Origin of the sequence: Aquitalea pelogenes (genome assembly GCF_041914625.1) — a bacterium.
In the GTDB taxonomy this organism is placed as follows: Bacteria; Pseudomonadota; Gammaproteobacteria; order Burkholderiales; family Chromobacteriaceae; genus Aquitalea; species Aquitalea pelogenes.
Map to the genome: position 1 here is coordinate 1 of NZ_JAYSDA010000028.1, position 56002 is coordinate 56002.

Annotated in this window: 55 protein-coding genes (1 of these 55 cut by a window edge); 30 read left to right on the forward strand and 25 right to left on the reverse strand. The window is 61.2% G+C overall.

What is annotated here, in order from left to right; all coding sequences use genetic code 11:
* Positions 1-109 precede the first annotated feature (109 nt).
* From ACE3SE_RS18115 to rraA, 4 genes are all read left to right on the forward strand, one after another.
* Complete coding sequence (locus ACE3SE_RS18115; protein ID WP_374557307.1) at positions 110-886, forward strand: RnfABCDGE type electron transport complex subunit D; 777 nt, start codon at positions 110-112, stop codon at positions 884-886.
* 99 nt (positions 887-985) lie between these two features.
* A complete protein-coding gene (gene nth, locus ACE3SE_RS18120; RefSeq protein WP_045847082.1) occupies positions 986-1618 on the forward strand; it encodes an endonuclease III in 633 nt (210 codons plus the stop codon).
* 96 nt (positions 1619-1714) lie between these two features.
* Positions 1715-3193, forward strand: coding sequence for a DegQ family serine endoprotease (locus ACE3SE_RS18125; protein WP_062789342.1), 1479 nt, complete (start codon positions 1715-1717; stop codon positions 3191-3193).
* Between the two features lie 91 nt (positions 3194-3284).
* On the forward strand, positions 3285-3764 hold the full coding sequence (rraA, locus tag ACE3SE_RS18130) for a ribonuclease E activity regulator RraA (protein WP_045847080.1): 480 nt from the start codon (positions 3285-3287) through the stop codon (positions 3762-3764).
* A 28-nt stretch (positions 3765-3792) separates the two neighbouring features.
* Here rraA and ACE3SE_RS18135 read toward each other — a convergent pair whose 3' ends face one another.
* The 7 genes from ACE3SE_RS18135 to pcnB all read right to left on the reverse strand — a co-directional run bounded on the left by ACE3SE_RS18135 (position 3793) and on the right by pcnB (position 8973).
* Positions 3793-4206, reverse strand: coding sequence for a GFA family protein (locus ACE3SE_RS18135; protein ID WP_045847210.1), 414 nt, complete (start codon positions 4204-4206; stop codon positions 3793-3795).
* A 166-nt stretch (positions 4207-4372) separates the two neighbouring features.
* On the reverse strand, positions 4373-4753 hold the full coding sequence (gene panD / locus ACE3SE_RS18140; RefSeq protein WP_062789341.1) for an aspartate 1-decarboxylase: 381 nt from the start codon (positions 4751-4753) through the stop codon (positions 4373-4375).
* A gap of 23 nt (positions 4754-4776) precedes the next feature.
* On the reverse strand, positions 4777-5610 hold the full coding sequence (gene panC, locus ACE3SE_RS18145; RefSeq protein WP_045847078.1) for a pantoate--beta-alanine ligase: 834 nt from the start codon (positions 5608-5610) through the stop codon (positions 4777-4779).
* A 17-nt stretch (positions 5611-5627) separates the two neighbouring features.
* Positions 5628-6419 (reverse strand): 3-methyl-2-oxobutanoate hydroxymethyltransferase, encoded by a 792-nt coding sequence (panB, locus tag ACE3SE_RS18150; protein WP_045847077.1) that lies wholly within the window; start codon positions 6417-6419, stop codon positions 5628-5630.
* A gap of 48 nt (positions 6420-6467) precedes the next feature.
* Complete coding sequence (locus tag ACE3SE_RS18155) at positions 6468-7109, reverse strand: deoxynucleoside kinase (protein WP_045847076.1); 642 nt, start codon at positions 7107-7109, stop codon at positions 6468-6470.
* Positions 7110-7132: 23 nt separating this feature from the next.
* Positions 7133-7612, reverse strand: coding sequence for a 2-amino-4-hydroxy-6-hydroxymethyldihydropteridine diphosphokinase (folK, locus tag ACE3SE_RS18160; RefSeq protein ID WP_045847075.1), 480 nt, complete (start codon positions 7610-7612; stop codon positions 7133-7135).
* Positions 7609-8973, reverse strand: a complete 1365-nt coding sequence (pcnB, locus tag ACE3SE_RS18165) for a polynucleotide adenylyltransferase PcnB (RefSeq protein ID WP_374557311.1) — start codon at positions 8971-8973, stop codon at positions 7609-7611. Before pcnB ends, folK begins: the two co-directional genes overlap by 4 nt.
* 208 nt (positions 8974-9181) lie before the next feature.
* Here pcnB and ACE3SE_RS18170 point away from each other — a divergent pair, with 208 nt between their 5' ends.
* From ACE3SE_RS18170 to ACE3SE_RS18190, 5 genes are all read left to right on the forward strand, one after another.
* Positions 9182-9919 carry a hypothetical protein gene (locus tag ACE3SE_RS18170; protein WP_374557313.1) on the forward strand — a complete coding sequence of 246 codons (738 nt, stop codon included), beginning with the start codon at positions 9182-9184 and terminating at the stop codon, positions 9917-9919.
* Positions 9920-10247: 328 nt separating this feature from the next.
* Positions 10248-10550, forward strand: coding sequence for a hypothetical protein (locus tag ACE3SE_RS18175; protein WP_374557315.1), 303 nt, complete (start codon positions 10248-10250; stop codon positions 10548-10550).
* A gap of 145 nt (positions 10551-10695) precedes the next feature.
* Positions 10696-12096 (forward strand): MATE family efflux transporter, encoded by a 1401-nt coding sequence (locus ACE3SE_RS18180; protein ID WP_374557317.1) that lies wholly within the window; start codon positions 10696-10698, stop codon positions 12094-12096.
* A gap of 2 nt (positions 12097-12098) precedes the next feature.
* On the forward strand, positions 12099-13124 hold the full coding sequence (gene murB, locus ACE3SE_RS18185) for a UDP-N-acetylmuramate dehydrogenase (RefSeq protein ID WP_374557397.1): 1026 nt from the start codon (positions 12099-12101) through the stop codon (positions 13122-13124).
* Positions 13125-13151: 27 nt separating this feature from the next.
* Positions 13152-13775, forward strand: a complete 624-nt coding sequence (locus ACE3SE_RS18190) for an HAD family hydrolase (protein ID WP_374557320.1) — start codon at positions 13152-13154, stop codon at positions 13773-13775.
* 5 nt (positions 13776-13780) lie between these two features.
* Here the strand turns inward: ACE3SE_RS18190 and ACE3SE_RS18195 are convergent, their stop codons facing one another.
* Together ACE3SE_RS18195 and ACE3SE_RS18200 are read right to left on the reverse strand one after the other, a co-directional pair.
* Entirely contained in the window at positions 13781-14161 is a 381-nt protein-coding gene (locus tag ACE3SE_RS18195; RefSeq protein WP_131355093.1) for an MAPEG family protein, read from the reverse strand.
* Positions 14162-14206: 45 nt separating this feature from the next.
* Positions 14207-14878: an energy-coupling factor ABC transporter permease gene (locus ACE3SE_RS18200; RefSeq protein WP_374557323.1), complete on the reverse strand. Its 672-nt coding sequence runs from the start codon at positions 14876-14878 to the stop codon at positions 14207-14209.
* A gap of 108 nt (positions 14879-14986) precedes the next feature.
* On the opposite strand from ACE3SE_RS18200, the gene nadC reads away from it, so the two are divergent.
* Both nadC and ACE3SE_RS18210 read left to right on the forward strand, forming a co-directional pair.
* A complete protein-coding gene (gene nadC / locus ACE3SE_RS18205) occupies positions 14987-15829 on the forward strand; it encodes a carboxylating nicotinate-nucleotide diphosphorylase (protein ID WP_374557325.1) in 843 nt (280 codons plus the stop codon).
* 125 nt (positions 15830-15954) lie between these two features.
* Complete coding sequence (locus ACE3SE_RS18210; protein WP_374557327.1) at positions 15955-17823, forward strand: sensor domain-containing diguanylate cyclase; 1869 nt, start codon at positions 15955-15957, stop codon at positions 17821-17823.
* A 21-nt stretch (positions 17824-17844) separates the two neighbouring features.
* Here the strand turns inward: ACE3SE_RS18210 and ACE3SE_RS18215 are convergent, their stop codons facing one another.
* The 8 genes from ACE3SE_RS18215 to ACE3SE_RS18250 form a co-directional block, all read right to left on the reverse strand.
* Positions 17845-18450: a CoA pyrophosphatase gene (locus tag ACE3SE_RS18215; protein WP_374557329.1), complete on the reverse strand. Its 606-nt coding sequence runs from the start codon at positions 18448-18450 to the stop codon at positions 17845-17847.
* A 5-nt stretch (positions 18451-18455) separates the two neighbouring features.
* The gene (locus ACE3SE_RS18220) at positions 18456-19100 is read right to left on the reverse strand and encodes a trimeric intracellular cation channel family protein (RefSeq protein ID WP_045847067.1); all 645 of its coding nucleotides are present in this window, start codon (positions 19098-19100) and stop codon (positions 18456-18458) included.
* 90 nt (positions 19101-19190) lie between these two features.
* Positions 19191-20447 carry a transcription termination factor Rho gene (gene rho, locus ACE3SE_RS18225; RefSeq protein WP_045847066.1) on the reverse strand — a complete coding sequence of 419 codons (1257 nt, stop codon included), beginning with the start codon at positions 20445-20447 and terminating at the stop codon, positions 19191-19193.
* Between the two features lie 121 nt (positions 20448-20568).
* Positions 20569-20895: a thioredoxin TrxA gene (gene trxA / locus ACE3SE_RS18230; protein ID WP_045847065.1), complete on the reverse strand. Its 327-nt coding sequence runs from the start codon at positions 20893-20895 to the stop codon at positions 20569-20571.
* Between the two features lie 204 nt (positions 20896-21099).
* Positions 21100-22677: an ABC transporter ATP-binding protein gene (locus ACE3SE_RS18235; protein WP_374557332.1), complete on the reverse strand. Its 1578-nt coding sequence runs from the start codon at positions 22675-22677 to the stop codon at positions 21100-21102.
* A 1-nt stretch (position 22678) separates the two neighbouring features.
* Positions 22679-23710 (reverse strand): ABC transporter permease, encoded by a 1032-nt coding sequence (locus tag ACE3SE_RS18240; protein WP_045847063.1) that lies wholly within the window; start codon positions 23708-23710, stop codon positions 22679-22681.
* Positions 23707-24756, reverse strand: coding sequence for a microcin C ABC transporter permease YejB (locus ACE3SE_RS18245; protein ID WP_374557334.1), 1050 nt, complete (start codon positions 24754-24756; stop codon positions 23707-23709). The genes ACE3SE_RS18240 and ACE3SE_RS18245 overlap by 4 nt, the downstream gene beginning before the upstream one ends.
* Before the next feature lie 2 nt (positions 24757-24758).
* Positions 24759-26546 carry an extracellular solute-binding protein gene (locus ACE3SE_RS18250; RefSeq protein ID WP_374557336.1) on the reverse strand — a complete coding sequence of 596 codons (1788 nt, stop codon included), beginning with the start codon at positions 26544-26546 and terminating at the stop codon, positions 24759-24761.
* A gap of 308 nt (positions 26547-26854) precedes the next feature.
* On the opposite strand from ACE3SE_RS18250, the gene fabI reads away from it, so the two are divergent.
* The 3 genes from fabI (at position 26855) to ACE3SE_RS18265 (ending at position 29445) form a co-directional block, all read left to right on the forward strand.
* A complete protein-coding gene (fabI, locus tag ACE3SE_RS18255; protein ID WP_045847060.1) occupies positions 26855-27643 on the forward strand; it encodes an enoyl-ACP reductase FabI in 789 nt (262 codons plus the stop codon).
* A 180-nt stretch (positions 27644-27823) separates the two neighbouring features.
* Positions 27824-28651: a MoaF C-terminal domain-containing protein gene (locus tag ACE3SE_RS18260; RefSeq protein ID WP_374557338.1), complete on the forward strand. Its 828-nt coding sequence runs from the start codon at positions 27824-27826 to the stop codon at positions 28649-28651.
* Positions 28652-28665: 14 nt separating this feature from the next.
* Positions 28666-29445: an SDR family oxidoreductase gene (locus tag ACE3SE_RS18265; RefSeq protein ID WP_374557340.1), complete on the forward strand. Its 780-nt coding sequence runs from the start codon at positions 28666-28668 to the stop codon at positions 29443-29445.
* Positions 29446-29520: 75 nt separating this feature from the next.
* Here ACE3SE_RS18265 and ACE3SE_RS18270 read toward each other — a convergent pair whose 3' ends face one another.
* Positions 29521-30312 carry an SDR family NAD(P)-dependent oxidoreductase gene (locus tag ACE3SE_RS18270; RefSeq protein ID WP_374557342.1) on the reverse strand — a complete coding sequence of 264 codons (792 nt, stop codon included), beginning with the start codon at positions 30310-30312 and terminating at the stop codon, positions 29521-29523.
* A gap of 192 nt (positions 30313-30504) precedes the next feature.
* Here ACE3SE_RS18270 and hpaR point away from each other — a divergent pair, with 192 nt between their 5' ends.
* Positions 30505-30987, forward strand: coding sequence for a homoprotocatechuate degradation operon regulator HpaR (hpaR, locus tag ACE3SE_RS18275; protein WP_374557344.1), 483 nt, complete (start codon positions 30505-30507; stop codon positions 30985-30987).
* Positions 30988-31059: 72 nt separating this feature from the next.
* Here the strand turns inward: hpaR and ACE3SE_RS18280 are convergent, their stop codons facing one another.
* From ACE3SE_RS18280 to ACE3SE_RS18300, 5 genes are all read right to left on the reverse strand, one after another.
* A complete protein-coding gene (locus ACE3SE_RS18280; RefSeq protein WP_374557346.1) occupies positions 31060-31650 on the reverse strand; it encodes a DUF3156 family protein in 591 nt (196 codons plus the stop codon).
* The gene (locus ACE3SE_RS18285; RefSeq protein ID WP_374557348.1) at positions 31631-33142 is read right to left on the reverse strand and encodes an APC family permease; all 1512 of its coding nucleotides are present in this window, start codon (positions 33140-33142) and stop codon (positions 31631-31633) included. The genes ACE3SE_RS18280 and ACE3SE_RS18285 overlap by 20 nt, the downstream gene beginning before the upstream one ends.
* Positions 33143-33286: 144 nt before the next feature.
* The gene (locus tag ACE3SE_RS18290; RefSeq protein ID WP_374557350.1) at positions 33287-33991 is read right to left on the reverse strand and encodes a helix-turn-helix transcriptional regulator; all 705 of its coding nucleotides are present in this window, start codon (positions 33989-33991) and stop codon (positions 33287-33289) included.
* A gap of 60 nt (positions 33992-34051) precedes the next feature.
* Positions 34052-35383, reverse strand: coding sequence for an aspartate aminotransferase family protein (locus ACE3SE_RS18295; RefSeq protein WP_045847053.1), 1332 nt, complete (start codon positions 35381-35383; stop codon positions 34052-34054).
* Between the two features lie 141 nt (positions 35384-35524).
* On the reverse strand, positions 35525-37024 hold the full coding sequence (locus ACE3SE_RS18300; RefSeq protein ID WP_374557353.1) for an aldehyde dehydrogenase family protein: 1500 nt from the start codon (positions 37022-37024) through the stop codon (positions 35525-35527).
* Between the two features lie 547 nt (positions 37025-37571).
* Here ACE3SE_RS18300 and ACE3SE_RS18305 point away from each other — a divergent pair.
* Complete coding sequence (locus ACE3SE_RS18305; RefSeq protein WP_374557355.1) at positions 37572-38522, forward strand: helix-turn-helix domain-containing protein; 951 nt, start codon at positions 37572-37574, stop codon at positions 38520-38522.
* Positions 38523-38546: 24 nt separating this feature from the next.
* On the opposite strand, the gene hpaA is transcribed toward ACE3SE_RS18305, so the two are convergent.
* Positions 38547-39437: a 4-hydroxyphenylacetate catabolism regulatory protein HpaA gene (gene hpaA / locus ACE3SE_RS18310; RefSeq protein ID WP_374557357.1), complete on the reverse strand. Its 891-nt coding sequence runs from the start codon at positions 39435-39437 to the stop codon at positions 38547-38549.
* A gap of 357 nt (positions 39438-39794) precedes the next feature.
* Between hpaA and ACE3SE_RS18315 the strand changes: the two genes are divergently transcribed.
* From ACE3SE_RS18315 to ACE3SE_RS18375, 13 genes are all read left to right on the forward strand, one after another.
* Positions 39795-40559, forward strand: a complete 765-nt coding sequence (locus tag ACE3SE_RS18315) for a fumarylacetoacetate hydrolase family protein (protein ID WP_374557359.1) — start codon at positions 39795-39797, stop codon at positions 40557-40559.
* Entirely contained in the window at positions 40556-41332 is a 777-nt protein-coding gene (locus ACE3SE_RS18320; RefSeq protein WP_062789322.1) for a fumarylacetoacetate hydrolase family protein, read from the forward strand. Before ACE3SE_RS18315 ends, ACE3SE_RS18320 begins: the two co-directional genes overlap by 4 nt.
* 220 nt (positions 41333-41552) lie before the next feature.
* Entirely contained in the window at positions 41553-43013 is a 1461-nt protein-coding gene (hpaE, locus tag ACE3SE_RS18325) for a 5-carboxymethyl-2-hydroxymuconate semialdehyde dehydrogenase (RefSeq protein WP_131355149.1), read from the forward strand.
* 215 nt (positions 43014-43228) lie between these two features.
* Positions 43229-44077, forward strand: coding sequence for a 3,4-dihydroxyphenylacetate 2,3-dioxygenase (gene hpaD, locus ACE3SE_RS18330; protein WP_374557362.1), 849 nt, complete (start codon positions 43229-43231; stop codon positions 44075-44077).
* A gap of 61 nt (positions 44078-44138) precedes the next feature.
* Positions 44139-44519: a 5-carboxymethyl-2-hydroxymuconate Delta-isomerase gene (locus ACE3SE_RS18335; protein WP_045847046.1), complete on the forward strand. Its 381-nt coding sequence runs from the start codon at positions 44139-44141 to the stop codon at positions 44517-44519.
* Positions 44520-44525: 6 nt separating this feature from the next.
* Positions 44526-45719 (forward strand): Bcr/CflA family multidrug efflux MFS transporter, encoded by a 1194-nt coding sequence (locus tag ACE3SE_RS18340; RefSeq protein WP_374557364.1) that lies wholly within the window; start codon positions 44526-44528, stop codon positions 45717-45719.
* Positions 45716-47179, forward strand: a complete 1464-nt coding sequence (locus ACE3SE_RS18345) for an NAD-dependent succinate-semialdehyde dehydrogenase (protein ID WP_374557367.1) — start codon at positions 45716-45718, stop codon at positions 47177-47179. Before ACE3SE_RS18340 ends, ACE3SE_RS18345 begins: the two co-directional genes overlap by 4 nt.
* A gap of 9 nt (positions 47180-47188) precedes the next feature.
* The gene (gene hpaH, locus ACE3SE_RS18350; RefSeq protein ID WP_045847043.1) at positions 47189-47992 is read left to right on the forward strand and encodes a 2-oxo-hept-4-ene-1,7-dioate hydratase; all 804 of its coding nucleotides are present in this window, start codon (positions 47189-47191) and stop codon (positions 47990-47992) included.
* A gap of 132 nt (positions 47993-48124) precedes the next feature.
* Positions 48125-48925 carry a 4-hydroxy-2-oxoheptanedioate aldolase gene (hpaI, locus tag ACE3SE_RS18355; RefSeq protein ID WP_374557370.1) on the forward strand — a complete coding sequence of 267 codons (801 nt, stop codon included), beginning with the start codon at positions 48125-48127 and terminating at the stop codon, positions 48923-48925.
* 209 nt (positions 48926-49134) lie between these two features.
* Positions 49135-50478, forward strand: coding sequence for a 4-hydroxyphenylacetate permease (gene hpaX / locus ACE3SE_RS18360; protein ID WP_374557372.1), 1344 nt, complete (start codon positions 49135-49137; stop codon positions 50476-50478).
* Positions 50479-50586: 108 nt separating this feature from the next.
* Positions 50587-51765, forward strand: a complete 1179-nt coding sequence (locus ACE3SE_RS18365; RefSeq protein ID WP_374557374.1) for a porin — start codon at positions 50587-50589, stop codon at positions 51763-51765.
* 313 nt (positions 51766-52078) lie between these two features.
* A complete protein-coding gene (locus ACE3SE_RS18370; RefSeq protein ID WP_374557376.1) occupies positions 52079-53245 on the forward strand; it encodes a p-hydroxyphenylacetate 3-hydroxylase oxygenase component in 1167 nt (388 codons plus the stop codon).
* Between the two features lie 35 nt (positions 53246-53280).
* Positions 53281-54219, forward strand: a complete 939-nt coding sequence (locus ACE3SE_RS18375) for a p-hydroxyphenylacetate 3-hydroxylase reductase component (RefSeq protein ID WP_374557378.1) — start codon at positions 53281-53283, stop codon at positions 54217-54219.
* Positions 54220-54295: 76 nt separating this feature from the next.
* On the opposite strand, the gene ACE3SE_RS18380 is transcribed toward ACE3SE_RS18375, so the two are convergent.
* On the reverse strand, positions 54296-55117 hold the full coding sequence (locus ACE3SE_RS18380) for an Hpt domain-containing response regulator (RefSeq protein ID WP_374557380.1): 822 nt from the start codon (positions 55115-55117) through the stop codon (positions 54296-54298).
* Between the two features lie 342 nt (positions 55118-55459).
* Here ACE3SE_RS18380 and ACE3SE_RS18385 point away from each other — a divergent pair, with 342 nt between their 5' ends.
* Positions 55460-56002 carry the 5' portion of a succinylglutamate desuccinylase/aspartoacylase family protein gene (locus ACE3SE_RS18385; protein WP_374557382.1) on the forward strand. The gene runs 588 nt beyond the window's last position, so the window shows 543 of its 1131 coding nt (coding positions 1-543); it begins with the start codon at positions 55460-55462; the stop codon falls past the right edge of the window.

Below are 56002 nucleotides of genomic sequence, written 5' to 3' on the forward strand. Positions count from 1 at the left end.
CGGACAAGAAGGCCCTGATCGAAGCCGCCATGCAGCGCGCCGCCGCGCAAAAAGCCGCGCAAGCCGACAAGGCCGCCTCCACAGGCCAGCCAGAGAAACCGGAAAACACATGACAACCACCACCATGCGACTTGCCCCCAGCCTGGCTCGCCGCCAGGGCCTGACGCTGTTTGCCCTGCTGCCGGGCGTGCTGGTTTTGCTGGCGCAGCAAGGCAGGCTCGCCCTGTTCAACCTGCTGCTGGCCCTGTGTGGCAGCCTGCTGAGCGACATGGTCTGCCAAGCCTTGCGCAAGCAGCCGCTGGCCACCAGCTGGCGACAGCCCGCCAGCCTGTTAACGGGGACGTTACTGGCCCTGTTACTACCCATAGGCACCCCGGCGGGCATGCTGCTTGCAGCCTGCATGATTGCCGTGTTGTGGCGACAACTGTTTGGCGGAACCGCCCACGGACCGTTTCACCCGGTTCTTGTCAGCCTGTTGGTGCTCTCCCCCTGTCTGCCCACCATCCTGCCCGCTCAAAATGCAGCGCTGAGCCTCGCCTTGCTGGGCGGTGGCGTGTGGCTGCTCTGGCAAGGTCTGATTGCCTGGCAAGCACCTGCGGGTTTCTGTCTGGTATTGCTGGTAAGCCTGCCACTTGGCACCGGCTGGTTGTTGCTGCAGCCCGCATTGTGGCTACTGCTTGGCTGGGTGATGACGGATGGCAACAGCACCCCCATCACGCCACGGGGCAGGCTTATTCATGGTCAGGCTGCCGGCCTGCTGTGTGTCGGCTTTGCCGCGCTGACCCAGTGGTCGGACATTACCCCGCTGCTGGCAGCCATCCTGTTGCTGCTCAGCGCCGCCGCGCCACTGGTGGACCAGTTGCTGCAGCCAGCCCCTCGCACGTAGAAACCACAGTGGCTTCGGCAGCGCCCCTGCCTGCGCTACAATCACCGGTGCGCCATTTTCCGGACGCACCGGTACTCAACCAGCCATCAGCCAGCCGCCATGAACGCCACCAAGCGCTACGAAATCTTCCGCCGCCTGCGCGAGCACAACCCCACTCCCACCACGGAACTGGAATACCGCACGCCGTTCGAGCTGCTGATTGCCGTCCTGCTGTCGGCCCAGGCTACCGACGTCAGCGTCAACAAGGCCACCCGACCGTTGTATGCCGTGGCCAACACCCCGGCCGCGATGCTGGCGCTGGGCGAGGAAACCGTGGCCGACTACATCAAGACCATCGGTCTGTACCGCACCAAGGCAAAGAATGTGATTGCCACCTGTCGCCTGCTGCTGGAAAAACATGGTGGCGAAGTGCCCGACGACCGTGCCGCACTGGAAGCCCTGCCCGGTGTGGGGCGCAAAACAGCCAATGTGGTACTGAACACTGCCTTTGGCCACCCCACCATCGCTGTGGATACCCATATTTTCCGCGTGTCCAACCGCACCCGGCTGGCACCGGGCAAGGATGTGCGTGAAGTGGAAGACAAACTGCTGCGTTATGTGCCGGCAGAATTCAAGGTAGATGCACACCACTGGCTGATTCTGCTTGGTCGCTATGTGTGCAAGGCGCGCAAACCGGAATGCCATCGCTGCGTGATTGCCGATTTGTGTGAATACCCGGCAAAACCGGTATGATTAAATGATTGCCAGCGGAATATGGCTGGCAGTTCTCTGGAAATACAGCTGATCGTCCCTATATCGGTCTGAAAGCCTCCCCGAAAGGATAATTCTGTGACTCCGTATCTTCGCCCCATCGTCGGCGCCCTTCTGGCTGCGTCGTTGCTTTCGGGTTGCGACAAGATCGAAAGCCTGTTCCACAAGCAAAACCAGCCCGCCCCGGTGGCTGTACCTGCACAGTCGGATGGGCGTGTCGCCATGTTGCTGCCTGACTTTACCCAGCTGGTCGAGCGTGATGGCCCGGCCGTGGTAAACATTCAGGCCAACCGCACAGAGGCGGCACCACAGCAAAGCGAAATGCCTTTCCCGGTACCGGAAGACGACCCGCTGTTCGACTTCTTCAAGCGTTTCATCCCCAACCAGCCCAACCAGCAGGACCAGACGCCGGAAGAAAGCGTGTCCTTTGGCTCCGGTTTCATCATCAGTGATGACGGCTACATCATGACCAATGCCCACGTGGTGAGCGGCGGTAGCCAGATCAAGGTGATGCTGACCGACAAGCGCGAGCTGAAAGCCCGCCTGGTGGGCCTGGACAAACGTACCGACGTGGCACTGCTGAAAGTGGATGCCTCCAGCCTGCCGGTGGTCAAGATCGGCAGCCCGTCCCAGCTCAAGGTGGGCGAATGGGTGGCAGCCATCGGCGCACCTTTCGGCTTTGAAAATACGGTGACGGCAGGCATTGTATCGGCCAAGGGCCGCAGCCTGCCGGATGAAAACTACGTTCCGTTCATCCAGACCGACGTGGCCATCAACCCCGGCAATTCCGGTGGGCCGCTGTTCAACCTGCGTGGCGAAGTAGTAGGTATCAACTCGCAGATTTACAGCCGCTCCGGTGGTTTCATGGGCATTTCCTTTGCCATCCCGATTGACCTGGCGATGAACGTGGCCGAGCAGATCAAGGCCAAGGGCAAGGTCAGCCGCGGCCAGCTGGGCATCAATATCCAGGAAGTATCGCAGGAGCTGGCACAATCCTTCGGCCTGCCCCGCCCCAGTGGTGCGCTGGTGGTGCGTGTGGATCCGCAAGGCCCTGCCGGCAAGGCTGGTCTGCAGACCGGGGACATCATCCTCAAGCTGGATGACCGCAATATTGAAAGCTCGAAAGACCTGCCGATGATGGTGGGTTCGCTGCAACCGGGTGCAAAGGTCAAGCTGTCGGTATGGCGCAAGGGCGAAGAGAAAACCATTCAGGCCACGCTGGGCGAACTGGCACCGGAAGCCAGCCCCCAGGCCAAGCAGCAGGACGAAGCCGCTCCGCAGAATTTCCAGTTTGGCAAACTGGGGCTGACCGTCACCGAGCTGACCGCACGCCAGCGTACCGAGCTGGGCCTCAATGGCGGCCTGCTGGTACAGAAGGCGCAAGGTGCGGCCGCACGCTCCGGCCTGCAACATGGCGACGTGATCATGGGGCTGAACCAGAATGAAATCACCTCGGTGAAGAGTTTCGAGAAGGCGCTGTCCAGCGCGCATGGCAAGATAGCCTTGCTGGTGCGGCGTCAGGACAGCACCCTGTTCGTGCCGCTTCGCCTCGATTGAGCATGCCGACAAGCCGCCGCAAGGCGGCTTTTTCACGGCTGCCGATATCGCTGCCGACATCCAATAAACCAGCAAAAGCAAAGGAGAGAAAATGAGTTTTCTGACAACCGATTTGTGCGATGCCAACGAAGGCCGGGTGCGTGTGGTCGAGCCCATGTTCCAGCGCTATGGCAACCATGCCCGCTTTGCCGGGCAAATCGTCACCCTCAAGCTGTTTGAGGACAACACCCTGGTGCGCGAAACCCTGGCCCAGGATGGCCATGGCAAGGTGCTGGTGGTGGATGGCGGCGGTTCACTGCGCTGCGCACTGCTGGGCGACCAGATTGGCGACCTGGCGGTGGCCAATCACTGGGAAGGAGTGGTGATTTATGGCTGCATCCGCGATTCGGTAGCGCTCAACCAGCTGCCCTTGGGAATCCGCGCACTGAATACCCATCCGTTGAAATCGGTGAAGCGCGGCGAAGGCCAGCGCGACCTGCCGGTAAGCTTTGGCGGTGTCACCTTTACACCGGGAGAATGGCTGTATGCCGATGAAGACGGCGTGATTGTGGCGGCCGAAGCCCTGCTCTGACACGCCAGCTTCACACTTCCCTTACCAGTCACGCGCCGTCGTGACTGCGTTCATGTACCGGCAAGGCGGCCTGCTTTGCCGGTTCGCCCCAGTCCAGATGCTCCTGCCACCAGGTATGGAATTCCGGCGCCAGTTGCTCCGGCGCGTCCAGCGTGGCGGCGGTGATGTCGATATCGTCCGGGTCGGACTCATGCTGATAACTGAGCGTGGCCCCGCAATGCGGACAGAAACCGCGCTGCACCGCCGTTGATGAGTGATAGTAGACCGGCTTTTCACTCAGCCACTCCAGTTCGATCAAACGCACGGTGAACCAGGTGAGAAACGCCGCACCACTGGCCTTGCGGCAGCTGATGCAATGGCAATGCGTGACATGAAAGGGCTGGCCATGCACCCGGTAGCGCACGGCGCCACACAGACAGCCGCCATTCAGAATGCTGCTCATGATGGTCTCCTGCTGGGCGGAGCCTGGCTTGGACAGGCACCGACGTTTGGCGTGCTTGTTCAAGAACTATAGACAGTTATAAGCAGTCTTGCAGGATGAATGGCGGGCATGAAAAAACGATGCCGTTTTGCGGCATCGTTTGGGCGGGAAAACGACTGGCTGTCTATCAGGCCGGCTGGGTAGGTGTCTTGTTATCCAGCGCCGTCATCTGGTTGCGTTCATCAACAAACACCAGCTTGGGCTGATGGTTGACCAGCTCGGCATCTTCATACTGGGCAAAAGAGGCGATGATCAGCAGGTCGCCCGGCGCAGCACGGCGGGCGGCCGAACCATTGACCGAGATGACACCGGAGCCGCGCTCTGCCTTGATGGCGTAGGTGGCAAAGCGCTCACCATTGTTGACGTTCCAGATCTGCACTTCCTCGTATTCACGGATATCGGCAGCTTCCAGCAGGTTTTCGTCAATGGCGCAGGAACCGATGTAGTGCAGCTCCGCGTGCGTGGTGGTGACACGGTGCAGCTTGGACTTGAGCATGATGCGTTGCATGGTACTGAATTCCCCGGCCCGCCTTAGCGGGTGATTTCCACATTATCAATCAAACGAGTACGACCCAGACGGGCGGCAGCCAGCACCACCAGGCGCTTTTCACCGGCGTGGGCGATTTCCAGGGTATCGGCCTGGCGCACTTCAACATAATCCACCGTCCAGCCTGCCTGTTGCAGGTCGGCGCTGGCCTTGGCTTCCAGCCCGGCGTAGTCGTTGTCCCCGGCCAGCAAGGCTGCGCGCATGGCGGACAGGTTACGGTACAGGCGCGGTGCTTCGGCGCGTTCTTCGGCAGTGAGATAGCCATTGCGCGAAGACAGTGCCAGCCCGTCTTCCGCCCGGCCAGTATCCACCGGCACGATGGCAACCGGAATGTTCAGGTCGTCCACCATGGCCTTGATCACATGCAGTTGCTGGAAGTCCTTCTTGCCGAAACAGGCCACATCCGGCTGCACGATATTGAACAGCTTGCTCACCACCGTGGCCACGCCACGGAAATGGCCGGGGCGGAAGGCACCGCACAGCTCGTTCTGGATATGCGGCGGCTCCACGTTGAAATCCTGCTTCACGCGCGGGTACAGTTCCTGTTCGGTGGGGAAGAACAAGGCGTCCACGCCGGCGGCTTCCAGCTTGGCACAGTCGGATTCGAAGGTACGCGGATAGGCGTCGAAATCCTCGCCCTGACCAAATTGCAGGCGATTGACAAAAATGCTGACCACCACCTTGTCGGCATGCTCGTGCGCGGCGGCAACCAGAGCGAGGTGACCCTCGTGCAGATTACCCATGGTGGGAACAAAGGCCAGCTTACCGGCCTGGCGACGCCATGCACGCATGGCTGCCACGCTGCGGATGATTTCCATTTCCTTACCCTTTTGGCTTAGAAGGTATGTTCGGCAGCCGGGAAGGTCCCTGCCTTGACTGCCTTGACGTAGGCTTCGACCGCACCCTGGATGCTGCCGGCCTCATTCATGAAGTTCTTGACGAAACGGGCTTTCTTGCCCGGATACACACCGAGGATATCGTGCAATACCAACACCTGACCGCTGACATCAGCACCAGCACCAATGCCGATGGTGGGCACGGCAACGGCTTCGGTCACGCGCGCAGCCAGTTCGGCGGGCACACATTCCATCAGCACCAGGCTGGCACCGGCATCGGCCAGCTTGCGGGCATCATCCAGCAGGCGTTCGGCATCGCTCTGGGTCTTGCCCTGTACGCGGTAACCGCCAAAGGTATTGACGAACTGCGGGGTGAGGCCGATGTGCGAACAGACCGGAATCCCGCGCTCCACCAGGAAGCGGGTGGTTTCTGCCATGAAACCGCCACCTTCGAGCTTCACCATGTGGGCACCGGCCTGCATCAGGCGGGCAGCGCTGGCAAACGCCTGCTGCGGGCTCTCCTGATAGCTGCCGAACGGCAGGTCGCTCAATACCATGGCATCGCCGGCACCAGCGGCGACACAACGGGTGTGGTAGACCATTTCTTCCATGGTCACCGGCAGGGTGGAATCACGATTCTGGATCACCATGCCCAGAGAATCGCCCACCAGCAGAATCTCTACCCCGGCCTGATCAAGGAGGGTGGAAAAGCTTGCGTCATAGCTGGTGAGCATGACGATCTTCTGGCCTTCGGCGGCCATCTTCTGCAGGGTGTTGACGGTAATTTTCATACCTGTACTTCCTCGGTGTGGTCGGGAAATGCAAGGCGTCACTTGTATTCAGACGCTCTTGTTGAAGTAGCTGCGCTGTCCGCGCATCTCGCTGATGCAGCGCAACAATAGCTCGAAATCCTCGTTACCATCAACCAACTCGAGATGGTCGGTATTGACGATCAGCAAGGGTGCCGCTTCGTACTGATGGAAAAATTCGCTGTAGGCGGCATGTACGCGCTTGAGGTAGCCTTCGGGGAAATCCTGCTCCAGCTGGCTGGCGCGGGCCGCACTGCGCTCCAGCAACACCTGCTCGGAAGCTTGCAGATAAATCACCAGGTCCGGCACCGGATACTGTGGCAGCAGTTGCTGGGCCAGACGCTGGTACAGCGCCAGTTCCTGCTCGTCCAGATTCACCCGGGCAAACAGGGCATCCTTTTCAAACAGGAAGTCGGACACCACCGGGCTGGCCAGGGTGTCGCCCAGCAACATGCCGCGTGCCATGTCGGCCCGTTGCATCAGGAAGGACAGCTGGGTGGCCAGGCCATGCGAGGCGACATTACGGTAAAAACGCGGCAAGAAGGGGTTGGCGGCCGGGTCTTCGGCCAGCAATTGCACACCCCAGTAGCTGGCCAGCCGACGGGCCAGTGCCGATTTGCCCGAACCGATGGGGCCTTCAACTACCACATAACGCAAATGGCTGTGACTCATGATGAGCTCCTAGAACGGGCAGGCTAGGCCAGCTTGCGCACACCACTGCAATCCAGGGTGGCGGCAATGGCAGCGGCCTGGCCATGCTCCCCTACCGGCAGGTCGGGGGCGATTTCTGCCAACGGTACCATGACAAAGGCGCGCTGGTGCATGCGCGGATGCGGCAACATCAGCTGCGGATCATCCAGCACGGTATCCTGATACAACAGGATGTCCAGATCCAGCACCCGGGGGGCATTGCGGAAGCTGCGCTCACGCCCGAAACCGGCTTCGATCTGCATCAGCGCCTCCAGCAAGTCATGCGGACTCAGGCTGGTTTCCAGCTGTGCCACGGCATTGATGAAGTCAGGCTGATCCAGATACCCCACCGGAGTGGTGAGATAAAGAGAAGAATGCGCAAGCACGCTGGTGCCGGCAAGAGCAGCAAGGGCCGCTAGCGCGGCCCTTATTTGCTCGGCCGGTTGCTCCAGGTTGCTTCCCAGAGCGACATAGGCCAGGCTCACTCGGCCTCTCCCCCTCCACCGGTGCTCTCGGCACGGCGGCGGTTGCTGGTGCGACGACGGCGGCGCTTCTTGGCCGGTTCGTCAGCGCCACTGTTCTTGGCTTCGTTGATCAAGGCTTCGCGTTCGGCCTGATCGCCACGCTGGAAGCCTTCCCACCATTCCACCAGGCTGGCCGGCAACTCGCCCGCTTCGGCGCGCAGCGACATGAAGTCGAAGGCGGCTCGGAAGCGCGGCTGTTCCAGGAAGCGGTAAGGACGGGCACCGGTACGGCTGTCGAAGCGGCCTTGCAGCGTCCAGATTTCGCGCATGGTGACGCTGAAACGGCGCGGAATGGCAAAATCGTTGTCCTGCTCGTTTTCCACGTCGGCAATCGCCATCTGCAAGGCTTGCAGTGGCTTTTCACCAGCGGCGATATGTTGCTGCCAATGCTGGTTCACCTGTTGCCACAACAAGGTGGCCAGCAGGAAGCCAACAGACACCGGCTTGTCGGCACGGATACGCGCATCGGTACTTTGCAGGCCCAGTTGCAGGAACAAATCGTCGCCATCCTCGCCCATCACCGCGTCCAGCAGCGGGAACACGCCGCGTGACAGCCCTTCCTCGCGCAGCTTTTTCAGGCAGGCATAGGCATGGCCGGACATCAGCAGCTTGAGCATTTCGTCAAACAGCCGGGCCGGGGGTTCCTTTTTCAGCAGATGGGCATGGGCACGGATAGGCTTGCGGGTGTCTTCGTCAATCTCGAAGCCCAGCTTGGCGGCCAGGCGCACCGCGCGCAGCATGCGCACCGGGTCTTCCTGATAGCGCCGTGCCGGCTGGCCGATCATCACCAGCTTTTTGGCCTTCAGGTCCTTCACCCCGTGGTGATAGTCGATGATGGACTCGTCGGACGGATCGAAGAACAGCGCATTGACGGTGAAGTCACGGCGGTGCGCGTCTTCTTCCTGACTGCCGAAGGTGTTGTCCGCCATGATGCGGCCGGACTCGTTCTGGTCGTCAATACCGCCACCGCGGAAGGTGGTGACCTCGATGGTTTCCGGGCCCACCATCACGTGCACGATGCGGAAACGCCGGCCAATGATGCGCGAGCGGCGGAACAGATGATGCACCTGCTCCGGCGTGGCATTGGTGGCGACGTCAAAATCTTTGGGTGCGACATCCAGCAACAGGTCACGCACAGCCCCCCCTACCACGAAGGCAGAGAAACCGGCTTCCTGCAGACGGGAAGTCACCTTGAGCGCAGCAGTGCTGAGCTGATCGCGGCGAACGCCATGCTGGGACAGCGGAATCACGCGTGGTTTGCTACGGCGTTTGCCCATGCCAGACGGCAGCTCCAGTACTTTACGGATAAGCTTGCGGATCATTTAGAGGAATAAGGACGTGGAATGAAGGGATTCGCAAGAAAGGAATTCAAGCGGCAGATTATAGCCTGAATCTTCTGACAAGATATACCGCTCTGGCCCAATTTATCCTGACAGACAATAGGCCACATGCCGGGTGATGATTGCCCGCCGTCGGCAGCGGGCCTAGAATCGCACACCATCTGCCGCATTTTCCGTGTAAAGACCGCCCGTGATTCCCTTACTCGCCCTGGATATCCAGACCCTGCCTGATGTCGATGGCATCCGTACCCTGTACCAGCTGGATACCGACATCAGCGATGCAGACGTCGTCTACTTTGCCCTGCAACGCAGCCGGGCCAGCCGGGCGGATGAATTCCTGCCCTACCACCTGCATCGTGTGGTCGGCATTCATGCCGTGCTGCACATCCGTCAGGAAGTGGTTTTGCACCAGACACTGCCCGGGCAGGATGAAGCGGGCATGCTGCAAACCCTGTCCACCCTGCTGAACGAACACATGCCGCAAATTGTCAGCTGGCAAGGTTCCCAGTTGATGCTGCCGGTATTGCGCCATCGCGCCATGATGCACGGCATTGCCTTCCCCGGCGGTGCCAACGGGCTGTTTGGCCAGACGCTGGAACTCAGCCGCCTGCTGTGCCAGAACGCCCAGCCTGGCTGTGTACCGCAGCAGGAAATGGCCGGCCTGTGCGGCTTGCCGCGCATTCCCGATTACGACGCGGCCCAGTCCTGGGCCATGGCCGCGGCAGGCCAGTTGCCGGCCCTGCTGGCGCACAGCGCACAGCGCGCCGCCTGCCATTACCTGATGTGGCTGCGCCTGGCTGCACTGCAAGGGCAGATTTCCGCCCTCACCCGCAGCCAGCACGAGCAAAAGCTTGCCCAACTGCTAGGCCAGCAAGGCGCAGGATGGCCGGATTTCCTGCAACAGTGGACAGCATGCAACAGGGCTTGACAGGCTTTTCTGACGGGAATAATCTTTTCCCATGCGCCGATTTGATACAGCTTGCTGGGCGCACTATAAATGCCAGCTAAAGCGTGAGTCGGAAAACCCGCTGCGCTCTCTGGCCCGGCGGGTTTTTCTTTTTCCGTCTTATAGTGCGCGCACTGTGCGACATCGGGCATGTTGAAGGTAGTACCGTTTTACCGTTCCTGGCTGTGTCCGGAACACCGGCGCCGAGTTAATCGACAACTTGCAGGGCGCCCAAAAATCCTGCTAAAGCGTCGCCTGACGGTAAGGTCGGGCACGCAACAGCGCCACCCATACCCGATGGAGTTTCACCATGTACGATTGCCTGCAAGACAGCTGTAGCGACTTTTCCTTTGCCGTATACGATGCCGTGGGAAGAAAACGCCCCCTTCAAGGCAGCCTGACTGCCACCTTGCTGTCCGCCGACAGCAGCCTGCCCCTGCAAGACCTGATCAACTACGCTGACCAGCTGGGTTACAGCAGTCAGCTGGATGAAAGCGGCTTGCTGACCATTCATGATGTCGGCCTGCTGGATGCACTGAACATCAACAGCCGCTTTGGTCAGCATCTGATCATCAGCTGCGATTTGCGCCGCGAAACGCCAGTACGTTTCTGAGCGCAGCAGACGTTTGCTCGCCCATTCCGGCAGCACAGGCTGAAGCGCGCCAGCGCATGGCTGGCGTCGCCATTGCACAAGACAGGCCGGGCAGCGGCTCCTTATAATGGAGCGCTTGCCTACCTTGTCGAATTGATCCGCCTCCATGCTGCAGGAACTCAAAAGCGCTGCGCCCGGTGCCATTACCGGTGAAGCCAGACAGATCGTCCGCCTTGCCTTGCCGATGATGATTGCCCAGGTCGCTCAGGTGGCCACCGGCTTTGTCGATACCGTCATGGCCGGGCGCGTCAGTACTGATGATCTGGCAGCCGTCTCGCTGGGAGCCAGCATTTTCATCACCGTCTATGTGACCCTGATGGGCGTGGTGACGTCGCTCAATCCGGTATTGAGCCATCAGCTGGGCGCTGGAGAGAAAGAACAGATTGGCGAAACCGGCCGCCAGGGCATGTGGTTCGGCCTGTTTGTCGGCCTGCTTGGTGCCGCCGCCATGCTGCTGGCCGAACACCCCTTGCGCCTGTGGCTGCAACTGCCAACCGACGTGGAAGACAAGGTGATGCTGTTCATCACCGGTACTGCCGTGGGCATGCCTGCCGCCATGGTGCACCGTGCCCTGCATGCTTATGCCTCCAGCCTGAACCGCCCCAAGGTGATCATGGTGGTCAGCCTGATTGCACTGGCGCTCAATATCCCGCTCAATTACGCGCTGATTCACGGCCTGTTCGGCCTGCCCAGACTGGGCGGTGCCGGTTGCGGCTGGGCCACCGGCATCGTGTTCTGGTTCAACTGCCTGACGCTGCTGGCCTATATCTGCTGGCATCGCCATTTCCGCCCCTACGGCCTGACCAGCCGGATGAGCTGGCCCGACTGGAAGCGCTACGGGGCCTTCCTCAAGCTGGGCCTGCCCATCGGCCTGTCCTTCTTTGTCGAGGTCAGCCTGTTTTCCTTTATCGCCCTGCTGATTGCCAAGCTGGGCATGACGGTGGTGGCCAGCCACCAGTCGGTGCTCAATTTTTCCAGCATCATCTACATGCTGCCGCAAAGCATTTCCACCGCCCTCACGGTCAGAGTCGGCCAGCGCGCCGGTGCTGGCGACTACCATCAGGCCCGTTTTGTTGCCGGAGTCGGCCTGCTGGTGGGGCTGGCCACCGCGCTGTGCACCATGTTGCTGGTGCTGTGGCTGCGCAGTGACATCATGGCCATTTATTCGCCCGACCCGAAGGTCATTGCCATGGGTTCCAGCCTGCTGTTGTTTGCGGCGGTGTTCCAGCTGACCGATGCCGCCCAGACCATTGCCTCCGGCGCACTGCGCGGCTACAAGCTGACCACGATTCCCATGGTGATCCACATTACCGCCTTCTGGGGCATAGGACTGGGGCTTGGCATCACGCTGGGCCTCACCGACTGGCTGGTTTCCCCGATGGGCATTTACGGTTTCTGGCTGGCACTGGTCATCAGTCTGAGCATTGCCGCCCTGATGCTGGTGAGCTACCTGGCGCGGGAAAGCCGCCTGCGCCTGCTGCGCCACAACACCCTGCAAGAAAGCTGATGATGACGCTGTGCATTCAATCGCAAGTTTCGCTCAAACCCCATAACACCTTTGGCATGGATGTCAGCGCCGCCCATTTCTGCCAGCTGGACGACCTGGCCCGGCTGCCTGCCCTGCTGGCCGACAAGCACTACCAGCAAGGCCCGGTACTGTGGCTGGGTGGCGGCAGCAATCTTTTGCTGACCCAAGACTACCCCGGCCTGGTGGTCAAACTGGCCCTGCGTGGCATCCGCGTAGTGGAAGACAAGGGCGACAGCCTGCTGGTGGAAGCCGCCGCCGGGGAAAACTGGCATGACTTTGTGCGCTACTGCCTGCAACAAGGCTGGTACGGACTGGAAAACCTCAGCCTGATTCCCGGCACGGTGGGCGCCTGCCCGGTGCAGAATATCGGTGCCTATGGCGTGGAAGTGAAAGACCGCATTGCCCAGGTGGTGTGTGCCGATCTGCAAGCCAATGGCACGCCTGTGGTACTGGAGAATACCGACTGTCGCTTTGCCTATCGCGACAGCGTTTTCAAACACGAAGCCGCCGGTCGCCTGCTGGTGACCGCCGTGCGCTTCCAGCTGTCACGCCAGCCGCAACTGAAAACGGCCTATGGCGACATCCAGCAGGAGCTGGACAAACGTGGCATCAGCCAGCCCACGCCACTGGATGTCAGCGATGTGGTGATGGCCATCCGCGCCAGCAAGCTGCCCAACCCGGCCGAGCTGGGCAATGCCGGCAGCTTCTTCAAGAACCCGGTAATCGGTCAGGCACAGGCCAATGCACTGTTGCAGCGCTTTCCCGCCCTGCCGCACTACCCGGCCGGACCTGGCATGGTGAAACTGGCAGCAGGCTGGCTGATTGATCAGGCAGGCCTGAAAGGCTACCGTCAGGGCGATGCCGCCGTGCATGATCGCCAGGCGCTGGTGCTGGTGAATCACGGCACCGCCAGCGGCAGCCAGATGTGGGCACTGGCACGCCATGTGCAGGACACAGTGCGCCAGCGTTACGGTGTGGAACTGGAAGCCGAACCGCTGGTCTTGTAACACCCGGCTTTGATGAAGGAAACAGACATGCAAGTGACACGACACGGCAAGCAGCCGGTGCTGGTTTTCGATCTGGGTGGTGTGCTGGTGGACTGGAACGGCATCGACCCCCTGATGGCCGTGTCGCAAGGGCGTCTGGAACGTGAACAGGCCAGGCAGTTCTGGATGCATACGCCGGAGGTGGCGCTGCTGGATACCGGCCGGGTAACACCGGAGGAGTTTGCCCGGCTGATGGATGAACGGCTGCAACTGGGACTGGGCACTGCGGCCATGCTGCAAGCACTGGACGACTGGCTGCAAGGCCCCTACCCCGGCGTGCGAGAGCTGCTGCAACAACTCGGCGCGCACTACCGGCTGGCCGTGCTCAGCAATAACAATGCGCTGCACTGGGGCAAGATCGAGCGCCAGTTCGACATCCTGCCATTGTTCGAAACCTGCTTTGCCTCACACCACCTGGGCTTGCGCAAGCCGGATCTGGCTGTTTACCACCATGTGCAGCAAGCGCTGCAGGTGGATGCTGCCGACATCATCTTTTTTGATGACAACATCGAATGCGTGCACAGCGCCACGCAAGCAGGCTGGCAGGCCTGCCACACCGTCGGTTTTGACGCGGTGCGACAGGCGGTACAGGCTCACCGCCTGCTGGACTGAAACATTCAGAACAGCCCGGCAGCGCTGACAAACAGCAGCACCACCACAGCATAACCACCCAGCCAGCACAGCGAACGCAGCGTGGCCTTGTCGCTGATGTAGCACAGGCCATGGCCCAGGCGCAGCAGCACGTATACCACGGCCAGCAAGTCCAGCCGGGCAGCTGGCACCTTCATCATCCAGGCCAGCAACATGGCTGCGGCATAGCTGGGAAAGGCTTCCCAGGCATTTTGTTGCGCCCAGTTGGCACGCTGGCGCCAGCCAGTGGCCGCCGCCAGCACCACACGCGGCTGATGGTTGTCATAGGGTGCCCCGGCCTTGGCCAGCGCCGTCCACAACAAAGGCAAAAAAGAAGCCAGCAAGATACTCCACAGTGCAAACGGCATGACAACTCCTTGTAATAGCTCAACATCTCAGGCATTACGCCGACATCACCAGCGCGAGCCCGAACCCAGATAGGCGGCATCATCAAACGTGCTGACCCAGTGCGGGCGGTACACCACCAGCACGGCCATGGTCAGCCCAGTGGTAAAAGCCTCGGACCAGGACAGCAGAAAGTAAAACGGCAAGGCTTCTTCCAGCAGATAATCCCAGGCATAGACCGCCTGGCTGCCCAACAGCAGCATGCCGGCCAATGCACTGCAAAACAGGCTGAGTCCGCCTGCGATGAATGCATTGATGAACACATAGACAAACAACTGGGCCGGCAGCTTGCGGCGTGCCAGCTGCAACAGGCCTGCCGTCACCGCAACCGGCACCGCCGCATCGCACAGCCAGTCCAGCCCAAGCGCCAGCCAGTCGCCATGGCCACCCGCCGCCAGCGCCAGCAACAAAACGGCGAGGCCCAGCATGGCCAGCCAGGGGCCCATCAGCAAGGTCAGCACCGTTGCTCCCAGCATGTGGAAGGACAAGCCCGGCTTGAGCCCGCCACGCATCAGCCACAAGCCCAGCAAAACCACCAACGCGCCCAGCCAGGCATTGCTGGCACTGGCATCCAGCGTGCGCCATTTAACGCGGCTGGCGGCAAAGCCCAGCACCATGCCGGCAGCAACCATGGCGGCATAAAGCAGCCAGGTGGGAAACAGTACAGCAGGCAAATCCATGAATTCTCCAGCCTGACAGTGTGCTGCGCATGATACCACCACGACGATAAGCACCACAGTCAGGCCATGGCTGGGTACAATAACGCTTTTTTACGCCTGAGTTCCGTCATGAGCAAACAGCCAGCCAACCATCTTATTGCCCAACAAGTCAGCATAGCGCTGGCCGAGGATATTGGTCAGGCCGACTGGACCGCCCAGCTGATTGACCGGACCGCGGAAAGCAGCGCTACCGTGTTACTGCGTGAAGATGCCGTGATTTGCGGCAAAGCCTGGTTCGAGGAATGCTTTCGCCAGGTAGACGAGCGTTGCAGCGTGCTGTGGCAGGTACGCGAAGGCCGCAAGGTGGCGGCCGGTACCGTACTGTGCGAAATCAGCGGCCCGGCACGCGCGCTGCTTACCGCTGAACGTTCCGCCCTGAATTTCCTGCAAACCCTGTCTGCCGTTGCCACCCAGACCCGCCGTTATGTGGATGTGGTGGCCGGTACCCGCGCCCGCATCCTGGACACCCGCAAGACCTTGCCTGGCCTGCGCCTGGCGCAGAAGTACGCGGTGACCGTGGGCGGGGGCGACAATCAGCGCATCGGTTTGTACGACGGCATCCTGATCAAGGAAAACCACATCATGGCGGCCGGTGGCATTGCCCAGGCACTGGAACAGGCCTTCCGCATCATTCCACAAGGCGTTTCCTTGCAGATTGAAGTGGAAAACCTGGACGAGCTGCAACAGGCGCTGGACGCCGGTGCCAAGCTTGTCCTGCTGGACAACATGTCGCTGGATGACATGCGTCGCGCGGTGGAATTGAGCGCGGGCAAGGCCTTGCTGGAAGCCTCCGGCGGTGTGGACATGGACACCGTGCGTGCCATTGCCGAAACCGGTGTCGACCGCATTTCCATCGGCAAGCTGACCAAGGACATCCAGGCCATCGACCTGTCCATGCGCTTCGCCGTCTAGCCCGGCTGCAAGGGACAATGCACGGACCGCAGTCCGACATTGTCCTTTTGTCGTTTTAAGGGATATACCAAATAAGACAGCCTGCCGCTTGCAGGCTCCATCACCTTGCCAGGGAAACCGCACTCTTGCCCACGCTCTTCCACGACAAGGGCAGACTAGCCAAATGGCTGGCTGCCATCTTTCTGCTCAGCACCCTGCTGGTGGTCGTTCTCGACCTGGCAGGCACGCAGCAGCAAGGGGAAAGCGAAGCGCGCAACCAGGCCGCGGGCTTGTCACAGCTGCTGGAAGAGCGCCTGTCATCCGGCCTGCGCGAAACCAACCTGATCCTGAAAAGCGCCAGCGACAGCAATCTGGTGCAGATGCTGCTGAACAAACACATGCTCAGTGCAGAACAGGAACAGCGCATCGACCTGCTGCTGCAGGGCAAGCTGCGCCAGATGCCGCAACTCAAGCAGATCGACATCCTGGATAGCGCCTGTTACGTGCTGTACTCCACGCAGCACAACAATGCCGCCTCGCAGCTGAAAACCGACTATTGCCGCTGGTATCACCGCAATGGCAATCAAGATGGCAGCTTTACCTCCACCCGGCAGGACCATGGCCAGGATGGCATTGTGCTGGTGCAAAAGCTGCTGAACCAGGACGATGAGGCGGTGGGCATGGTGGTGGGCATTCTGGACCGTCACTTCTTCCAGACCGAAGTTGCCAAGCTGCCGGTAGGCCGCTTTGGCGAAATCCTGGTACTGGACCAGCGCCAGGTGCTGCAAGCCAGCTGGCCGGCGCAGAACGCGCATTCCGAGCAGCCGCTGAACGAACTGCAAAGCACCGATGTGCTGGAACGCCACGACAATTACCTGCAGTTCCGTGCCAGTTCGATTCTGGATCAGGAAGTCCGCCTGTACAGCTCGCGCCTGATGGAAGGCTTCCCTTTCCGCGTGGTGGTAGGCATCGCCGAGCGAGACTTCACCCGCGCTTACCATGACAAGGCAACGCTGGCGATACTGGCCTGGCTGTTCACCGCCGCGCTGACCCTGATCACGTTGCGCAGTCATCTGGCCAGCATCCGGCAGAACCGCTTATTGTCCGCCAGTGCTGCCCGCATCCGCGAAAGCGAGGAACTGGCAAGGCTCACGCTGGATACCGCACCGGTGGCCCTGATTCTGGTCGCGACACAAACCATGCGCATCCTGCGTGCCAATGCCCCGGCGCGCGACATGCTGCAGATTCCCCCTGCCCCGCTGCGTCATGATGGCCAGCCGGCACTGCTGGATCTGCCCTTGCATCTGAAGCCGGTCAATGAATGGCTGCGCAACGGCGAAGCGGTAGCCAACCGGGAAACCGAGCTGCAACGCGAAGACCAAAGCAGTTTCTGGGCGATTGTGTCGGTGGAACTGATGCCGCATCAGCAGATTCCGGCCGCGCTGATTGCCCTGTATGACATTTCCCAGCGCAAGGCACTGGAAAACGAGCTGGAAGAAAAGAACCGCCTGCTCAATGAAATGGCCATCACCGACCCGCTCACCCGGCTGTGCAACCGCCGTCATGCCGACCAGACCTTGCGGGAAGAGCTGCAACGTTGCGAACGCTACAGCCAGCCGATGTCAGTGGCAGTATTCGATATCGACCATTTCAAGCAGTTCAATGACCGCTTTGGCCATCAGGCCGGTGACAATGTGCTGCTGGCGGTGGCCAATGCGCTGATCGACTGCACGCGCAGCATGGACGTGTGTGCCCGCATTGGTGGCGAAGAATTCCTGGTGATTTTCCCCTGCACCCGCTTGCGCGATGCAGAAAAAGTGATGGCGCGGGTGCAGCAGGTATTGGCCGGCACGGTATTCCCGTTCACCGATGAAAAAGTCACCTTCAGTGGCGGCATTACCGACTGGCGACCGGGAGACAGCCCGTCGGGCATGCTCAGCCGTGCCGACAAGCTGCTGTACGAGGCCAAGATGGCCGGTCGCGACCTGATGCTCAGCGACGGCAACCCGGAATGAGCGATTGCCGGGTCAGCAGCATCAGCGCTGGCCCAGTGCCTGCGCCAGCAGGCGCAGCATGGCGGCGGTAGCGCCCCAGATGGTGTACTGCTGCCACTGCATGGCCAGATACTGACCACGCACACCGTCACGTTCGTAACTGTGCCGCTCGTACTGACGCCCATCCAGCGCCAGCGCCAGTGGTACCTCGAACACCTCCGCCACTTCACCAGGCTCCGGTCGCAACTGCAAGGGCGGTTGCAGCATGGCCACCACTGGCGTCACGACAAAATCGGTAATGGTGACGTACTGCGGCAGCGTACCCAGCACCGTCACGCCATCGGCCGCCAGGCCAATTTCCTCCTGTGCTTCACGCAAGGCCGCAGCAATCACCGAGCTGTCCTCGGCATCCACCTTGCCGCCGGGAAAACTGACCTGCCCGGCATGGGTGGACAGCGACTCCGTCCGCCGCGTGAGCAACACGGTAGGACCGCTGTCATGCCACACCAGCGGCACCAGCACCGCCGCCGGACGCTGTTTCGCCCCGGCTACACGCCAGGGAATGTCCCCGGCACGTCCATCAAACTCGAACCCTGCCAGACGCTGGCGTATCCAGGCCTGGGCCTCCACCATTTCAGCCGGCCACATGGCTGTCATCCTTGTTTTGATTGCGGGCCAATCTTGGGCAGGGCCAGCTCGCTCCAGTGTGCAAACAGGCGAATGGCCAGGCCAAGCACAAACAGCAACTGCAACATCCAGCTGGTGACCCAGGTCAACTGGTCCAGCACAAACAAGCCACCAGCTACCAGTATGGACACCGTGCCGTAAAAATCCTTGTGCAGGATGAAGGGAATGTCATTCACCATCATGTCACGCACCACACCGCCACCCACCGCGGTAATGAAACCCAGCAACACCACGCCAAAGGCGTTCAGGTCGTACATCAGGCCAACCTGTGCCCCGGTAATGCTGAAGGCAACCAGACCGAGCGAATCGGCAATGATGAACAGGCGGTCCAGCGTGCGGCTTTGCCGCCGGTGCAAACGCAGCAAGACCGACAACAACAGGGTGGCGGCGATGATGGCGAGGCTGCTGTAATTGAAGAACACCAGCGGCACCCTTGCCACCAGTACATCACGCAAAATGCCGCCACCAATGGCGGTCAGCAGGGCCACCACCACGATGCCCAGCAAATCCAGCTGCTTGCGCACGCCGATCAGATAACCGGAAAAGGCAAAAGCAACGGTGCCGATGGCGGAGAACAACTCCATCTGGAAAAAACGGCTACTGAATTCCATCTGCAAGCAATACCATGAAAAACGCCAGACCTGCTCAGGTCCGGCGTCGGGTTCATTCATCATTTCCCAGGCGGGAAAACCGCGTCAGGTTTAGCGACGCATGGAGTCGAAGAAGGCCAGATTGGACTTGGTGGCCTTGATCTTGTCCTGCAGGAATTCCATCGCCTCGATGTCATCCATCGGGTACAGCAGTTTGCGCAGCACCCAGATGCGTTGCAGCTGGTCTTGCGGCACCAGCAGCTCTTCACGACGGGTGCCGGAGCGGTTGATATTCAGTGCCGGGAAAATGCGTTTTTCCGCCATGCGACGTTCCAGATGGATTTCGCAGTTGCCGGTACCCTTGAATTCTTCGTAGATCACATCGTCCATACGGCTGCCGGTATCGATCAGCGCGGTTGCGATGATGGTCAGGCTGCCGCCCTCTTCCACATTACGCGCGGCACCGAAGAAGCGCTTGGGGCGCTGCAGGGCGTTGGCATCCACACCACCGGTCAGCACCTTGCCCGAAGCAGGTACCACGGTGTTGTAGGCGCGTGCCAGACGGGTGATGGAGTCCAGCAGGATGACCACGTCCTTCTTGTGCTCGACCAGACGCTTGGCCTTTTCGATCACCATTTCGGCAACCTGCACGTGGCGGGTGGCCGGCTCGTCGAAGGTGGAAGAGACAACCTCGCCCTTCACCGAGCGTTGCATTTCGGTCACTTCTTCCGGGCGCTCGTCAATCAGCAGCACAATCATCACCGCTTCCGGGTGATTGGCAGTGATGGCGTGGGCAATGTGTTGCAGCATCACGGTTTTACCGGATTTCGGCGGAGCCACCAGCAGGGCGCGCTGGCCTTTGCCGATGGGCGAAATCAGGTCGATGATGCGGCCGGTGATGTTTTCCTCGGCGCGGATATCGCGCTCCAGCTTGAACTGTTCGGTCGGGAACAGCGGCGTGAGGTTTTCAAACAGGATCTTGTGCTTGGAATTCTCCGGCGGCTCGCCGTTCACCTTGTCCACCTTCACCAGTGCGAAATAGCGCTCGCCGTCCTTGGGGGTACGGATTTCGCCTTCGATCGAGTCACCGGTATGCAGATTGAAACGGCGGATCTGCGACGGGCTGACATAGATGTCATCCGGGCCGGCCAGATACGAGGTATCCGGGCTGCGCAAGAATCCGAAGCCGTCCGGCAGCACTTCCAGGGTGCCCTCGCCGAAGATGCTTTCGCCTTTTTTGGCCTGGTTTTTCAGAAGCGCAAAGATGAGGTCTTGTTTGCGCAGGCGGTTCGCGCCCTCGATCTCGTTGGAAATAGCCATTTCCACGAGCTGGGATACATGAAGGTGTTTGAGGTCAGATAAATGCATAGCGGCCGTTGGTCGACTCGTAAAGATTGAGCAGAACGCTGTTTGTGAGGTGTGGGTGCAGACAAGAGACAGGCGGCTGATGTGCCGCCTGCTTGAAGAAATTCAGCTGAGGATAGACGCTTTAGATGTGACTGTCAATGAAGGCGGCCAGCTGGCTCTTGGCCAGTGCACCCACCTTGGTGGCGGCAACCTGGCCGTCCTTGAAGATCATCAGGGTCGGGATGCCGCGGATGCCGAATTTCGGCGGGGTCAGTTCGTTCTGGTCGATGTTCAGCTTGGCAACTTTCAGGCGACCGGCGTATTCCTTGGCCACTTCGTCCAGGATGGGGGCGATCATCTTGCAAGGACCGCACCATTCAGCCCAGTAGTCGACCAGAACCGGCACATCGGCCTTCAGGACGTCTTGTTCAAAGGAGTCGTCGGTTACGTGCAGGATAAGATCGCTCATGGCTTCCTCTAGTATTCGGGGTGGTTTGCAGTATCGATAGCCGTTGATGGTAACAATTGACTGAGCGTGGAGCAACCGCCGTCTGGTGGCGGCAGCGGCAGAATCCGCCCACTGTCGCCCGGTCGGGCGCAGCGTGCGGCACATCAGGAAATGCGTGCAAAAATCCGGCTTGTCAACTGACAATGGGAGCGGACCCCGCCATTTTCAAGTCGTCGGCAAGGCTGCCGCCAGCAATTGGCGGGTATAGGGCTGCTGCGGGCTGGCAAATACCCGGGCAGTGGGGCCCTGCTCCACCACCTTGCCCGCCTGCAGCACCAGCACCTGATGGGCGATGGCACGGATGACCGCCAGGTCGTGACTGATGAACAGATAGCTCAGGCCGTACTTGCGCTGCAGGCTGCGCAACAGTTGCAGCACCTGCTTTTGCAAGGTGGCATCCAGTGCACTGGTAGGCTCGTCCAGCAGGATCAGTCGCGGCTTGAGGATCAGCGCGCGGGCAATGGCAATGCGCTGGCGCTGCCCGCCGGAAAACTCGTGCGGATAGCGTTCCATCATTTCGTGATGCAGGCCAACCTCGGTCAGGGTGGCTACCACCTGCTGGCGTACCTGCGCGGCACTTAAGCCCGGCTGGTGCAAGGCCAGGCCCTCCGCGACGATCTGCCCCACCGTCATGCGTGGCGACAGCGAGGAAAAAGGGTCCTGGAACACCACCTGGAAATCCTTGCGGGCACGGCGTAGTTTGCCGCCATGCAAGGCATGCAATGCCAGATCATCCAGCCGGATTTCCCCCTCGCAGGGCAGCAGGCGCAGCAGGGCAAGGCCCAGCGATGTCTTGCCGGAGCCGGACTCACCGACAATGCCCAGCGTCTGCCCCGGCGGCACCTGCAGCGAGACATCCTGCAATACAGTGCGATTACGCTTGCGCAACCAGCCACCGGCCACCGGATAGCTCACCTTGATGGCGCTGGCTTGCAGCCGGGGCCGGGTGTCAGCTGCGGGCGCGGCATCGTCCTCCAGCTTGTCGGGGCGACTGGCCAGCAGCTCGGCGGTGTAAGGATGGGCCGGATGGCTGAACACCTGCGCCACCTTGCCGCTTTCCACCACCAGTCCGCCACGCATCACGATGACCTTGTCGGCAAAGCGCCGTACCAGATTGAGGTCGTGGGTGATGAACAGCACCGCCATGCCCATCTCCTGCTGCAATTCATCCAGCAATTGCAGGATTTGCGCCTGCACCGTCACATCCAGCGCGGTGGTGGGTTCATCGGCAATCAACAGACGCGGCTGGCAGGCCAGCGCCATGGCAATCATCGCGCGCTGGCGCTGACCACCGGACAGCTGGAAAGGATAGCTGTCGATTTTCTCGGCGGCATCCTGGATACCGGTACGCAGCAACAGGCGAATGGCCTCGGCCCGCGCTTCACGGGCATTCAGTCCCAGATGCAGGGTCAGGGTTTCGCCAATTTGCCGGCCAATGGTGAACAGCGGGTTGAGCGCATGCATGGGCTCCTGAAAAATCATGGCGATGTCGCGGCCACGGATCTGCCGCAGGCGCTTCTCGCCCACGCCCAGCAGTTCTTCTCCGGCCAGGCGGATGGAGCCTGCAAGCCGCACATCCGGATTCAGCTGCAACAGTGCCTGGGCGGTGACGGTCTTGCCGGAGCCGGATTCACCCACCAGCGCCACTTTTTCGCCCGCGGCCACACTGAAACCGACCGAGGACAGGACTTGCTGCCGGCCAAAGTGGGCATTGAGCGCGGCAACGGTCAACAGGGTTTCCATCTCAGCCTTTCCGGGTATCCAGCGCGGCACGCAGGCCTTCGCCAATGAATATCAGCAATAACAGGGTGACGGTCAGCACCACAAAGGTGGGCAGCGCAATCCACCAGGCATCCAGATTATCCTTGCCCTGTGCCAACAGCTCGCCCAGGCTGGGCGTGGAAGATGGCACGCCAAGGCCGAGAAAATCCAGGCTGGTGAGCGCCAGAATCGCCCCGCTCACCCGGAATGGCAGGAAGGCCAGCACCGGCGTCAGGCTGTTGGGCAGCACGTGTCGCCACATGATCTGCCAGCTGTTCAGCCCGCTGGCACGCGCGGCCAGCACGTAGTCCATCTGCCGGTTGCGCAGGAATTCTGCCCGCACGTAATCGGCCAGGCCCATCCAGCCAAACAGCGTGAGCAACAGCAACAGCAGCCACAGACTGGGGTTGAACAAGGACGCCAGGATGATCAGCAAATAGAGTTCCGGCAGGCTGCCCCAGATTTCCAGCACACGCTGCAGCAGCAGGTCGAACTTGCCACCGAAAAAGCCTTGCAGTGCGCCAAACAATACCCCCAGCAGGGTGCCGGACACGGTAAGCGCCAGCGCAAACAGCACCGACACCCTGAAACCATAGATCAGCCTTGCCAGCACATCACGCCCGCGGTCATCCGTACCCAGCACATTGTCGTTGGATGGCGCGGCCGGATTGGGATTGTCGGCAAAGTAGTTCACCGTGTTGTAGCTGTAGGGGTTGGGCGCATAAATGGCGAAATTGCCCGGCCGGGCAAACTGGTCCTGGATGAAGGGGTCCAGATAATCGGTTGCGGTATCGAAATCGCCACCAAAGGCGGTTTCCTGATAATCGAACAGCACCGGGAAATACAGCTGGTCGTGATAACGCACCACCAGCGGCCGGTCGTTGGACAGCAGCTCCGCCCCCAGCGACAGGACAAAAAACAGCAAGAACAGCCACAGGCTGTAAAAGCCGCGCTTGTGCTGGCAAAAGCGTCGCCAGGCGCGCTGGGTCGGTGTCAGGCTGGGTGCGTGGCTCATCGCTCCCCTCCGTCAAAACTGACGCGCGGGTCCACCAGCACATAGCTCAGATCGGACAAGAGCTTGGCCACCAGCCCCAGCAGGGTGAACACATACAGGCTGCCCATCACCACCGGGTAATCGCGCCGCATCACGGACTCGTAAGACAGCAGACCCAGCCCGTCCAGCGAAAACAGGGTTTCAATCAGCAGGCTGCCAGTGAAAAAAGCACCGATGAAGGCGGCCGGGAAACCGGTAATCAGCGGAATCAGCGCATTGCGGAACACATGGCGGTACAGGATGGCCCGCTCCGACAAGCCCTTGGCGCGCGCGGTGTACACATACTGACGGCGGATTTCCTCCAGAAACACATTCTTGGTGAGCATGGTCATCACCGCCAGATTCCCCACCACCGAGGCCGTTACCGGCAACACGATGTGCCACAGATAATCCAGCACCTTGTCGATAAGGCTCAGGCTGTCCCAGTTGTCGCTCACCAGCCCGCGCAGCGGAAACAGCTGCCAGAAGCTGCCGCCACCAAACAACACCAGCAGGGCCACCCCCAGCACAAAACCCGGAATGGCATAACCCAGCAAAATCACCGTGCTGCTGGCCAGATCGAACAGGCTGCCGTCACGCACCGCCTTGGCAATGCCCAGCGGAATGCACAGCAGATAGGTGATGAAGAAGGTCCACAGGCCAATGCTCATCGACACCGGCAGCTTGGACAGAATCAGCTGCGCCACCGACTGGTGATGGAAAAAGCTCTCGCCAAGATCGAAACGGGCAAAACCTGCCAGCATGTGGCCGAAACGCTGCAAGGGCGCCTGATCAAAGCCATACAGCTTTTGCAGTGCCTGCAACTCTTCCGGCTGCAAGCCGCCACGGCTCTTGAACACGCTGCTGGTGGCCGTGGTTTCACCGGCCACGCCACCATGGCTCAGTTGCTGCACCATCTGCTCCACCGGCCCACCCGGCACAAACTGAATGATGGCAAAGGTGAGCGCCAGCACGCCGATCAGCGTGGGAATCATCAGCAACAGCCGTTTCAGGATATAGCGCCACATGCTTATTTTTTCTCCCACCAGGTTTCGATGGCCCACGTGGTCGGGCTGTAATACAGCGGCAGCTTGGCCGGTTGACCAAAGCGGTTCCACCAGGCCATGCGGTGATACGGCAGATTCCAGTTGGGCACCAGGTAATAGCCGGCACGCAGCACGCGGTCCAGTGCATGGCTGGCGGCAAGCAGCTGCTGCCGGCTGGCAAAGTGCTGGAATTGCGGCAGCAAGGCCTCCACCGCCGGGTCGCACAGTCCGGCCCAGTTTTGCGAGCCGGGTGTCTGTGCCGCCTGGCAGCTGTGGAAGTCCAGCTGTTCGTTGCCCGGGCTGTTGCTGGCCCCGTACACCACCACCGTCATGTCGTAGTCAAAATCATTCAGCCGCCGCTGGTAGATGGCCGGGTCAACCACCCGCACAGTCAGGGTGATTCCCAGCTTGGCCAGGTTCTGCTGCCAGCCGCTGGCTACCCGGTCGTATACCTTGGAATAGGTCAGAAACTCGATGCGCAACGGGCGGCCCATGTGATCCACCAGCTTGCCGCCCTCATAGCGCCAGCCTGCCTCGAACAGCAGCTGACGCGCCTCGCGCAGATTGCGGCGGATGCCATAACGTCCGTCGGTGAAGGGAGGTTCCACCGGCAGGCCGAATACTGCCGGGTCCAGTTTCTCGCGCAGCGGTTCCAGCAGCTTCAGCTCATCCGGCCCCGGCAGGCCGCTGGCAGCCAGCTCGCTATTGGTGAAAAAGCTGTTGCTGCGACGGTACTGGCCATAAAACAGGTTGCGATTGGCCCATTCGAAGTCAAAAGCCAGACTGATGGCCTGGCGCAGGCGTTTGTCGGCAAACTGTGGCCGCCGCAGATTGAACACAAAGCCCTGCATGCCGGCAGAGCGCTGATGCGGCAGCACTTTCTTGATGATGCGGCCATCGTCGAACTTGGGGCCGATATAGCCACGCGCCCACTGCTTGGCCATGTTTTCGGCCGAAACATCAAACTCGCCGGCCTTGAAGGCCTCCAGCCGGGCGGTTTCATCCTGGTAATAGCGGTAGCCGATTTCGTCAAAATTGAACATGCCGCGCCGTACCGGCAAATTGGCCGCCCAATAGTGCGGATTGCGCTGAAACCGGATGTTCTTGCCCAGCTGGTATTGGCTCAGCACATAGGGGCCGGAGCCGATGGGCGGCACCAGCACCATGTCGGCCAGCGTCTTGCCAGCGGGAATCCACTGCCGGGAAAACACCGGCAACTGGCACAGAATCATGTGCAGTTCGGAATTCTTGCGCTTGAAATCAAAACGCACGGTGTTGGCATCCAGCGCTACTGCTTGCTTCACATCCGCCCAGTACAGCCGGTACAGGGGAGCGGCGCTGCGGTCGCGGGTGAGGGTATTGAAGGAAGCCACCACATCGGGGGCCTGCACCGGCTGGCCGTTGGCAAAACGGGCCTGTGCATTCAGATGAAAACGCACGGACAGCTTGTCGGCTGCCAGCTGCATGTCGTCCGCCAGCAAGCCATAACAGCTGTAAGGTTCGTCCTTGCTGTTCACCCCTAGGGTATCCAGCGTCAGGGCTTCTACCCCATCGGCCTTGTCGCCCTTGAGCGAGAAAGGGTTGAGCGTGTCAAAACTGCCTTGTGCCGGCAAAACCAGCCGCCCGCCCTTGGGCGCAGACGGATTGACGTAGTCAAAATGTGTAAAGCCTGCCGCATATTTCGGCACATAGCCCAGCGCCTGAGACGGCGCAGCCATGCTGCTGCACGCCCACAGCAGCAGCATCACCCCCAAGCAATGTAAGTGTTTCATCTTGTTGTACGGCTTACGAATTGATCATGACTAGCTTATCATTATGGCTTTTATCCCTGTCCGGACAGGCCGGTGCCGTGCATCAGCTGCCGCAGTGACAGGATTTTAAGATTCATCGTGGCTAGAATAGCCTGTTTCAGCATGGTAACGGAATGCAGTCTGATTCCGTTTTACCGCTTGTTACCACGATATAAACCTTTTTCCGAGCACCTGCCGAGTCCTGAAGGCAGGCTGTAGGACAATCCCCACGACAGCGTAGCGCAGGCTTGGGTATAATGCCCCCCTGTTTCTACCAAGAAGGACTCCAAATGGGCTTTCTGCAAGGCAAAAAAATTCTGATTACCGGCATGATCTCCAACCGCTCCATCGCTTACGGCATCGCTCAAGCCTGCCACCGCGAAGGCGCCGAGCTGGCATTCACCTATGTGGTGGACAAGCTGGAAGATCGTGTACGTGAAATGGCCAAGGATTTTGGCAGCGAACTGGTGTTCCGCTGCGATGTACAAAGCGACGATGAAATCAACCAGCTGTTTGTTGACCTGGGCAAACAGTGGGACGGCCTGGACGGCCTGGTACACGCCATTGCCTTCGCCCCGCGCGAATCGCTGGAAGGCGACTTCCTGGACGCACTGAGCCGCGAAGCATTCCAGACTGCACACGATGTGTCGTCCTACAGCTTCCCGGCACTGGCCAAGGCTGCCCGCCCGATGATGCAAGGCCGTAACGGTGCCCTGCTGACCCTGTCCTACCTGGGCGCGGTACGTGCCATCCCCAACTACAATGTGATGGGTCTGGCCAAGGCCAGCCTGGAAGCATCGGTACGCTTCATGGCTGCCAGCCTGGGCAAGGACGGCATCCGTGTGAACGGCCTGTCCGCCGGCCCGATCAAGACCCTGGCTGCTGCCGGCATTTCCGGCTTCTCCAAGCTGCTGTCCATTGCTGCCGGCCAATCCTGTCTGCGCCGCAATGTGACCACCGAAGAAGTGGGCAACACCGCTGCCTTCCTGCTGTCGGACCTGTCCTCCGGCATCACCGGCGAAATCACCTATGTGGACGCCGGCTTCAGCATCAACTCGATGAACGTGCCGGACGCCTGATTCCGCGGCTTTCATCGCACATCTCCTCAGGTTTGGTTTACTGACGGGATAAGCATTACAGGGCGCTCTCCTGCCGGGACAGCGCCCTGTTTGCATGCATGGCTCCACCATACGGTGGATGGTTGCCTGGCCAAGCCCACTGCACACTGCGCCCACACCCACCCTCATCAGGAGCGCAGCATGAGCAATCAACCCGTTTTCATTCCGGTCGGCGATCTGGCCGATGGCTTTGCCCCGGATAGCCACATCCTGCCTTTCAGCCCGCTACTGCAGGGCCGTCAGCTGCAACTGCATTTTGCCGATGGCAGCCGGGCCCACTTGCAAGTGAATGCCGCAGACTGCCAACTGACGGCATTGACCAACGGAGAGGCGTCAGGCTTTAGCGGCCAGGGCCGCTACCGCGCCAGCAGCCTGCGTCCCGATATCGTGTTGCTGGATTTCCTGCCGGAAGGGCAGCACGGGCATTCACTCAGCCTGGTACTGGATCTGGCACATGGCCTGTTCACTGCCGTGGCCGGGGTGCTGCCACAGGCGGAAGATGTCGCCCGTTCCGCCTTCAGCCGTGTATTGGCCGGTGAGGCGCTGACCGCCGTGGACTGCCGCTTTGCCCATGGCTGCATCGACCAGCCGGTGACAGCACACAGCGCGCTGCACCACAGCACCGACGAGCTGATCGGCCTGCGCAACCAGTACCGCTACAGCCCCACCGAATGCTACGAACACATCTATCTGAACAGCCACTTCTATACCTGGCAGTGCCTGCAAGGGGTGGAGCAAGGGCTGGCCGATGTGGACCGCTGCCATTACTTCAAGCTGGCAGAGCAGCTTTATCTGTTTGTGTGGCGGGAAAAGATTGTCCCCACGCTGGGCGTGGTGCTGATCGACCTGCAACAGCTGAAAACCGATGGCAAGATCTTCGGCTACCAGGGCAACGACTTTAGCGCGCTGTCCAACTTCCCGGTGGGTGCCATCACGCAGATTCTCAACCACACCAGCCACGCACTGTGAGCCGGAGCACAGCCATGCTGAACCTGGATTTTGCCGGCAAAGTGGTCTTGGTGACCGGCGGCGCACAAGGCATAGGTGCCGCCATCAGCCAGCTGTTTGCCCGCCACGCGGCTACGGTGGTGGTGGCCGATGTGCAGGGAGAAACGGCCCAGTCCATGTCCGCCAGCTTGCGGGCACAGGGCTTGAAGGCCAGCGCCTGCCAGTGCGATCTGGCCGAGCCGGAACAGGCCACCGCACTGGTGGCGCAGGTACTGGCAGAATATGGCCGGCTGGATGTGCTGATCCACAACGCAGCCTATTTCCCGCTCACTGCGTTTGCCGACATCACCCCGCCCCTGCTGCAACGAACGCTGGCGGTGAATCTGCAGGCGCTGTTCTGGCTGAGTCAGGCCGCACTGCCCGCCATGCGCGCGCAAGGCGGCGGACGCATGCTGGTGACTTCATCGGTGACCGGCCCGCGGGTTGCCTATCCGGGGCTGGCGCACTATGCCGCTTCCAAGGCAGGGGTCAATGGCTTCATCCGCGCGGCCGCGCTGGAACTGGCGGGTGATGGCATCACCGTCAACGGCGTGGAACCGGGCATGATCCGCACCCCGGCCATGGATAATCTGGGCGATGACAAGCTGAATGCCGCCATCGCCCGCAACATTCCACTGGGGCGACTGGGCGAGCCGGGAGATATTGCCGCCGCCATGCTGTTTCTGGCCTCGGATGCCGCAGCCTACATCACCGGCCAGACCATCATCGTGGACGGCGGTGCCACCTTGCCGGAAAGCACGGCGGCGCTGCACTGAAACGATTGGTGGCTCAGCAAACGACAACACCGCCATGTAGGCGGTGTTGTTCATGGAATCCAATTGCAACTGTACTCAGGATAGTGCGTTGAAAGCCAGGGTAGGCACATCGACAATGCTGGAGCCGCCATCAGCCACAATGGCCGCGCCGGTGATGATGCTGGCCTGCTCCGACAGCAGGAAGCGACAGATGCTGGCGATTTCCTCCGGTGCGGCAGCCCGGCGCAAGGGAACATCCGCCGTCACCCGGGCATAGGCCTCATCCAGGCTGCCGCCATACTGTTGCATCAACGGCTGCATTTCTTCATCCGCCATCGGCGTTTTCACCCAGCCGGGGCAGACCGCGTTCACCCTTACCCCGTGCGGGCCGTAATCACGCGCCAGCGAACGGGTGAGGCCAATCAGCGCATGCTTGGCGGTGGTATAGCCACACACTTCGGGCCCGGCGGCCAGTGAGGCAATCGAAGCCAGCAACACCATGGCACCCCGGCTGGCGATCAAATCCGGCAGGCATGCCCGTGCGGCAACAAAAGCGGTATCCAGATTGACACGCATGGCGGCCTGCCACGCGGCATCGTCCGTATCCAGCGCACTGCCCATGCCAAGGCCACCGGCACAACACAGCAGGCCAGTCACCGTGCCAAAGCGCTGGTGGATTTGTGCCAGCCAGTCCGGCCAAAGCCTGCTGTCCGCTGCATCGCCCGCCAGTGCCAGCGCACCGTATTGGGCGGCCAGCTGCTGCACGGGTGCCGCACGACGGCCAATCAACACCAGCTGCACGCCGTCGGCTGCCAGCAATGCGGCGCAAGCTGCGCCTATGCCACTGCCGGCACCGGTAATCACCACGGTTTTGGCTTGAGCTGCCATCTGCTTTCCTTCCTGAAATAAGAACGGGAAAGCACAGTGTAGGCAGACCAGCCATCTTCCCCCATCCACCAGATGGAGGAGCCGCCTCTGCATGTGGCCCACATGGTGCCGGGCAAATGGCAGATGGCGACTTGGGAACAGGCGCTCAGAATGTTAAGATATTAATCACATTGATCCGCCATCCTGAATCGCATGCCAACTTCCAGCGCACAACACCAGCACCGCCTGCCGCAGCACTTGCTGCGCGCCCGTGAAGCCGTCATGGCTTACTTTCGCCCCTTGCTCAACAGTGTGGGCCTGACCGAACAGCAATGGCGCATTCTGCGCCTGCTGGATGACCGCGGCGAAATGGAAGCCGGGGTGATTGCCGACCTGGCCTGCATCCTGTCCCCCAGCCTCACCGGTATTCTGGTGCGCATGGAAAAGGCCGGCCTGATTCACCGCAGCCGTGACAAGGTGGATAGCCGTCGGCTGATCGTGTCCTTGTCCAGGGAAGGCCGTCGCTTGACCCGTGAAGTCGCGCCGCTGTCCAATGCCTGCTACCGGCAGATAGAAGCGCATTTTGGCGAGGAAAAACTGGAGCTGCTAATCAGCCTGCTGAACGAACTGGAGCAACTGCCAGCCCCCGTGGCACTGACCGAGGACAAGCCGCTGCTGACCGAAGCGGACCGCTGACACCAGAGACAGAATGCAACAGGCCCCGGCGTAATGCCGGGGCCTGTTGTGTATTGTTTTAGCGCATGAAAATCAGCCCGCACTGGTCACCACTCGCCGCACCGCCGCCATTACCGCCAGCAAGGCCAGCTTCTGTGTGGACAACAGCCGGATATAGCGGCGAAAAGGCGGGAAGCTGCCCACCACTTCACTGGCGGCAAAATGCTCGACTTCCAGCCGCCAGCCCTGCTCATCCGCAATCAGTTCACAACGCTTGAAATCCAGCGGCATCAGCGCGGTGTGCAAGTCGCGGTCCTGCTGCAACAAGGCCATCAGGCCCGCCAGCGCTGCACCATCCCCCTCGCGGCGCAGACAGGCAAAACCGCTGCGCTGCCAGTTGCCGCGGTGTTGCAGTTGCAGCCGGGACGGACGGGATGGCGCAGTACCAGGCAGTGCCAGTACAAAGCAGCAGCTGACGGTATGCAGCAGGAACTGGCTTTCCACCCGCTCCTCCACCCGGAAAAACCAGTCCGCAGCAGGCAAGCGGTATGCCGGACAGCCCTCTTCCGCACCGACCACTTCCAGCCCGTTCAGGTCCTGCGCCAGCCTGGCCAGGGTTGCCCCCGGCCGGTAAGCCCGTGGCTGGCGCGCTTGCCACAGTCGCTCAAGCACCAGAGGCAACACGCTTGAGCTCCTCGTCAATCAGGGAAGCATGGCCGCCCACCTTGCCGAACTCCTCGGCCAGAATGTCTTCTATGGCCACGGCACGGAAGGGGTTCACCTTCTGGACAAACACGGTCCACACCAGTGCATACAGCGCAGTCAGACCCAGCATGATGCCAAAGGGCAGATAGATGTCGCGCGGATGCATGCCCGGTGGAGTGATGTACCAGATGGCAATCAGGATGCCCACCGAAGACACGATCTGCGGCAGCGGGAACCAGGGCGAGCGATAGGCCCGCGGGAAATCCGGCCGGGTGAAGCGCAGACGGACAATGGCCAGATTCACCAGCAGATAAGCCACACCCCAGGCGCACACCGCCGCCAGCACCAGCGGCATGATGCGGTCCAGATCACCCTGGATGAACCAGGCATGGACGCAGGGAATGACCACCGCCACCAGAATGCCCACCAGCGGCGTCTTGAAACGCGGGTGCAGATAGGTAAACGCCTTGGGCAGCGCACCATCCACCGCCATGCCGTACAGGATGCGCGGCAGCGCAGCAATCAGGGTATTGATGGTGGCCGCACCGGCAAACAGCAGGCCGATACCCAGCCAGATCTTGCCGAAGGGGCCCATCACCTGATCGGCAAAGGCCGGAATCGCCATCGGGGTATCCAGCAAATGCGGGCCGGCGGGATTTTTCGGGTCCATCGCCACATTGGCCACCTGATGCACCATGGCCGCACCGTAGATGGCCATGGTGACGGCCACGCCGGTCAGGCCCAGCTTGGCCGCACGCGGAATATTGCGACCGGCGTTTTTCAGCTCCGGGGCCAGCGGGGTCACCAGCTCGAAACCGACAAACATGAACATGGCCATGCCGATCAGGCTGAGTACACCACTGGCGTCGCTCAGGTCCAGCGGGCTGCCGAACCAGCCTTGCAGCGACACGGCCGGGGCCTTGATGAGGCCGATGATGCCGAACACGGTAAGCGTGGCCCACATCACGAAGGTCAGCACGATTTCAGCCTTGCCGAAAATGGTGACGCCCAGCGCATTGAGGATGCCGAACAGCACCACCAGCCCCACCCCCACCATCCAGGAAGTACCACTGTGCTCCAGCATGGTGTTGAGGTGTTCAAAGTTCACCAGCGCCATGATGCCGGACAGGATGGTTTCCGCCGTACCGGCAAACACATGCACCAGCAGATAAGCGGAAATGGTGCCGGTAATCGCCCAGAAGCGCCCCAGCCCGCAGGATATGTAATCGTAGACAGCACCGGACGTCGGCATCATCGAGGCCGCTTCGGCAAAGGTGGTGGCCTGCGCCTGCATCATGATGAAGGCAATCAGCATGGCCAGGGCAAAGGTGCTGCCCGCCATGCCAAAACCGCTGGTAACGGTAAGGATGACCGGGCTGGCCATCACCACGCCGACCGAACTGGCCAGCGCCACCGGAAAACCCACCACCCCTTGCTGCAGGTGCCGGGTCAGTTTCTTCTCTATCGACATGCTGTTTTCCTCCTGAAGACTCGCTAACCATGGCAGGGAGGCACTGCAGCAGGCTTGCTACCTGTCTGTGGCGCATCAGTACACCTTCCCCATCATGCTAATAACCGGGCGCGCTTCTTTTTATGGCTGTCCCGGACGAAACCGTCACTGCCGCAAGTGCTGTTCGGCTTGTTGCCGGACAAACAGCGCATGCGCCAGCGCGGTACGACTACTCACATCAAACTTGCGAAACAGGTGCAATAAATGGGTTTTGACCGTGGCGAGCCCCATGTTCAGCTCGCGGGCAATGGTCTTGTTGCAGGCACCGGTAGACAACAGCATGGCCACTGCCTGCTCGCGCTCGGTCAGCACGATGGCGGGGTCCGGGCAAGGCTGGCTCAGCGTGCTGTCCAGCGCCATGTCCAGCAGGTCATGCAAGCCATGCAGCACACGCAGTTCGTCGTCGCCAAAACCGGGCATCCGCCCTTGCCGCAACAGGGAGAAAGCGGCAACCACCCGCCCCTGCCGCCGCAGCAGGATTTCCGCCACATCCACCAGCCGGTTGCTGGCCAGAAACGGTGCATAGCGCGATGTGGCACGTAGCTCGTCTGGCAAGGCGCGGCCCAGCGTCACCACATCCAGCGGCTGGCGGGCCAGCCTGGCCGGATGCAGCGGGTCGTGCCCCATGTAACGCGCAACATAGCGCTGATGCACCTCTTGCGGCATGTGACGCAAGACGAAATCATGCGGCTGCTGCTGCCGGTCTACCCGGTAAAAGGCAGTGGCGCTGTGCGGCAATACATCCTGCAGTACGTCCAGACAACGTTGCAACGGCTTTGCCACCGGTGCGTCAGCCAGCAGATGGGTCATGGTGATGTCCTGGCAATGGGCGGAAGCAGGCGCTTGGCCCGCTCCCTCCCGTCACGTGGTTCAGGCAGCCTCGAAACCGGCAGCCAGCGCACTGACGATGGCATCGCATTCTGCCTGACCGATGACCAGCGGCGGCGACAGGATGATTTTGGTGCCGACCGGGCGCACCAGCACGCCGTTTTCGCGCGCGATTTCGGCCACCTTGTTGGCATAGCCGCCCATCGGGTCGATAGGCTCGCGGCTGTGCTTGTCCTGCACCAGATCCAGCGCAATCATCAGCCCCTTGCCACGCACCTCGCCCACTGCCGCGTATTTGTCGGCAAACGGTTTGAGCCTGGCCAGCAGGTATTCACCCTGTGCGGCGGCCTGGGCCGGCAGGTTTTCCTCGCGCACGATCTTGAGGTTGGCAATGGCCGCCGCGCAGGCAACCGGGTGACCGGCATAGGTGTAGCCATGCATGATGACGCCGCCGAAATCCTGGTTCTTGGCAAAGGCATCGGCCACGCGCTGGTTCACCACGGTGGCACCCAGCGGCACATAGCCGGAGGAAATGCCCTTGGCCAGGCACATGATGTCCGGCTTCACGCCCCACAGGCGGCTGCCGAACATGGAACCGGAACGGCCAAAACCGGTGACGATTTCATCGGCAATCAGCAGCACGCCGTACTTGTCGCACACAGCACGGATCAGCGGCCAGTAGCTGGCGGGCGGTACGATGACGCCACCGGCACCCTGGATGGGTTCGGCAATGAAGGCGGCCACGGTGTCCGGGCTCTGGAACAGGATTTCCCGCTCCAGCATCTGTGCACAGATTTGCGCCAGTTCTTCCGGATCTTCGGTAAACGGGTTGCGGTACAGCCACGGCGTTTCCACATGGAAGCAGCCGGGCAGCAGCGGTTCGTAGCTGCGACGGAACACGGTATTGCCGTTGACCGAAGCGCCGCCGAAATGCACGCCGTGATAGCCCTGCTTGAGCGAGATGAACTTGGTGCGGTCCGGCTGGCCACTGACACGCCAGTACTGACGGGCCAGCTTGAGTGCGGTTTCCACCGCATCCGAACCGCCGGAACTGAAGCTGACCCGCGCCATGTCTTCCTGCTTCAGCATGTCGATGAGGGTGGCGGACAATTCCTCGGCACGCGGGTGCGAGATGCCGTCGAACAGCTGAAAGTATTCCAGCTCGTCCAGCTGCTCCACGATGGCCTGCTTGATTTCCGGGCGGTTGTGGCCGACGTTGACGTTCCACAAACCAGCGACGCCATCCACCAGCTTGCGGCCCTGGTCGTCGAATACATGACAGCCATCGCCACGCACGATGCGGATGGGCTGACGCTGTTTCATTTCATTCGGGTGCAGCATGGGGTGCCAGAAACGGGACTTGTCGTAAGACATGGGTTACTCCTTTGCAGACATATGTGCGGCCGATGGCGGCCAGCAAACCTGGTTAAGTACCTGAGTCACGCCACGCCGCCGCAGCCAATACAAGGAGTACAGCAAGGCGGCGCAACGCAGGATCGGGGGCCTGTCAGTCACTCAGTGCGCGATGCAGACCGACTTGGTCTCGGTAAAGTTTTCCACCGCACCGCGACCAAATTCGCGGCCGATGCCGGATTGCTTGAAGCCGCCAAACGGCAGGCTGGGGTCGAGCGGGATATGGCTGTTGACCCACACCGTGCCGGCGTCGATGCGCGGCACCAGGTTCATGGCGGCGGACAGGTCGTTGGTCCACAGGCTGGCAGCCAGGCCATAGCGCGAGTCATTGGCCATGGCAATGGCCTCGTCGGGATGGTCGAAGGGCAGCGCCACCAGCACCGGGCCGAATGCCTCCTCGCGCACGATGGTGCTGTGCTGGGCGGCGTTGACAATGATGGTGGGCTTGACGAAGTAACCGGGCAGATCGGCCGCGCCGCCGCCGGCCAGAATGCTGGCACCTTCGCTGCGGGCAGCGTCGATAAGCCGGCACACCGACTGCTGCTGGCGGGCTGACACCAGCGGGTTGACCTGGGCGTTCAGGTCCATGCCGCACCCCAGCGTCATGCTGTTGGCAGCAGCGGCAAGGCCTTCGACAATCTGCTTGAACTTGCTGCGCTGGATATACAGGCGGGAAGCGGCGGCACAAACCTGGCCCTGATTGAGGAAGCCCCCCATCAGCGCGCCCTGGATGGCCTTGTCCACATCCACATCACCCAGCATGATCATCGGATTCTTGCCGCCCAGCTCCAGCGAGAAGCGGGTCATGTTGTCGATGGCGGTATGGCCGATGGTCTTGCCGATTTCGGTGGAGCCGGTAAACGATACCTTGCTCACCAGCGGGTGACCGGCCAGCGCCTGCCCGGCACGGGAACCACGCCCGGTCAGCACATTCACCACGCCAGGCGGAATGCCGGCTTCCAGTGCCAGCTCACCCAGACGCAGCGCGGTGAGCGGAGTTTCGGTGGAAGGCTTGAGCACCACGGTACACCCGGCGGCCAGGGCCGGCACCATCTTCCAGATGGCAATCATCAAGGGGAAATTCCACGGCACGATGCCGGCCACCACGCCCACCGGCTGGCGGCGGGTGTAGGCGGTGTAGCGGGTGCCGGACGGCACCGGAATCGACACGTCCATGGTTTCGCCACCCAGCTTGGTAGCCCAGCCGGCCATGTAACGGACAAACTCGATGGACGCGCCCACTTCGATGGCCCGCGAGATATGGATGGACTTGCCCTGGTTCAGTGTTTCCAGCTGGGCCAGCTCTTCAGCATGCGCTTCCAGCACATCGGCCAGCTTCAGCAGAATGCGCTCGCGCTCGGCCGGGCGCAGGCCGGACCACACCCCGGCGGTGAAGGCACGGTGTGCGCTTTCCACCACCGCATCCACATCCTGCTCGTTGCCATCGGCCACACTGGCAATTACCTGGCCGGTAGCCGGATTACGCACCTCGCTGCGTTGGCCGGACTTGGCGGCCACCATCTTGCCGTCCATCAGCAAGCCATGCTCGCGCAGCAGGAAGGCATTCACCGACTCCAGAACATCCACCCGATTGTGATCCATTTTCTCTCCACTCCTTGCAGGGCGGCCTTGCCAGCAGGCAGGCCACCTGATTTGCCTTGTCGCCACCATTTGCTGACAAGCAGCAACCGCGGCAACGCGATTTGTTGCAGATCAATATACGCGTCAGTTTTTGGCGGGCTTATCCCAAATCGGCAAATCCTGCATGGCCTGCCCGGCTGGGCAGCCAGGCGTAAAACCGGTGCTTCCCGGACTGCTTTGTTGCAATGAAGAAACAGCAGCCAACACGGCAGAACCATTGCCTGGCAAGGCTGGAAAAGGCCTTGCCAGGCAATGGTGACAGGCAAATAGATAATATATTAAGTATTTTTTGCAGCGCATCGGCAAATGACCCAATATAGTCTGGACTTGGCCTGGCAAGACAGGACGTCCGCTGCAGACATGGCACTGCCTTGCCCAGACAGAAAAGATGGCCCGCAGAGGCCGGGCGATAGCACACGCCATCGCACCGGATTGACATCTACATCGTCAGAAACAGAAGGTGACGGGCCACAGGCTGCCACCGGAGAAATGCATCAGGAGGTCCACCATGCTGGCTGAGGTTCGCCATTTCAATGATGCCCAGTGCCATGCCGCGCACTTGCCCGGCTGGCAACAGGTATACGACCAGATCAGCGGCGGGCGGTTTTACAGCTCGCTGTCCCGCCTGAACACCGGCCATCTGGAAGTGTTCCGCGAAGCTTTCAACCAGCGCGTGGTGCAATACGGCCGCGCGCCAGCCGACATGGTGCACTTTGCCATTCCCATCCACGCCCCGCTGCCCCTCACCCTGCAAGGCCGCGCGGTAGGCTGTCATGCCATTACCGCCCTGCGCAGCAATGAAGAATTCATCATGCATGCGCCTGCCGAGGTGGACTCCATCCAGCTGTCGGTACGCAATGAAGACCTGGCCGCACTGGCACCGGAGTTTTACCAGCAGCTGAACAGCAAACGCCAATGGCAGCCGGTAATCCAGATTCCGCCCGAACAACTGGCCCACACCCGCCACTTGCTGCTGAGCGTGTTTGAACAGGCCGTGGAAAACCCGGACCTGATGCGCTTTGCCGGCAGCCAGAAGCTGGTACAACACCAGCTGATCAGCCTGCTGCTGGACCTGCTGCACGGCAGCGTGCCGGAGCGCGCCATCAACCTTACCCATGCCACCCACTGTGACATCGTGCGGCGCAGTCAGGCCATCGTGCTGGCCAGCAGCGACGAACCGGTGACCGTGCTGGACCTGTGCCAGCAGCTGCGCATCAGCCGACGCACCCTGCAAAACAGCTTCCAGCTGATTGCCGGCACCACGCCGGTGGATTACCTGCGCTCAATCCGGCTCAATGCGGTACGGCGCATGCTGCTGTCGCCGGAACATGCCGGGCTGGGCGTGCGCGATGCCGCCGGGCACTGGGGCTTTTACCACCTGGGACATTTTGCCCGCGACTACCGCAAGCTGTTTTGCGAGCTGCCATCGGAAACCCGCCAGCGCAGCCTGCTGCAGTAAGACACGCCAGACTGACTGTCTTGCCTACCCTCCATGCTGCAGGCGGTAGGCACTGGGCTTGCTGCCCGTTTCACGCAGGAAGAAGCGGGAAAAATACGCCGGGTCCTTGAAGCCCAGGTGATAGGCAATTTCGTTTACCGACCCGGCGGAATACATCAACAAGCGCTTGGCTTCCTGCAACAGCCGGTCATGCACCAGCCGCTTGGACGGCAAATCCGCCATGCGCCGGCAAATATCATTCAGCCGCGACTCGGTCACCCCCATTTCCTCGCCATAGCGCCACAGCGGCCAGTGCTCGCGAAAATGCGCTTCGATCAAGGCATTGAAGCGATGGAAAACCTGCAAGTCCTCGCGGCGGCATTGCCGGCTGTGCTCGCCCTGCGCACTCAGGCGCAAGGCCGTCACCAGTACCAGCTGCACCAGGCCGTGCAGCGCGGCCTCGCGCCCTACTGCGTCATGGCCATACTCCTCGGCCAGCAAGGCCAGCAGCTGTGGTAGCTGTTGTGCAGCAGCCCCGTCGGCCAGTTCAACGCAAAACGGCTGCATCAGCCCTGCCTCGCGCTGCGTTAGCGGCAAGGTATGCAATAACTGGCGCGCCAGTTCCTGCCGCACGGTCAGCACATAGCCGTCGGTATCAGCTTCGGTGATGAAGGCATGCGGCACGGTGGGTGGGGTAAAGAAAAACAGCGGAGCCTGCGCCACATAGTGCTGATCTTCCAGATACAGCCGTATCTGTCCGCTGGCCAGATAATGCAGCTGGAAAAAGCGGTCGTGCCGGTGCACCGGCATATTGCGGCCAAAAAACTCCGCCAGCTTGCCAAAGGCTTCCACATTGATATCCGACTCACCATAGCGACTGTCATACACCTTGCCGATGTCGATATTGGGAATCGGGGTACGGCTTTCCTGCTTCATGGCGGCTCCATGCTGTCATGTGCGCAAAATGCCACATGCCGACTGATTTCCATCTTTTGTACAGCAAGCATTTTCCAGCTGCAAGCCACAGCCGGCTCCTACCCTTTGTATTGATTGGCTTTCTCGCATTTCCAAGCAGTATTCCAGCGAAAACGAATAAACCAGCGTTCACAGTAATTCCATGAAAAGTACAGTTAATTCCTTAGAAAATGCGGCATGCCACATGGCATAGTGGGCAGCAACAGCGCTTGCAGCAGATAAAGCGCGTTGACAAAGACGGAAGCAGGCCCGTATAAAGTTAATATATTAAATAAATGGTCAGCCCCGCTGTCCACCACCACAACAAGGAAGAGACCGATGAAGCAAGGCCGCATCGTGCTGAACCAGCAAGCCCGCCACGTGACCGCGCTGGCCGATGGCAAGCTGCTGCTGGACAACGGCAATCCGCTGGCAGACTCCCCGCAATGGCTGGCTCCGGCCAGCGGCACCGTGTATGGCGTGGCACTGAACCACCGCAGCCTGCTGGAACAGCTGGAAGCCGAATTCCAGCAGCCGCCCTACCAGAAAGCCCCGGCCACGCCGGTGCTGTTCATCAAGCCGCGCAATACCCACGCCGGCCACGGCAGCGCCATTGCCCTGCCCACCCAGGCGGGCAAGGTGTTTGCCGGTGGTGCACTGGGTGTGGTGCTTGGCAAGGTGGCCAGCAAGGTGGCAGTCGAACAGGCACTGGCTGTCGTGGCTGGCTACACCGTGGTGAATGAAATCAGCCTGGAAGAAACCAGCTTCTACCGCCCGGCCGTCAAGGCCAAGTGCCGCGACGGTTTCTGCCCGATGGGCCCGTGGCAGGTGGATGCCGCTGCCATCGACCCGCTGAACGTGGAAATCCGCAGTTACCTGAATGGCGAGCTGGCTGAAACCCATCACAGCCGCGACTGGTTGCGCTCCGTGCCGCAGCTGATTGCCGCCCTCAGCCAGTTCATGACCTTGCAGCCGGGGGACGTGATCATCCCAGCCACCCCGCTGCGCCAGCTGGAAATCCGCCCCGGCGACACCGTGGCGGTGGAAATCGACGGCATCGGTCGCCTGGAAAACCGCCTGATCGCCGAGGAGAGCGCCCAATGAAACACGCCCGCATCCGCCTGCCCGGTGAGGCAGACATCCACGCAGTTCTGGTGAATGACGACCACTCGGTACAGCTGGCCGATGGCCGCCGCTTTGCCGAAGAGGCGGTCGAATGGCTGCCGCCGGCAGAAGGCACGGTGTTCGCGCTGGGGCTGAACTATGCCGACCACGCCGCCGAGCTGGCCTTCAAGGCCCCGACCGAGCCATTGGTGTTCCTCAAGTCACCGGCCACCCTCACCGGCCACCGGCAGGTATCGGTTCGCCCGGACAACATCACGTACATGCATTACGAATGCGAGCTGGTGGTGATCATCGGCAAAACCGCCAAGAACGTCAGCCGCGAACAGGCGATGGACTACGTGGCCGGCTACAGCGTGTGCAATGACTACGCCGTACGTGACTACCTGGAAAACTACTACCGGCCCAATCTGCGGGTGAAAAACCGCGACACCCTCACCCCGATCGGCCCTTGGTGGGTGGACCGCGACGACGTGGCCAACCCGGCCAGCCTCACCCTGCGCACCTGGGTGAATGGCGAGCTGCGCCAGCAGGGCAACACCAGCGACATGGTGTTCGACATTCCTTATCTGATTGCCTACCTCAGCAGCTTCATGACCCTGTCCCCCGGCGACATGATCGCCACCGGCACGCCGGAAGGATTGGCTGATGTGGTGCCGGGCGATGAGGTGATTGTCGAGGTGGAAGGCGTGGGCCGTCTGGTCAACCACATTGTCAGCGAGGCGCAGTACGCCGACAGGCTGCTGACAAAGTGATTTGATGAGATTGCACTGGACCCGGCAAAGCCGGGCCTTTCAACAAACTGATTGATTCCGCAGCCTTTCCATCTATTCCCGATCCCTTTGGCCTTGCCCTGCCAATTGAAGAAGGGCGCCTCGCTTTCTGCTTAGAAAGCGAGAGGGGGTTGTCAATAATCGGCTGAACGATTACCCGGCGCAGCCCGGTAGACGGCGCGCCTGCACAGGAGAACACAAGATGATCAAACACTGGATCAACGGCCGCGAGGTCGAGAGCAAAGAAGTCTTTGAAACCGTCAACCCGGCCACCGGCGAAGTGATTACCGAAGTCGCCTCCGGCGGTGCCGACGAAATCAACGCCGCCGTGGCCGCCGCCAAGGAAGCCTTTCCCAAGTGGGCAGGTACTCCGGCCAAGGAACGCGCCAGGATCATGCGCCGTCTGGGCGAGCTGATCGACCAGAACGTGCCCATGCTGGCCGAGCTGGAAACACTGGACACCGGCCTGCCGATTCACCAGACCAAAAACGTGCTGATTCCGCGCGCCTCGCACAACTTCGATTTCTTCGCCGAAGTGTGTACCCGCATGAACGGCCACAGCTACCCGGTGGACGACAGCATGCTCAACTACACGCTGTACCAGCCGGTGGGCGTGTGCGGCCTGGTGTCGCCGTGGAATGTGCCCTTCATGACTGCCACCTGGAAAACCGCGCCCTGCCTGGCGCTGGGCAATACTGCGGTACTGAAGATGTCCGAGCTGTCGCCGCTCACGGCAAACGAGCTGGGCCGTCTGGCGCTGGAAGCCGGTGTGCCGCCCGGCGTGTTCAATGTGGTGCAGGGCTATGGCGCCACCGCAGGGGATGCGCTGGTGCGCCATCCGGATGTCCGCGCCGTGTCGTTTACCGGCGGCACCGCCACCGGCAAGCGCATCATGCAGAATGCCGGGCTGAAGAAGTTTTCCATGGAGCTGGGCGGCAAGTCGCCGGTGCTGATTTTTGCCGATGCCGATCTGGACCGCGCACTGGACGCCGCGCTGTTCACCATCTTCTCGCTCAATGGCGAACGCTGCACCGCAGGCAGCCGCATCTTCATCCAGCGCCCGGTGTACGACAAGTTTGTCGAGGAATTCGCCGCGCGCGCCAAGCGCCTGATTGTTGGTGATCCGCAAGACCCGAAAACCCAGGTCGGCTCCATGATCACCCCGCAGCACTACGACAAGGTCACCGGCTATATCCGCATCGGCATGGAAGAAGGCGCCCGTCTGGTGGCCGGTGGTCTGGAACGCCCGGCCGGCCTGCCCGCCCATCTGGCACGTGGCAACTTCATCCAGCCCACGGTGTTTGCCGATGTGGACAACCGCATGCGCATTGCGCAGGAAGAAATCTTCGGCCCGGTGGTGTGCCTGATGCCGTTTGACGACGAGGCCGACGCGCTGCGGCTGGCCAACGATGTGGAATACGGCCTGGCGTCCTATATCTGGACCCAGGACATCGGCAAGGCCCACCGCCTGGCCCGTGGCATCGAAGCCGGCATGGTGTTCATCAACAGCCAGAACGTGCGCGACCTGCGCCAGCCCTTTGGTGGCGTGAAAGCCTCCGGCACCGGGCGCGAGGGGGGCGAATACAGCTTCGAGGTGTTTGCCGAAATCAAGAACGTCTGCATTTCGATGGGCAGCCACCATATTCCTCGCTGGGGCCTGTGAACTTATCGCCACTAACAAAAACCCTGCTGCGGCGTTGCGCCTCCTAGCCGTACTGCTTGTGCTGTCTGCGTCGGCGCGACTTGCATCAGGGACCTTGCACTATTTTGTTAGCAGCTGAAAAACAACAGATGGTCAGGGCGCCACAGAACGCCCGGCCTCTTGGCTGTGGCACACATCAATGCCCACTGCCCTCACGACTACAAAGGAGACACTCCATGGGACAACTCGCCCTGGCGGCCAAGATCACGCATGTGCCGTCGATGTATCTTTCCGAACTACCCGGCCAGCACCAAGGCTGCCGTCAGGCCGCCATCGACGGCCACAAGGAAATCGGCCGCCGCTGCCGCGAACTGGGGGTGGACACCATCGTGGTGTTCGATACCCACTGGCTGGTGAACTCCGGCTACCACATCAATTGCGCCCCGGCGTTTGAAGGGGTCTACACCTCCAACGAACTGCCGCATTTCATCAAGAACCTGCCCTATGCCTATCCGGGCAATCCGGCGCTGGGCCAGTTGCTGGCCGATGCCGCCACCAAGGCCGGGGTACACACCCGCGCACACGATGCCACCACGCTGGCACTGGAGTACGGCACGCTGGTGCCGATGCGCTACATGAATGCCGACCAGCATTTCAAGGTGGTGTCGGTGTCCGCCATGTGCACGGTGCACAACCTGGCCGACAGCGCCCGGCTGGGCATGGCCATGCGTCAGGCGGTGGAAGAACAGTACGACGGCAAAGTGGCCTTCCTCGCCAGCGGTTCACTGTCACACCGCTTTGCCCAGAACGGCGTGGCCGAGCAATACCTGCACAAGGTATGGAGCCCCTTCCTTGAAACCTTCGACCACGAAGTGGTGGACATGTGGCAGCGCGGCGACTGGAAAACCTTCTGCGCCATGCTGCCGGAGTATGCGGAAAAGTGTCATGGCGAAGGCTTCATGCACGACACCGCCATGCTGCTGGGCGCGCTGGGCTGGGACGAATACCAGGGCAAGGCCGAGGTGATCACGCCTTATTTTGGCAGCTCCGGCACCGGCCAGATCAACGTGGTACTTCCCGTCTGATTGCTTGCCCAACACGGCCAGCCCTGCCCCGGCAGGCTGGCAGTTTTCCCCGGAGGATTCCATGCCGCATTTCATCGTCGAATGTACCGACAATATCCGCGAGCAGGCCGACTTGCCCGGCCTGTTCGAAAAAGCCCATGCCTACCTGATTGGCACCGGTCTGTACCCGGTGGCGGGCATCCGCAGCCGCGCCATCTGGCTGGACACCTGGCGCATGGCCGATGGCGAGGCCGACTACGCCTTTGTCCACATGAGCCTGAAAATCGGCCACGGCCGTACGTTTGAAGAACGCGAGCGCACCGCCGAGGGCCTGTTTGCGCTGATCAAGCAGCACTTTGCCCCGCTGTTCGATGCCCGCTACCTGGCCCTCACTTTTGAACTGAGCGAGCTGGACGCCAGGCTCAGCTACAAGCACAACAACGTCCATCAGCGCTTCAGATAAACCGCCATGCATACCGCAAGTCAGGCACAGCAACAGGTGCGGCTGATCGTGCTGCTGGGGGTGCTGGTGGCCTTCGGCCCGCTGTCCATCGACATGTATCTGCCCGCCCTGCCCGCCATTGCGGCGGATCTGGCCGCGCCGGTGGCACGCATCCAGCTGACCATAGGCAGCTTTCTGGCCGGTTTTTGCGGCGGCATGCTGCTGTACGGCCCGCTGTCCGACCGCTATGGCCGCCGCCCGGTATTGCTGACCGGCCTCAGCCTGTATGTGCTGGCCAGCCTGGCTTGCGCTGCGGCGCAAACGGCAGAACAGCTGATTGCCCTGCGCGTGCTGCAAGCCATGGGTGGCGGCGCGGCCACGGTGATGGCGCGCGCCATCGTGCGCGATGCCTTTCCGCTGACGGAGGCCAGCCATGTGCTGACGCTGATGCAGCAGATCACCATGATCGCCCCCTTGCTGGCACCGCTGCTGGGTGGCTGGCTGTTGCTGCTGGCCGGTTGGCGCAGCCTGTTTTTGTTGCTGGCGCTGATTGGCGCGGCATCGCTGGCCGTGGTGGCACTGCGCCTGCCGGAAAGCCACCCGCCCAGTGGCCGCAGCGACATCACGCTGGGCAAAGCCTTCCGTGCCTATGGCCACCTGCTGCAACACCTGCCCACCATGGGCTACAGCCTGGCGCTGGGCCTGAGCTTTGGCGCGATGTTCGCCTACATCACCGGCTCGCCCTTTGTGTACATCCAGTACTTCGGCGTGGCCGCGCAGCATTACGGCTATCTGTTCGGGCTGAATATCGTCGCCATCGTGCTGTTCAGCCAGCTCAACCGCTACCTGCTGCGACGGCATGCCATCGACAGCCTGTTGCAATGGCAATGCGGCGTAGTGGCGCTGGCCGGGCTGGCGCTGTGGCTGCTGGGCGCGCACAGCCTGTGGCTGACCGTGCTGCCACTGCTGTTCAGCGTGGGCATGACCGGCAGCATCGGCCCCAATGCCATGGCGCGGCTCTTGCAACTGCATGCCGACCGGGCCGGTGCGGTGATGGCGCTGGCGGTATCCGGCCAGTTTGGCTGCGGCATGCTGGCCAGCGCACTGGTGGCCAGCCTGTTTGACGGCAGCCCGCGCGCCATGTGTCTGCTGGTGATGGCCTGCGGTATCGCCGCCTGGCTGAGTCTGCAATTGATCCGTTTTTCCCGGAAACCGACATGAACACCGAATCCCGCCCATCCGCGTCCCTGCTGCGTGAACAGGCTTATATCAACGGCCAATGGCTGACCGGCGCGCAACAGTTTGCCGTGCACAACCCGGCCAGCGGCGCACTGCTGGCCCGGGTGGCGGATCTTGGCGCAGCAGAAACCTGCACGGCCATTAAGGCCGCCCATGCTGCCCTGCCCGCCTGGCGCGCACTGAGCGCGCAGCAGCGCGCCACCATGCTGCTGCGCTGGCATGCGCTGATCCTGCAACACCAGCAGGAGCTGGCGGCGCTGATCAGCCAGGAGCAAGGCAAACCGCCAGCCGAGAGCACCGGCGAAATTGCCTACGGTGCCAGCTATATCGAATGGTTTGCCGAGGAGGGAAAACGGGTTTACGGCGAAGTGATTCCCAGCCCATTTGCCGACAAGCGCCTGCTCACCGTGCGCCAGGGCGTGGGCGTGGTGGCGGCCATTACGCCGTGGAATTTCCCCCACGCCATGATTACCCGCAAGGTGGCCCCGGCGCTGGCCGCCGGCTGTACCGTGGTGTTGAAACCGGCCGCCGAAACGCCCTTGTCCGCACTGACGCTGGCGGCTCTGGCCGAACAGGCAGGCCTGCCGCCCGGCGTATTCAATGTCGTCACAGGTACCGATGCGGTGGCCATCGGCGCTGAACTGACCGGCAGCCCGCTGGTGCGGGCGCTGAGCTTCACCGGCTCCACCGCCGTGGGCAAATTGCTGATGCGCCAGTGCGCCGACACGGTGAAAAAACTGGGGCTGGAGCTGGGCGGCAATGCGCCCTTCATCGTGTTTGACGATGCCGATCTGGATGCCGCCGTGCAGGGCGCGCTGTTTGCCAAATTCCGCAACAGCGGCCAGACCTGTGTCTGCGCCAACCGCCTGCTGGTGCAGGACGGCATCTACGATGCCTTTGCCGACAGACTCGCCGCTGCCGTGGCCGCGCTACAGGTTGGCCCGGCCAGCGAACCCGGCATGCAGCAAGGCCCGCTGATCAGCCAGGCAGCGGTGGCCAAGGTGCAGCGCCATATAGCCAACGCCGTCAGCCTGGGGGCAAGGGTGCTTAGCGGCGGTGCGCCGCATGCACGCGGCGGCAACTTCTTTCAGCCCACCGTGCTGGCCGATGTCACCGAACAGATGCTGGTGGCACAGGAGGAAACCTTTGGCCCGCTGGCTCCGCTGATCCGCTTTCACGACGAAGCCGAGGCCATCCGTCTGGCCAATAGCGGCGAGTCGGGCCTCGCCGCCTACTTCTTCAGCCGCGATGTAAGCCGTTGCTGGCGGGTGGCCGAAGCCATCGAAGCGGGGATGGTGGGCATCAACGAAGGGGCCATTTCCACCGCCGTCGCCCCGTTTGGCGGCATCAAGCAGTCCGGGCTGGGCCGCGAAGGCGGACGGCTGGGGCTGGAAGAATTCATGGAAACCAAATACCTGTGCTTTGGCGGCATCGCCAACTGAGGAGACCACATGCTGACGCAAGACATCATCCACACTACCGCCCGCCGCCTGCATCAGGCCGAACAGCAACGCGAGCAGATCCGCCAGATTTCGCTGGACTACCCGGACATCACTATTGAAGACGCCTATGCCATCCAGCGCTGCTGGGTGGAGATGAAACTGGCAGAAGGCAGGACGATCAAGGGCCACAAGATCGGCCTGACTTCGCGTGCCATGCAGATGTCCTCGCAGATCAACGAACCGGACTACGGCACCCTGCTGGACGACATGTTCTTCAATGATGGCAGCGACATTCCTACCAGCCGCTTCATCGTGCCGCGGGTGGAAGTGGAGCTGGCCTTCATCCTGGGTAAGGAGCTGAAAGGCCCGGACATCACCCTGTTCGATGTGTATCAGGCCACCGATTTTGTCATTCCGGCACTGGAAATCATCGACGCGCGCAGCCAGTCCATCGACCCGGCATCCGGTCGCCCGCGCAAGGTGTTCGATACCATTTCCGACAACGCTGCCAATGCCGGCGTGGTGATGGGCGGCCGCCCGGTGAAGCCATCCGAGCTGGACCTGCGCTGGGTATCTGCGCTGATGTACCGCAACGGGGTGATCGAGGAATCCGGCGTGGCCGCAGCGGTGCTGAACCACCCGGCCAATGGCGTGGCCTGGCTGGCCAACAAGCTGGCGCCGTTTGATGTCAGCCTCAAGCCCGGTCAGGTGATTCTGGGTGGCTCCTTCACCCGCCCGGTGCCGGCGCGGGCTGGCGATACCTTCCATGTGGACTATGGGCCGCTGGGTGCCATCAGCTGCCGCTTTGTTTAGATCAGCGAACAAAAACCCTGCTGCTGCGTTGCGCCTCCTGGCCGTACACCTTGTACTGTCTGCGTCGGCGCGCCTTGCATCAGGGGCGCTGCGCTATTTTGTCAGCTGCTCTTGTTTTTTAAGGAAAATTCCATGCAGAACCCATCCAACCGCTTCAAGGCTGCGCTGAAAAACGGCGAAGTACAGATCGGCCTGTGGCTGAGCCTGGCCAGCCCCTACAGCGCCGAGCTGCTGGCCGGTGCCAGTTTCGACTGGCTGCTGATCGACGGCGAACACGCGCCCAACACACTTACCGACATGCTGGGCCAGCTGCAGGCCATCGCCCCCTACCCCAGCCACCCGGTAGTGCGCCCGGTATGGAACGACCCGGTGCGCATCAAGCAGATTCTGGACATTGGCGCGCAAACCCTGCTGCTGCCCATGGTGCAGACCGCCGAAGAAGCGGCACTGGCGGTAGCCGCCACCCGCTATCCACCGCATGGCATCCGCGGAGTGGGCAGCGCCATTGCCCGCGCCTCGCGCTGGAACCGCATCGAGGGCTACCTCAAGCATGCGGAAGACGAGCTGTGCGTGCTGGTGCAGATCGAAACCCGTCAGGGTCTTAACAATCTGGACGCCATTGCCGCCACACCCGGCGTGGATGGCGTGTTCATCGGCCCGGCAGATTTGTCCGCCGACATGGGCTATCTGGGCCAGCCAGCCCACCCGGAAGTACAAGCCGCCATCGAACAGGCCATCGCCCGCATCCGCGCCCAGGGCAAGGCGGCCGGCATCCTGATGGCTGATGAAAAACTGGCCCGTCACTATATCGAGCTTGGCGCGCAGTTTGTCGCCGTGGGCGTGGACAGCACCGTGCTGGCGCGTAGTGCCGAAGCACTGGCCGGTCGCTTCAAGACTGGCGGTCAGCAAGCCGGTGCCAGTGGTGTGTACTGAAACAAAACCGGGCAGCCCGCTGGGCTGTCCGCTGGCACTGTGTCCAGCCACCAGATAATTAATATATTCAATTAACCACAACCGAAAGGACCGCACAGCCACATCGCACACCGCAGCAAGGCAACAAGGTGATCTGCCAGCAAGAGCAGGCACCACGACAAAGGACAACACGCCGGAACGCTCCCGGCACGATAAATGAGGAGAAGTGCATGAGTCTGGATAAAGCCACGACCTGCCACACCGCGCCCAACCTGATGGATCAGGCGCACAAGGACGACACACAGCAAGAACAGCGGGTAATCCGCAAAGTCTCCGGACGCCTGATCTGGTTTCTGTTCATCCTGTTCGTATTTTCCTTTCTGGACCGTATCAACATCGGCTTTGCCGGCCTCACCATGGCCAAAAGCCTGAACCTGACGGCCACCATGTTCGGCTTTGCCGCCACCATTTTTTACATCACCTACGTGTTGTGCGGCATCCCCAGCAACATGATGCTCAGCCGCATCGGTGCGCGGCGCTGGATGGCCGGCATCATGGTGGCCTGGGGCTTTGCCTCCACCGCCACCATGTTTGCCCATGACGCCACCAGCCTGTACATCCTGCGCGCACTGGTGGGCATTACCGAAGCCGGCTTCCTGCCCGGTATGCTGGTCTACCTCACTCTCTGGTTTCCACGCGTCTACCGCGCCCGCGCCAATGCCCTGTTCATGATTGCCATGCCGGTAACGGCAGCGCTGGGCTCGGTGGTATCCGGCTATCTGCTGGAAATGGACGGCATCTGGCAACTGGCCGGCTGGCAGTGGCTGTTTCTGGTGGAAGGCCTGCCCTCAGCCGTGCTGGGCGTGGTGGTGTGGTTTTATCTGGATGACTCGCCGGCCAAGGCAAAATGGCTCAGCCCGGACGAAAAGCGTTGCTTGCAAGGCATGCTGGACGCCGAAGCACACCAGCCGGCCCAGCAACATTCCGGCGTAATGCACGAACTGCTGCAACCGACGGTGCTGAAATTCGCCTTCGCCTATTTCTGCCTGGTCAACACGCTGAGCATGGTGAATATCTGGGTGCCGCAAATCGTCAAAAGCTTCAATGCCGGCAGCAGCAATGTCACCATCGGCATCCTGGCCGCCATTCCGCAGCTGGGCACCATTTTGCTGATGCTGTGGTGGGGCGCGCGTTCCGACCGCACCCAGGAGCGCAAATGGCACACCGTGCTGCCCATGCTGTTTGCCGCAGCAGGCTGGCTGCTGACCGCCTATGCCGGCGACCCGGTGGTGCGGCTGGCCGGCATCGTGATGGCATCGGCCGGTTCCTTTACCGCCATGACCATTTTCTGGACCACCCCGGACACCACGCTGTCGACCAAGGCCAAGGCGGTGGGCATTGCGCTGATCAACGCCACCGGCAATATCGGTTCGGCGCTCAGCTCCTTCGTGGTGGGCTGGCTGAAGGACATGTCGCACAGCTTCACCAGCGGCCTGTTGTATGCGGTAGCCGCCTTGCTGATCGGTGCGCTGGTGTTTCTGCTGATTCCGCTGCAAAAGCCGGCCCGCCACTGAACCATTAACCCTTCCCTATTTACCTGCACGGTGTCCGGCATCAAGGCCGCACACCGCGACGGCCTGCGCCTGACAATCGGCAACGCAGGCCCAAACCGGAGCCATATCATGCAAGGCAAACATTTTTGGGCAGCCCTGTTCCTGCTGCCGCTACTGGCCCACGCCGACGTCACCCTGTACGGCACACTGGACGAAACCATCGAATCGGTAGGTACCCGTGGTGCTGCCAATGGTCAGCCCGGCAGCAGCGTGCGCCGCATCAGTTCGGACAGCTCGCTGATCGGCTTCAAGGGCCGTGAAGAGCTGGGCAACGGACTGAGCGCCTACTGGCAGCTGGAGAGCAATCTGTGGCTGGACAGCGCGCCGTCCTATGCCACCTTTGGCACCCGCGACAGCTTTGTCGGCTTCGCCACGCCTGCCGGCAATGTGCAGGCCGGCCTGATCAGCCCGCCTACCCGCGTGGTGGCCGGCATGCTGGATGTCAATCAGGGCAATACCGGCATTGGCATGTCCGGCGCGCTGCTGGGCAAGCTGGGCAATATCCTGTCCGCTGACGGCCTGCTGAAGAGCTATGGCAGCGCCACCCCGGCCGACGGCAATGGCAACACCCTGGTGCGCACCAGCCCCTTCGACACCCGCCGCAAGAATGCCGTGCAGTACACCAGCCCCAGCTGGCAGGGGCTGACGGCAACCGTGGGCTATGACGCGGTGGAAACACGCGCCGCCGGTGCCAGTCATACCGCCAGCGTGTTTGACCTCGGGCTGAGCTATCGCGGTGGCCCATGGCTGCTGACCTCCGCTTACGAGCGCATCGACACCGGTGTGGATGATGCTGCCAGCAGCACAACCCAGTTCCGCCAGGTGTGGAACCTGCGCGCAGGTGGCTATTACCGTTTTGGCGAAGTCAGCCGTATCGGCCTGCTGCTTGACCACACCGATGGCAAGCTCACGCCCACGGCCGCCGCCAGTTATCAGGGCAGCAGCCTCAGCCAGAATGTGTGGTATGCCCAGGCCGTTATCGGCGTCGGCGACCATGGACGGCTGATCAGCCAGTATGGCGAGTCCGGCAAGCTGCAAGGCAGCACAGCCAGCGATAGCGGACGGGCACGCCATGCCGAGCTGGGCTACGAATACGACCTGTCGCGTCACACCACCCTGAAAGCCCTCTATGCGCAAATCCGGAATCATGGCAGCGCTGCCTATGATTTCGGCTTCAGCAGTATTGGCAGTGTGCCTGCTGGCAGTACGGTACACGGACTGGCCATGGGGCTGCGCCACAGCTTCTGACGCCAAACTCGCTCCAGATGGGCAGATTCTCCTTTCAGCTGCACCATCCTTGTCAGCCACCCCTTGCCGGGTGGCTGTTTTTTTGCCGCATCTGCCTTTTGGTGCAGGGTCGAAGAAATCCATGAAAAGTACAGTAATCAACCTGAAACTTGTATTTCATGGCTGCAATATGGCCTACATAATGCAGTCAGCACGTCGCGCTTTTACGCGCGGCAGACGATAACAACACCAAGTGCCAGCTGGCTGCCGTATTTCATTGCTCACGGCACGAATACTTAACTTGTTAATAAAATACATGCAACAGGAGACATTCATGAGTGAGAACACACTGCTGACCCGGCTGCAGCAAATCCTGCCGAAAATCGCCGCCAACGCAGACAAGGCCGAAGCCATGCGGCAGGTGCCGGAACAAAACATCCGCCTGCTCAAAGGCATTGGCATGCATCGCGCCTTCCAGCCGAAGAAATACGGCGGGCTGGAAATCTCCCTGCCGGAATTTGCTGACTGCGTGGCCGCACTGGCCGGTGCCTGTGGCGGCACCGCCTGGGCATTCAGCCTGCTGTGCACTCATAGCCACCAGCTGGCCATGTTCTCGCAACAATTGCAGGACGAAGTATGGGCCAACAACCCGGACGCCACCGCCAGCAGCAGCATTGCCCCGTTCAGCCAGATCGAGGAAGCCGAGGGTGGCGTGTACCTGAGCGGCGAAATGGGCTGGAGCAGCGGTTGCGATCATGCCGAATGGGCCATTGTCGGCATGCGCCGCAAAAATGCCGAGGGCGAACTGGTCTACAGCTTTGGCGTGCTGCCACGCAGTGACTATGAAATCCGCGACAACTGGTTTGCCATGGGCATGAAAGGCAGCGGCTCCAAAACCCTGGTGATTCGCAATGCCTTCATCCCCAATCACCGTATCGAAGCGGCCAAGGACATGATGGAAGGCCGCTCCAGCGGCTTTGGCCTGTATCCGGACAGCGATATTTTCACCACGCCGTACCGCCCCTATTTTGCCAGCGGCTTTGCCGCCATCAGCCTGGGTATTGCCGAACGCATGTTGCAGGCCTTCAAGGACAAAACTGCCAACCGCGTGCGGGCCTACACCGGTGCCAGCGTCGGCACTGCCACGCCTGCCCTCATGCGCCTGGCAGAGTCCACCCACCAGGTGGCTGCCGCCCGCGCCTTGCTGGAAAAGACCTGGCAGGATCATGCAGAACACGGCCGTCGCCGTGCCTACCCGGACCGCCTTACACTGGCCTATTGGCGTACCAATCAGGCTTATGCGGTCAAGATGTGCATCGAAGCGGTGGATCGCCTGTTCAGCGCCGCCGGTGCCACCAGCTGGATGGAAGGCAACGAGCTGCAACGCCTGTTCCGTGACTCGCACATGACCGGTGCCCACGCTTATACCGACTACGATGTCTGCGCCCAGATCCTTGGCCGCGAACTGATGGGACTGGAACCCGACCCCAGCATGGTCTGACACCACCCCACAACAAGCAAAACAAGGAGATGAGGATGACAAGCAAACCACCGGCCAGTGTGGATGACCCACGCCTGTTCCGCCGCGCGCTGGGTAACTTTGCCACCGGCGTCACCGTGATGACGGCCTGCGATAGCGATGGACAAAAAGTGGGCGTCACCGCCAATAGTTTCAACTCGGTATCGCTCGACCCACCGCTGATTCTTTGGAGCATAGACAAGCGCTCCGGCAGCTATCCGGTATTTGCCTCGGCCAGTCACTTTGCCGTCAATATCCTGGCAGCCGACCAGATCAGCCTGTCCAACCGCTTTGCCCGCCAGAGCGACGACCGCTTTGCCGGTGTACCGCACACGCAGGGCGCTGGTGGCACGCCGCTGCTGGAGGACTGCGCCGCCCGCTTCGTGTGCGAACGCCATGCCATACATGATGGCGGAGATCACTGGATCATGCTGGGCAAGGTGGTGGCACTGGACGACTTTGGCCGGGCACCCCTGCTCTACCATCAGGGCAGTTATGCCATGGCATTGCCGCATGGCCTGCAGCAAAAGAAAGAAGAAAGCAGCCCGGCAGACCGGCAATGGCAAAAGCGGCTGGATGGAAATGTCTACTACCTGCTGACCCAGGCAGTACGGGCCTACCAGCAACATTACCAGCCATTGCAACTGGCCACCGGGCTGCGTACCAGCGAGGCACGCATGCTGCTGGTGATGGAACAGGGCCTGGATATGGCATCCATGCACGGCGAGGTCAACATGCCGGACAGGGAAGTGGAACAAGCCGCCCAGATGCTGATACGCAAGGAGCTGATCAGCCTGCAAGGACAGCATTATCAGCTGACCCAGCAAGGCAAGCTGCATGCCGAGGCCTTGCATGACCTGGCCGAGCAACAACAAGCCGCCATGCTGGCCAGTTTCACGCCCGATGAAATCGCCACCTTCCGCCGGATTCTGCAGGCCATCATCAGTCGGCGCTGAGCGTAATGCATCGCCATGAAAAAGAGCTGTCGGGAAACCGGCAGCTCTTTTGCTGTCATGCAGGCCTGTGATTGGCTCAGGACAAGCTACGCAATTGCCGGGCCAGCATCTGCAAGCGCAAGTCCAGATCCGCCAGCAGTATTTCCAGCTGTTCGGCATTGCCGGTCTTGCAGATTTTCTCCTGCTGCTCGCACGAGCGTACTACCTGCCGGGCATCAATCAGGCGCGCCGCACCCTTGATCTTGTGCAACATCTGGGCAAGGCCATTCCAGTCCCGCTCGGCAAAGCATGCCTTGGCGGCGGCAAAGTCCTGCTGGTTGCTTTCGAGCAGCTTGCTGACAAACTTCTCTATCAGATCCTGATTGCCATCAAACAAGGCAGACAGGCTGCTGGCTTCATACACCGGCAATCGTTGCATGCAGACATCCAGGCTGTAGCGCAGCAGCACAGTATGCAAAAACGGCAAGGTAACCGGTTTAGGCAGCAGGATATTGAAGCCTGCTTCCTGCGCACGTTGTTGATCCCGTTCGGAAGGGTCAGCCGATATGCCAATGGCCGGGCGCTGCTCACCCGCGGCCCGCAGCTGTTGCACCAGGTCAAACCCTCCCAGCTGCGGCATGCTCAAATCGGTCAGCAAGCAATCAAACTGCCCCTGCTGCCATTGAGTCAGCGCATCCAGTCCGTTACTGACCCCCACCACCTGGCAACCCAGTCGCAGCAACTGGCTGTTAAGCAGAAAAAGATTGGCCAGATTATCCTCTGCAACCAGTACCCGCGGTTGCAACCCTTCGGCCCACAGATCCGACTCGGGCGTGCCGGCTCCTTCGTTTGGTCCGTAAGGGCTGGAAGCAGAATCCGCCGCGCGTGCTTGCAAGCGGTGGCCGATGCACCGCCGCATTGAAATCCATTGATGATATGACATGACACTGACACCTGTTTGTGATTATCCGCCGCGTTCCAGCACGTTCAGAAGCTCAGACTGGCGCTGGCAGCGTACCGACCATGAGCCTCTCTAAGCTTAGAAAAGGCAATGCAATCACTATCCGGGTTATTTCTTAACAAACAATAGGAAATTTCTGATCATGTATCGCCAAACATCCCGACGCTGCCAAAGCCAGCATGGCAGCCCCGCACACACACACCGGAGGGCAGGCATTTAGACAGCGTACGCACAACGCGCTACATTGTTGTCTGCACCATCTTCAAGCCGGCATTTGATGGCGGCATCATCGGAGCCCTCATGATTCATCACCAACATCCATTGACATCCAGTTGCCTGGGAACGCAGCGCCAGCTCTCCAGCTTTCACTTCGGCCAGCCGGGCTCCAGCGCCGGGAAGGCTTATATCCAGGCATCTTTGCATGCAGACGAGCTCCCCGGCATGCTGACCGCGTGGGAACTGAAACAGGCACTGCAAGTACTGGAACAGGAAGGAAAAATTGCCGGTGAAATCATTCTGGTACCGCAAGCCAACCCGATTGGCCACGCCCAGTCGCTGCTGGGGTATCAGCTTGGTCGCTTCGAACTGGCCAGCGGACAAAACTTCAACCGCCACTACCCGCAGCTGACCCAGGCGGTGTACGCCGCAGTCAAGCATCAGCTGGGCAAGGATGCCAAAGCCAATACCGCACTGATCCGCCAGGCCATGCGCCAACACCTGCAACAACTGGCTGAACCTACCGAGTTGGTCAGCCTGCGCAAGCAGCTGTTACTGCTGGCCGCCGATGCCGATATCGTGCTGGACCTGCACTGCGACAGCAATGCGGCCTTGCATGTCTACACC

What these genes read in the sequence shown, in the direction of transcription:
- ACE3SE_RS18115 (WP_374557307.1), top strand. Translation starts at nt 110, where the DNA reads ATGACAACCACCACCATGCGACTTGCCCCCAGCCTGGCTCGCCGCCAG.
- nth (WP_045847082.1), top strand. Translation starts at nt 986, where the DNA reads ATGAACGCCACCAAGCGCTACGAAATCTTCCGCCGCCTGCGCGAGCAC.
- rraA (WP_045847080.1), top strand. Translation starts at nt 3,285, where the DNA reads ATGAGTTTTCTGACAACCGATTTGTGCGATGCCAACGAAGGCCGGGTG.
- ACE3SE_RS18135 (WP_045847210.1), bottom strand. Translation starts at nt 4,206, where the DNA reads ATGAGCAGCATTCTGAATGGCGGCTGTCTGTGTGGCGCCGTGCGCTAC.
- panD (WP_062789341.1), bottom strand. Translation starts at nt 4,753, where the DNA reads ATGCAACGCATCATGCTCAAGTCCAAGCTGCACCGTGTCACCACCACG.
- panC (WP_045847078.1), bottom strand. Translation starts at nt 5,610, where the DNA reads ATGGAAATCATCCGCAGCGTGGCAGCCATGCGTGCATGGCGTCGCCAG.
- panB (WP_045847077.1), bottom strand. Translation starts at nt 6,419, where the DNA reads ATGAAAATTACCGTCAACACCCTGCAGAAGATGGCCGCCGAAGGCCAG.
- ACE3SE_RS18155 (WP_045847076.1), bottom strand. Translation starts at nt 7,109, where the DNA reads ATGAGTCACAGCCATTTGCGTTATGTGGTAGTTGAAGGCCCCATCGGT.
- pcnB (WP_374557311.1), bottom strand. Translation starts at nt 8,973, where the DNA reads ATGATCCGCAAGCTTATCCGTAAAGTACTGGAGCTGCCGTCTGGCATG.
- ACE3SE_RS18175 (WP_374557315.1), top strand. Translation starts at nt 10,248, where the DNA reads ATGTACGATTGCCTGCAAGACAGCTGTAGCGACTTTTCCTTTGCCGTA.
- ACE3SE_RS18180 (WP_374557317.1), top strand. Translation starts at nt 10,696, where the DNA reads ATGCTGCAGGAACTCAAAAGCGCTGCGCCCGGTGCCATTACCGGTGAA.
- murB (WP_374557397.1), top strand. Translation starts at nt 12,099, where the DNA reads ATGACGCTGTGCATTCAATCGCAAGTTTCGCTCAAACCCCATAACACC.
- ACE3SE_RS18190 (WP_374557320.1), top strand. Translation starts at nt 13,152, where the DNA reads ATGCAAGTGACACGACACGGCAAGCAGCCGGTGCTGGTTTTCGATCTG.
- ACE3SE_RS18195 (WP_131355093.1), bottom strand. Translation starts at nt 14,161, where the DNA reads ATGCCGTTTGCACTGTGGAGTATCTTGCTGGCTTCTTTTTTGCCTTTG.
- ACE3SE_RS18200 (WP_374557323.1), bottom strand. Translation starts at nt 14,878, where the DNA reads ATGGATTTGCCTGCTGTACTGTTTCCCACCTGGCTGCTTTATGCCGCC.
- nadC (WP_374557325.1), top strand. Translation starts at nt 14,987, where the DNA reads ATGAGCAAACAGCCAGCCAACCATCTTATTGCCCAACAAGTCAGCATA.
- ACE3SE_RS18215 (WP_374557329.1), bottom strand. Translation starts at nt 18,450, where the DNA reads ATGTGGCCGGCTGAAATGGTGGAGGCCCAGGCCTGGATACGCCAGCGT.
- ACE3SE_RS18220 (WP_045847067.1), bottom strand. Translation starts at nt 19,100, where the DNA reads ATGGAATTCAGTAGCCGTTTTTTCCAGATGGAGTTGTTCTCCGCCATC.
- rho (WP_045847066.1), bottom strand. Translation starts at nt 20,447, where the DNA reads ATGCATTTATCTGACCTCAAACACCTTCATGTATCCCAGCTCGTGGAA.
- trxA (WP_045847065.1), bottom strand. Translation starts at nt 20,895, where the DNA reads ATGAGCGATCTTATCCTGCACGTAACCGACGACTCCTTTGAACAAGAC.
- ACE3SE_RS18235 (WP_374557332.1), bottom strand. Translation starts at nt 22,677, where the DNA reads ATGGAAACCCTGTTGACCGTTGCCGCGCTCAATGCCCACTTTGGCCGG.
- ACE3SE_RS18240 (WP_045847063.1), bottom strand. Translation starts at nt 23,710, where the DNA reads ATGAGCCACGCACCCAGCCTGACACCGACCCAGCGCGCCTGGCGACGC.
- ACE3SE_RS18245 (WP_374557334.1), bottom strand. Translation starts at nt 24,756, where the DNA reads ATGTGGCGCTATATCCTGAAACGGCTGTTGCTGATGATTCCCACGCTG.
- ACE3SE_RS18250 (WP_374557336.1), bottom strand. Translation starts at nt 26,546, where the DNA reads ATGAAACACTTACATTGCTTGGGGGTGATGCTGCTGCTGTGGGCGTGC.
- fabI (WP_045847060.1), top strand. Translation starts at nt 26,855, where the DNA reads ATGGGCTTTCTGCAAGGCAAAAAAATTCTGATTACCGGCATGATCTCC.
- ACE3SE_RS18260 (WP_374557338.1), top strand. Translation starts at nt 27,824, where the DNA reads ATGAGCAATCAACCCGTTTTCATTCCGGTCGGCGATCTGGCCGATGGC.
- ACE3SE_RS18265 (WP_374557340.1), top strand. Translation starts at nt 28,666, where the DNA reads ATGCTGAACCTGGATTTTGCCGGCAAAGTGGTCTTGGTGACCGGCGGC.
- ACE3SE_RS18270 (WP_374557342.1), bottom strand. Translation starts at nt 30,312, where the DNA reads ATGGCAGCTCAAGCCAAAACCGTGGTGATTACCGGTGCCGGCAGTGGC.
- hpaR (WP_374557344.1), top strand. Translation starts at nt 30,505, where the DNA reads ATGCCAACTTCCAGCGCACAACACCAGCACCGCCTGCCGCAGCACTTG.
- ACE3SE_RS18285 (WP_374557348.1), bottom strand. Translation starts at nt 33,142, where the DNA reads ATGTCGATAGAGAAGAAACTGACCCGGCACCTGCAGCAAGGGGTGGTG.
- ACE3SE_RS18290 (WP_374557350.1), bottom strand. Translation starts at nt 33,991, where the DNA reads ATGACCCATCTGCTGGCTGACGCACCGGTGGCAAAGCCGTTGCAACGT.
- ACE3SE_RS18295 (WP_045847053.1), bottom strand. Translation starts at nt 35,383, where the DNA reads ATGTCTTACGACAAGTCCCGTTTCTGGCACCCCATGCTGCACCCGAAT.
- ACE3SE_RS18300 (WP_374557353.1), bottom strand. Translation starts at nt 37,024, where the DNA reads ATGGATCACAATCGGGTGGATGTTCTGGAGTCGGTGAATGCCTTCCTG.
- ACE3SE_RS18305 (WP_374557355.1), top strand. Translation starts at nt 37,572, where the DNA reads ATGCTGGCTGAGGTTCGCCATTTCAATGATGCCCAGTGCCATGCCGCG.
- hpaA (WP_374557357.1), bottom strand. Translation starts at nt 39,437, where the DNA reads ATGAAGCAGGAAAGCCGTACCCCGATTCCCAATATCGACATCGGCAAG.
- ACE3SE_RS18315 (WP_374557359.1), top strand. Translation starts at nt 39,795, where the DNA reads ATGAAGCAAGGCCGCATCGTGCTGAACCAGCAAGCCCGCCACGTGACC.
- ACE3SE_RS18320 (WP_062789322.1), top strand. Translation starts at nt 40,556, where the DNA reads ATGAAACACGCCCGCATCCGCCTGCCCGGTGAGGCAGACATCCACGCA.
- hpaE (WP_131355149.1), top strand. Translation starts at nt 41,553, where the DNA reads ATGATCAAACACTGGATCAACGGCCGCGAGGTCGAGAGCAAAGAAGTC.
- hpaD (WP_374557362.1), top strand. Translation starts at nt 43,229, where the DNA reads ATGGGACAACTCGCCCTGGCGGCCAAGATCACGCATGTGCCGTCGATG.
- ACE3SE_RS18335 (WP_045847046.1), top strand. Translation starts at nt 44,139, where the DNA reads ATGCCGCATTTCATCGTCGAATGTACCGACAATATCCGCGAGCAGGCC.
- ACE3SE_RS18340 (WP_374557364.1), top strand. Translation starts at nt 44,526, where the DNA reads ATGCATACCGCAAGTCAGGCACAGCAACAGGTGCGGCTGATCGTGCTG.
- ACE3SE_RS18345 (WP_374557367.1), top strand. Translation starts at nt 45,716, where the DNA reads ATGAACACCGAATCCCGCCCATCCGCGTCCCTGCTGCGTGAACAGGCT.
- hpaH (WP_045847043.1), top strand. Translation starts at nt 47,189, where the DNA reads ATGCTGACGCAAGACATCATCCACACTACCGCCCGCCGCCTGCATCAG.
- hpaI (WP_374557370.1), top strand. Translation starts at nt 48,125, where the DNA reads ATGCAGAACCCATCCAACCGCTTCAAGGCTGCGCTGAAAAACGGCGAA.
- hpaX (WP_374557372.1), top strand. Translation starts at nt 49,135, where the DNA reads ATGAGTCTGGATAAAGCCACGACCTGCCACACCGCGCCCAACCTGATG.
- ACE3SE_RS18365 (WP_374557374.1), top strand. Translation starts at nt 50,587, where the DNA reads ATGCAAGGCAAACATTTTTGGGCAGCCCTGTTCCTGCTGCCGCTACTG.
- ACE3SE_RS18370 (WP_374557376.1), top strand. Translation starts at nt 52,079, where the DNA reads ATGAGTGAGAACACACTGCTGACCCGGCTGCAGCAAATCCTGCCGAAA.
- ACE3SE_RS18375 (WP_374557378.1), top strand. Translation starts at nt 53,281, where the DNA reads ATGACAAGCAAACCACCGGCCAGTGTGGATGACCCACGCCTGTTCCGC.
- ACE3SE_RS18380 (WP_374557380.1), bottom strand. Translation starts at nt 55,117, where the DNA reads ATGCGGCGGTGCATCGGCCACCGCTTGCAAGCACGCGCGGCGGATTCT.